Here is a 55,724-nt window from a genome sequence, read left to right as displayed (position 1 = left end):
ACGTTCAGCTCTGAGATGAACTCAACAGAATAGCCGCTCATCCTGAGGGATTCAGCGTCCTCAGGGTTTAGACTATTTCCAACGATGACCAGGGATTTGACGTACCTGAGCTGATCCCTCAGGGCATCGTAGAAGCCCTCAGGGGGCCTCCCTCCCTTCGTGTATATGACCGGAGCCCCCCTGTCCACGGCGACGCTGAGGGCAGCCAGGTAGTAGGACGAGTTGAACCCATCAACCAGCACGAGCGACTCGCAGTCCCTCCAGTAGTTTATCACCAGGTATAGGGATGTGTCCAACCTCGTCGCTCCCCCCACCCTCTTGACGGTGATCCCCATTCTCTCCAGCCTCCCCTCGAACTCCGCCGGAACGGCATTAGGGGAGCCCACTATCAGTATGGAGATTCCCCGCTTGAAGCTGGAGAGTCCGGAAACCAACCTCAGGACCTCCTCCTCATTCTCAGGGGTTAGCTGCACTATCCAGGATCCGTGCGTCATGCCGTATGACATGGCAACCACCCAATCCGTGTATATATCCCCCCTGACGATGACGGCATCGAAGGGCGGCCCGCACCTCACCTGGAGAGCGATCGAGGGGATCAGGACCAAAAACAGCAGGAGTAAAGCGGGCCCGGCGGGACTTGAACCCGCGACCTTCGGCTCCGCAGGCCGACGCTCTGATCCTTGCTGAGCTACGGGCCCGCTCAGCATCACTCCCTCACCTAATAAATGCCACCATCACTTCCTCACTAGCTTGGACTTCTTCAACCTGAGGTTCGTGCTCCTGCATCTCCTGCATTTGGTGGCGGATATCGGATTCCTAGCCCCGCATTTCCTGCATATCTTGAAGTTGAGTAGGGCCTTGGCCGCTACACTCCTCTTGAAAGGATCCTCTATTGGCATTCCCGGTCCCCGGCTCAGGTGGGCTAAAGGTAAATAAAGCTTCACCCCCCGTTACCGGGATGAACTCGGAGCTGAGGGAGAGGGTGCTCAGGGAGCTCAGCAAGGATGAGGTGCTTCACGTCAGGGAAATACTGAACAGATTGAATGTCCCGATATCCGCTTTGAGGCAAGTTTTGAACGAGATGGTTGAGGAGGGGCTTCTTGAGAGGTTCTCCCATGGGGGATACACCTTTTATCGCATAACCGCCGAGGGGAGGAGTCACCTCGCGGGAGGTGCCTCCCAGGGAGCCTCGAGCGAGGCGCCGGATGATGAGCCCTCGAGTTAGCAGCCCTCCGATGCCGCTCAGACCATCCGTTGAGTTCACCGCTTCCTCAGGACTCTTCCTATGAGAGGGGCCACATCGAATGGGGTCTTCGCCACGGGAACCCCCGCTTCGGCGAACGCCCTCTCCTTGCTCTCTACAGTTCCCTGACCAGCCGTTATTATGGCCCCAGCGTGTCCCATCTTCTTGCCAGGTGGGGCGGTCCTGCCGGCTACATAAGCGACCACGGGCTTCGGGTAGTTGCTCTCCATTATGTACCTAGCGGCCCTCTCCTCCGCATCCCCCCCTATCTCACCCACTATAACGACAGCATCCGTCTCAGGATCCTCCTTGAACAGCTCTAAGACCTCTATGAAGTTCAAACCTGTTATGGGATCTCCCCCTATCCCTACAGTAGTGCTCGAGCCGTAGCCCGCCTCCTTAAGTGAGAGTGAGATCTCATATGTCAGGGTGCCGCTCCTCGAGACTATACCTATGTTACCGGGCGCGAATGAGTCAGCCGGCATTATCCCTATCTTAACCTTCCCTGGAGCTATTATCCCGGGACAGTTCGGTCCTATTATCACTGTACCCATGCTCCTGGCGTAGTTCACGAACTTCGCGGTATCGTGAACGGGTATCCCCTCGGTTATCACCACTACCAGGGGGATCCCGTTGTCGACGGCCTCTATCACAGCATCCATCGCGAAAGGAGCCGGCACGAAAACTATGGAGGCGTCTATCGGTCCCTTCTCCCTGACGGCCTCCTCCACAGAGTCGAAGACGGGGACCCCGTGAACGCTGGAACCAGCCCTCCCGGGGGTGACCCCCGCCACTATCTTGGTCCCGTAATCCAGCATGAGCTTCGTGTGTATCGTTCCCTGCCTCCCAGTTATCCCTTGGACCAGGACCCTCATTCCCTCCCTGACGAGTATCGCCATGCGTTCACCTCGGGTGGACGGATCAAAAAATATTAAAAAATATTCTAATGTTGCACCCCTGATGCGTCATGAGGCTCCTAGAGTACGAATCAAAGGAGGCTTTCTCATCGAAGGGAATCCCGATTCCAAGGGGAATTCTGGTGAGGAGTCCAGAGGAGGCATCCTCGGCCGTTAGGAGCTTGGGAGGAAGTGGCGTCCTGAAGATACAGATACCGCATGGACAGAGAGGGAAGGCCGGTGGGATAAGGATAGCTAGATCACCAGAGGAAGCCGAGAAGATAGCTGAGGAGCTCTTCTCGAGGAGTTTCTATGGATATGAGGTAAGCTCCTTGCTCGTAGAGGAACCAATCGACGTGGTCACCGAGATATACGTTGGAGCGATAATTGACAGAAACGCCAGGGGGATGACTTTCATAACGACCCCCTACGGGGGTATGGACGTCGAGGAGGTAGCTGCCAGGCACCCGGAGTCAATAGAGAGGAGAACGGTGAACCCCCTCATAGGGATGAGGAGCCACATAGCCAGGGCTCTCGCGAGGAACGCATCGAAGAACGTCCCAGATAAGATGAGTGAGATAGAGAGAATCATATTTTCCATGTGGGAGGTGGCCGTGGAGTACGATGCCTTGATGCTGGAGATAAACCCGCTGGCCCTTACCAGGGACGGGAGGTTGCTGGCCCTGGATGCCAGAATAGAGGTCGATGACAACTCCCTTTTCAGGCATAAGGAACTCGAGAAGAGGTATTACTCCTCGGAGAACCCCAGGGAGAACGAGGCCAGGAGGAGGGATATAGCCTACGTCGAGCTTGACGGCGACATAGGGACGATGGCCAACGGGGCTGGCTTGGCCATGGCAACCATGGACCTGGTTCACACGTTCGGGGGTAGGCCGGCCAACTTCTGCGATGTGGGAGGGGGCGCCTCAGCTGACAGGGTGGCCGGAGCTCTGGAGATCATAGTCTCCAATCCGAGGGTCAAGGTGGTCCTCATAAACGCGCTATGCGGTATCACCAGCGCCCTGGAGGTCGCCATGGGGGTCAGATCAGTGAGGGAGAGGGGACTCCTGAGGGTCCCCGTTGTGGTCAGGATGAGCGGAAATCAGGCCGATGAAGGGAAGAGAGTCCTCGAGGAGATCGGAATAAAGGCCACGGAGTCGGCCGAGGAGGCAGTCAGCTACGCGGTGAGGCTCGCCCAGGGGGCGTAACATTTTTTAGTCAATGAGTGGATCGTCGGTGAGGGGCCCGTAGCTCAGAATGGTAGAGCACCCGGCTCTTAACCGGGGGGTCGGGGGTTCGAAGCCCCCCGGGCCCGCTGAGGATTGAATTGAAGCCTGAGTCCTCTCCCCTCAACGAGCCCCATTGAAGGTTTTTAATCAGATTCCCTGATGCTGCATGAGAAAGGGCCTTGGTTTAAATTTTAGTAGCCCCGCCCGGATTCGAACCGGGGTCTCCGGGTCCAGAGCCCGGCGTGCTTGGCCACTACACCACGGGGCTTCCCCGGTAGAAGGGCCTCATAGGTTATAAATTTTCCCATGGCGAGCCCGCTCCTCGGATCCAGTGATGCCGAGCTAAGGCGAAAGAGCCAGTCTCATCTCCCTTATCTTGGCCACCAGGTTCCCTCCTTCCTCGAAGTGAGTCCCGACAACTATCACGTTGGCTCCAGCCATTGCTCTCTCCCTCGCCATCTCGGGGGACCTTATTCCGCCCCCCACTATTATGCCGAGCCGCGTTCCCTCCCTCACTAGCCTCACCATCTCGGGGGGTACGGGCGCCTCGGCGCCGCTGCCCGCCTCCAAGTAGACCCACCTCATCCCCAGCATCTCGGCCGCCAAGGCGTAGGCTAGGGCTATCTCCGGCCTGTCCCTGGGTATGGGGTTGGCCGCGCCCACCCAGCCGGCCGCGCTCCTATGACCGGGTTCCACTATGAGGTAGGCCGTCGGTATCGCCTCCAGCCCCATCCTCCTTATGGGTATGGCCGCCAGGGCCTGGGCCTGGATTATCCAATATGGATTCGCTGAGTTCAGGAGTGACATGAAGAGTATCGCATCGGCGTGCGGGGATACTCCATCGACGTTACCGGGGAAAAGTATCACGGGTAGTTTCGACTCCTCCTTAACCCCCATGATAACATCATTAAGCCCGAAACCAGCCCCTATAGATCCTCCGACGAATATGAGGTCCGCTCCACCTTCGGCAGCGGCTCTAGCGAATCTCCTAGCTTCATCGCCTCCCACCTTGGCGGGATCTATGAGAACGGCCAACAGGGACCTCTCTGCGGACTCCCTCCTCATGCGCTCCTCTAGGCTCATCCCCGAACCTCACCGGGGAAAGATATAAATTGAATCCGATCAGGGTTGAGCCGATTTGAAGGGCAAGGTGAGGGTGCTAGCGGTCGATGACACTCCCTTCGAGAGGGGGAGGGATACCAGGGCCTTCCTGATAGGATTGATGTTCAGGGATCTTACTCTGGAGCACGCGATCAGGGAGACGATCCATGTGGATGGGGACGACTCAACAGAGGCCCTGGTGAGGATCGTGATGAGCCCCAAGATAAAGGGGGAGGTCAAGCTTGTGATGACTCATGGCACAACGTTCGCCGGCCTCAACGTGCTGGATATGCTCCGCTTTCACGAAGAGACGGGCGTTCCACTCATAGCGATCACATCGAGGATGCCAACGGAGGAGATAGAGAGGGCGATCGAATCGGCGGGTCTGCACGAGAAGCTCACGATAGTCAGGAGGAACCCTCCCTACCGGGCGCTCAGGACCCCTAGGGGCCTCTGTTACTACTCCTCGATAGGTCTGAGCGAGAGGGAGGCTGGGGAAATGATCCTGAGATATTCACTGGAATCGAAGTTGCCTGAGCAGCTCAGGATAGTCGACATAGTCGCTAGGCTCTTCCAGGGGATCTAGCGATCCCCTAGGAGTGGAGGGTTCTCACGATAGCTACTGAACCATCAGCAAAGATCGGCCGAAAATTTTTATTTCCACCCCGAGCCCTGCAGCCGGAGGGAATAAAGCTTGTCGGAGAGGGATCCCAAGCTCAGGGAAAAGCACTGGTCCCCCGAGATGGAGTTGGAGATTCAGAGGATTTGGAGTGAGGAGGGTCTCTACAGGTTCGATCTCAACTCCGAGAGGCCCAAGTTCTCCATAGATACCCCTCCTCCCTACGCTAGCGGGAAGTGGCACGTGGCAGCCGCCATACACTACTCGCAGATAGACATGATAGCTAGGACGATGAGGATGATGGGCTATGAGGTTTACTTCCCGCTGGGCATAGACAGGAACGGGCTTCCGGTGGAGGTGGAGACGGAGAAGAGGTACGGGATAAGGATGTTCGAGTACCCAAGGGAGGAGTTCATAAGACTTTGCAGGGAGTTCTTGGACGAGGCCGAGAGGGATATAGTAGCGATATGCAGGAGACTGGGGATCAGCTTCACTACTGAGGAGCACTTCCAGACGGACAGCGACCTCTGGAGAGCCGTCACCCAGGCCACCTTCATAGATGTCTGGAACAAGGGGTACGTGTACGAGGATTACAGGCCGAACGTTTACTGTCCGAGGTGCAGGACAACTTTGGCGGATGCCGAGGTCGAGTACATGGAGCTCCAGACGGAGCTCGTCTACATAAGGTTCGGAGTGGAGGGGAGCGATGAGCACGTCACGATAGCCACGACAAGACCTGAGCTTCTTCCAGCCTGCAGGGCCGTGATATACAACCCCAGTGACTCAAGATATCAGTGGCTCAGTGGGAGAAGGCTCATCACCCCACTGGGCGATCGCGTCCCGGTGTTCGAGCATCCATACGCCGACCCTGAGTTCGGAACCGGTCTCGTGATGGTGTGCTCTTACGGGGACAAGGTTGACGTGCAGCTCTTCAGGGAGCTAGGGCTGGAGCCAAGGATAGTGGTGAACGAGGACGGGACGATGAACGAGTCGGCCGGTGAGTACGCGGGCCTCACCATAAGGGAGGCCAGAGGGAGGATTCTGGAGGATCTGAGGAGGGAGGGGCTGCTGGAAAGGGTTGAGGTCATCTCGCACAGGACCCCCGTCTGCTGGAGGTGCAAGACCCCGCTGGAGATAATACCGATGAGGGAGTACTACCTGAAGCAATTGGAGTTCGTGAAGGATCTGGAGAAGTACTTGGGGACCGTCAGATTCCACCCGGAATGGTCAGTCAACTACTGGAGGGATTGGTTGAGATCGATAAGCTCGGACTGGCCTATATCTAGGAGGAGGTATTACGCCACCGAGATACCGATCTGGTACTGCAAGGGATGCGGAAAGCCTGTTCTGCCTCCCCCGGGGAGGTACTACAGGCCCTGGAAGGAGGATCCTCCCTTCAATGAATGCCCCCACTGCGGCTCCTCGGAGGGCTTCGAGGGGGAGGTCAGGGTCTTCGACACGTGGTTCGACTCCTCGATATCACCCCTGGTCTACAACGGCTACCTCTGGAACCGGGAGATGTTCGAGAAGCTTGGTCCGAGCGATCTGAGGCCGCAGGGTAAGGACATCGTTAGGACTTGGCTCCACTACACGTTCTTGAGGGTTCATCAGCTGCTCGGGAGGCAGGCTTTCAGGCACGTCTGGCTTTCTGGGATGGGGCTGGACGCTCAGGGGAGGGCCATGCATAAGAGCTTGGGGAACGTCATCTACCCCTGGCCCCTCTTCGAGAAGTACGGAGCTGATGCCGTGAGGTTCTTCGGGGCCGCCGAGGCTCACCATGGGTCCGACCTTAGGATATCCGAGAGGAAGATCGAAGGAGCTTATAAGTTCCTTCAGAAGCTCTGGAACGTCGCCAGGTTCGTTTCCCATTTCGAGGAGCCTGATGGGAGGGTAGAGCTTCAGCCCTCCGATCTCTGGATACTGGGGAGGTTGAACAAGGCCATAGAGAGGGCCTTGAACGGTTACAGGAACTTCGACTTCTTCGATCCGGCCAACGAGGTGAGGACATTCGTCTGGGAGGTTTTCGCACCTCATTACATAGAGATGGTGAAGGAGAGAGCTTATGGGATAGGATTCAGTGATTCAGAGAGGGACGCAGCTAGGTGGACCCTCCATCACATCCTAAGGGTCGTGCTTAGGTTAGCAGCACCGATAATACCCCATATAACAGATTACATATGGAGGCGAATTTACGGGGGCTCCGTTCACCTCCAGAGCCTGCCTGAGGTCGAGACAGAGTATGAGAGTGATTACGCGAAGCTCGGAGATGCCATAATGGAGTTCAACAGCAGCGTCTGGAGGATGAGGAAGGAGAAGAATCTGAGTATGAGAGAGCCCATAAGGGTAGAGATACCAGAGGAGCTCTCCCCGTTCAAAGCGGATCTCGTGAGACTTCACAGGATATTAAGTTAGAGGATGCGCCGGGGGTGGGATTTGAACCCACGAGGCCCGTAGGCCACCGGATCTCGAGTCCGGCCCCTTTCTTAGCCGGGCTCGGCCCTCTGGCTAGGGTACCCCGGCACCGGATAATCGGGCCGTAACCCCTATAAATCTTTGGTGAGCGGGTATGCAGGCCGTGATCGTGGTCGGGACGGCTGGCTCCGGCAAGACCACATTCACAGCTAACTTCTCGAGCTGGTTGGCCAGCAGGATCCCACTGAAGGTTTGTCCGGTGAACTTGGATCCCGGGGCTTCCTCCCTCCCGTACGATCCATCGTACGACGTGAGGGAGCTCGTCGATGTGAGTCGCCTGATGAGGGAGGAGGGCCTGGGTCCAAATGGGGCGATGGTGAGAGCTGCCGAGCTCATGGTTGAGCTCTCGGAGGGGATAGTTTCCTCACTCCTCTCCCTGAACTGCGAATACCTCATAATAGACACGCCCGGCCAGATGGAGATATTCGCCTTCAGACCCACTGGGAGATCCCTGTGTGAGAGATTATCAAGTGGATTGAGGCTCCTCTCAGTATATCTTGGGGATTACGATCCGAGCAGGGAGGTGGAGGATCTTCTCTCATCAGCCCTGCTGGCCAAGATACTCGAGCTCAAGCTCGGGGTCAAGGTGATCCCCCTCCTGAACAAATCGGACCTCTGGGAGGGGAAGAATGCCGAGAGGGTTTGGGGTGCCGTTATGAGGGGGGAGGCCCTCCGCATCGAGGGGGGCAGCACCTACACGGACGCACTCAGCGAGCTTCTCAGGGCCGTCTCCTCATTCAGATCCCCGATCAGGGTCATAGCGATCTCCGCTAAGTACGGCAGGGGATTCGAAGAGGTTTTCGATGCGATGAACGAGGTGTGGTGCTCTTGTGGAGATCTCACTTAGCCGGGGTTGACCTCTCAGTCGTCAGGAAGTCCTCTATCGCCTTCATCGAGGGTTGCATAAGGTTGGAGAGGATCCCCAGGGGTGATCTGGTGAAGTTCCTCTCCTCATTCGATCTGGTGATCGTGGATGCCCCTCTATCCAGAGCGAGGGATGGTGTCTACAGGGATTTCGAGAGAGTCCTCCTGGCCAGGGGGTTCAGGCTCCTGCCCCTCAACATGGGCTCGATGATCAAGTTGACCGAGCTGGGGTGCGAGCTGAGGAGGGAGCTGGAGGGCCTGGGGGTTACACTCTACGAGACCCATCCCAAGACGGCCAGGGCAATAATGGGCCTCAGCGAGTCAGAGCTCGTCGCCCTCATGTCCAAGTACTCCTTCTGCCCGGGTCCCAAGAGCAGAGATGATGTGGATGCGCTCACCTGCCTGGCGGTCGGGATGCTCCACGTTAGGGGATTGACCGAGGTGATAGAGGGCTCCGAAGGCTTATTTCTGCTCCCGCTTCCCCACTCCAGACCATGATTATTTTTAGTGTGATGGTGAGGTGCGTGGATGGATGGGTGCGGAGCTCGAGGTGCTCAGGAGGGCGCTTAGGAGAGGGATCAACCTGTCCCCCGAGGCCCTTAGCTTCCTTTCCAGCAGAGGGGGAGATGAGCTGGACACCTTGCTCGATCACCTCCCCGATAAGGTGGTCCTGGGCCTGGAGGACGTACTGACTCTCCTCAGGGAGGGCGAGGGACGGGGGATCGGCCAGGAGGAGCTGTCCGTGCTTCTCAGACCATCGGATCTTGGGGTTTCAGGCGCCCCTGAGGAATTCGTGAGGTTCATCAGGTTCAGATTCGAGAAGCTGAGATCCATGCTCCTCAAGAGGATCGATTTGGAGCCCATACCTATAGTCGAGCTCAGGACCTCCACCAGCAGGAACGGGGACAACCTGGTCATAGTGGGGATGGTGCTGGACAAGGGTATGATGAAGGATCGCTCGATCCGCATGACGGTCGAGGATGAGACGGGCTCCATCATGGTGGTCTTCAGGAGGGACAGCAGGTTTTGGGAGGTCGCGGATAGAGTGCCAGTGGACAGTGTTATAGCCATCAGGGGGACATATGTGAACGGTAAGATCATCGCGGAGAGTCTGATGCTCCCTGAGATCTCAGAGGAGGAGGTCAGGCCCGGATCCCACGAGGGTAGGGCTGCGCTCGTGAGCGATGTCCACGTGGGGAGTAAGTACTTCAACGAGAGGGCCTTCAATAAATTCATCAGGTGGCTCAGAAGCGATGAGGCCAGGGACGTCAGGTACCTGGTGATTTGCGGGGACCTGGTCGATGGTATAGGAGTTTACCCGAACCAGGAGGAGGAGTTGAGGATAGCTGACGTTCACAAGCAGTTCGAGTACGCTGGCAGGATTCTCTCCGGGGTTCCCAGTCACATAAAGATAATATATGCGCCGGGAAATCACGAACCGGTCAGGCAGGCCGAACCTCAGCCAGAGGTCCCCGACGAGTACCTGGAGGTCCTGATGGATGCCAATCCCAATGTGACACCCCTCCCGAACCCATCCGTCGTGGGATTGGGAGGAGTCAGGATCATGCTGTACCACGGCAGGAGCCTCAACGCGGTAATGAAGCACATCCCGGGACTGCAGCCGGTGACCCCGAGCACCGTCGTTGAGGCTATGTCTTGGATGCTCAAGCTGAGGAACCTGGCCCCCATTTACGGGGAGCATCCCATCTCCCCGGAGGATAGGGATTGGCTCCTGCTGGAGGAGGTCCCGAACGTCCTACACACTGGTCATGTGCACGTCTACGGGGTGGGAGAGTACAAGGGTGTCAAGCTCATCAACTCCGGGACGTTTGAGAATGAGACACCGTATATAAGGAGCTTGGGGATAGAGGTGACCGTGGGAAGGGTCGTCGTCTTGGACCTAAAAAATTTGAGCGTGGAGGTGATGGACTTCTCCTAAACCTTAACTCCCATCTGGCCCAGCAGTGACTTCATCTGCCTGGGCGGTAGGGTCATCCTCTCGACGACCTTCGTGTTCCCCCTGGCCCCTCCGTAATCTATCCTGAGCTCTATGAGGCCCAGCGATTCCAGCTCCCTGAGTATGCCTGAGACCCTCCTCATCGTGAGCGGTCTCACCCCGTAGTTCTGAGCCTTCTTACTGTAGATCGCGTATATCACGCCAGTGCCTGGTCTCATGTTCGGTTTCTCGAGTATATCCGTTATGGCTGCCAATATGAGCCTGTGATGCAGTGGGAGTGTTCTTATCGTGACGGAAATCTCCTCCTCACTCACGCAACCCAATGCTCTCTCCGCATACTCCACCGTTAGCTTCTCAGCCCCCTCATCCTCGGCCAGCTCTGCAGCCATCCTCAGGACATCTATGGCTCTTCTCGCATCACCCGACTCCTGGGCCACCTTGGAGGCGATGAAGTGCAGGGCCTCATCCTCCCAGGTGCCCAACTTCAATCCCAGGTCTGCTCTCTGCCTGAGGATGCTGTAGAGTTGGGGCTGAGTGTAGGGCGGGAAGTGTATCCTCAGGGGTTCGAAGCTGCTCCTCTCCCTGGGATCCAGTCTCTCCAGGAAGTCAAGTGTGTTGCTTATCACGACCATACTTATGCTGAGATCTCTCCTCAGCTCATAGTTCAACCTGGAGAGTGAGTAGAGTATCCTCCCCCCGTCCCTCCTCACCAGCAGGTCGACCTCATCCAAGATGACGACGAGGCGGGAGTTGGAGGATGAGTATGCCTCCATGAACTTGTCCCAGAGGACGTCGAAGGGATAACCGGAGGGAGGGACCAGCACCCCCAGGGCCCTGTTGAGCTGGTACATCACCCTATAGGATGTCGTTGCCTGGCTGCAGTTAATGTAGATGAATTTTGCCCTCAAATTCGGATATTCCTGCTTATACTTGGCCGTGACGTTCTTAGCAACTGCCGTTTTTCCGGTACCAGGCTTTCCTATGAAGGCTATATCGTTGGGCGGCTGATCGGCGAGCAGGTCGGACAGCGCCCTAGTGAACTGGAATATCTGCTCCTCCCTCCCCGGGAGTGTATCAGGAATGAATGAATCCCTGAGGACTCGTTTATCCTTTATTATTGAGAAGGTCGTATAGGAGACATCGTAGAAGATACTATTATTTGCAGGCATATCACCGCTTCCCCTCCGCCCCGACCTGAATAACTAAGCCATCCACTCCACCTTTAAACTTGATGTCCTTTTAAAGGGTTCTTCATGAAAGTATCATATCACATTGGAAGAATGATATTATGTTTATGATGACGTCTTGGTGATACACTTCAACTCCATCATCTCCGGTCCCCCCCGCAGACCGCACTACTTCCACTCCTTCACATCCGCTCAATAAGACTCCGAGTTGAAATGATACTTCTTCAACTCCACCGGGTAATTAGCGGAACTGAAGGAGTGGAAGACCAACGGGGAGTGTGGACATGTAAACCCCCAAGACCAGCAGTGAGAGGGAGTACACCACAGCCAGTACATCCGCTAACTTAACCTCATAAACGACATAGCTTGTCCTCCTCAATCCGGAACCGAAGCATCTGCTCTCCAGAGCCTCAGCCAGCTGCTGGGCCCTCCTGATGGCTATGACTATCAGAGGGATAAGCACCGGTATCAGGCTCTTGGCCCTCCTCACGAGGCTGCCCCTCTCGATCTCATACCCTCTGCTCGCCTGGGACGAGAGTATGTTCATGAAGTCGTCGGCCAGGACCGGGATGAACCTCAGGGCTATTATGAAGGAGAAAGAGATGGAGGTCGGCACCCTGAGCTTCGCCAGAAGATCGCCTATTTCCGACGGACTTGATCCATTCATGAATATCGCTGAGGCTATTATCATCGCTAAGAGCCTCATCACCATCGCAGCACTGAAAAAGATGTTACCTGTGGTCGCATAGTTCAAGATCAAGAGTAGCAGGATGAAGAGGATCGATGCCCTCAGGGACCTCAGCACCCTCCTACCGGACCTCGACATCACCACCAGAGGCACTTGAGCGGCCACTGATAATACCTGCAGCACGATGCTGGGCGAGATCAGGGGGAGGATCAAGAAAGTCAGGAAAAGTATGAATTTGGAGGTGGGGTTCAGCTTGGAGTAGGGGGTCTCCCCGGCGTACGTTCTGAATATCTCAAACATTCCCAATGGATCGAACATCTAAGCACCTCCCACACAGGCGTTCGATCAGGTAGGGAACTGGAGGAATGAGCTGGCTCATGACCAACCCCCTGAGATCGGAGAACACCTCACCAGGTGTCCCCTTCCTGTAAACAGATCCCCTGTTGAGTACCACCACCTCATCCGGGTCCAGTTCGCTCAACCAATCCAGGTCATGCGTCACCACTATTATGCCCCTCCCCTCACTTCTCAGGTCCCTCAGTATCTTGGTGAGGGAGTCCTTGGAGAGCGCGTCTTGCCCTATCGTGGGTTCATCCAACGCCAGGAATGAGGGTCTCATCGCTAGTATGCATGCTATGGAGAGTCTCTTCATCTCCCCACCGCTGAGGGACCAAGGACTCCTCTTCCTGACCTCCCAGAGTCCCACCTCCTCCAAGCTCGACCTCGCTGACTCAGAAACCTCACTTTCACTCATACCGATGGATCTGGGCCCGAAAGAAACCTCCTCCTCCACGGTCTCCGAGAAGAACATGTGCTCCGGGTTCTGAAAAACCAACCCAACCTTCCTAGCCAGCTGGGCCACACTAGCGTCTCTAGTGTCAACACCATCGACCAAGACCCTCCCCCTCATCTCACCCCTGTAGAAGTGGGGTATGAGCCCGTTCATCATCCTCAGCAGGGTCGACTTCCCGGAGCCGTTGGGCCCCACTACCCCATAGATCCTCCCCCTATCGAACTCGATGGAGACATCTTTTATAGCAAAACGATCAGTTCCTTCATATCTGAAGCTAGCGTTCTCTATCTTTATCAAAGAATTCACCTCACCATGGCCCTGAAGAGCTCACCGACGGTCAGGGGCCTCCTGGCGCTGACGCCCCTGCTCTTCGCGTACCTCACAACACCTGGGTCCCTAACACCGAAGACCTGAAGGTCTTTACAATATAACGCATCCCTTGGATCGCTCTCAATCACTATCCTACCGTCATGGACGACTATGAACCTGTTGGATGCTGGGGCGAAGAGGTCCAGCCTGTGCTCAGCCACCACCACGGTGACACCGTCCCTGTTCAACTCCTTTAGGGCCCTAACTATCCTAGCTGCGCTGTAGGGATCCAGCTCGCTCGTCGGTTCATCCAAGGCTATCACCTCCGGTTTCATGGCGATTAGCGAAGCTATCGACACCAGCTGCTTCTCGCCACCGCTCAACTCATAGGTGGATCTCCTCCTCAGGTGCTCTATCCTCAGCTTGGAGAGGGCATAGTCCACCCTCCTCACTATCTCCTCCCTAGGCAGCCCTAGGTTCTCTAGGCCGAAAGCTATTTCCCTATCAACCCTGAGAGTCACCACCTGATTATCCGGGTTCTGAAAAACCAACCCAACCTTCCTAGCCAGCTGGGCCACACTAGCGTCTCTAGTGTCAACACCATCGACCAAGACCCTCCCCCTCATCTCACCCCTGTAGAAGTGGGGTATGAGCCCGTTCATCATCCTCAGCAGGGTCGACTTCCCGGAGCCACTCATCCCGGCTATGAGAACGAAATCCCCCCTTCTAATCTCCAGATAAACATCCCTGATGGCGTAGGAGTCGTTCCCCTCGTACCTGAAGCTGACGCCCTCGAATATCACCAGCGCACTCACAGGCATGATCTGTCAAAAAAGATTATAATAGCATGTGCCCGCCCACCCTGGGGGTTCAATGTCGAGTAGGAGATCGCGCAGGAAGGCCGGGACGAAGAGTTGGTACAATGTTTATGCGGTCGATGTGTTCCCGGGGCAGTGGATAGGAGAGACCCTGGCCGACGATCCTGAGAACCTGATCGGTAGGAACGTTGAGGTGGTCGTCAGGGACATAACAGGGGATTTCATGCATGAGAAGTACAAGCTCTGGTTCAAGATATTCAAGGTAGATGGGAACAGGGCCCACGCCAGGTTCATCAAGGAGATGCTGAACAAGGACTACCTGAGGTCCATAGTTCAGAGGAGGAGCTCGAGGATAGATATACAATCAGAGGAGACGGCCAAGGATGGGAACTACGTGAGATTGTTCACGCTGATAATAACGCTAACTAGGATAAGGAGCAGCCAGAAGCATGCGATAAGGAAGGAGGTGGACAGGTATGTCAGGGGCGTGATTCAGAACTACACGGTTGAGGACCTCGTTAGATCCTTCATATTCGGGAACCCCCTTCCCGTCACGTCCGAGATACAGAGGATAGCCTCTAAGGTGGCCCCAGTGAAGTACGTAGAGCTCAGGAAGATGGTCCTGCTCAAGCCGATTGAGATTAGAGAGGCCGAGGGGGAGATTGAAAGCAGCCCTTCTAGCGGCGGGTAAGGGAAACAGGCTAAGGCCCGCAACTGACTACATACCAAAACCCTTGCTTCCCATAGCATGCTCGACCCTTCTCGAGAGCAATCTACTTCAGGTTAGACGGTTCGGAGAGGTTTACGTCGTTGTCTGCCACAAGAAGGAGCTCTTCAGGGAGTACGAGACGAGATACGACCTGAGGCTCGTGGATCAAGGTGAGCCCCTCGGGACGGGTCACGCCGTCCTGAAGTTGGCTGATCTCGTGAAGGAGGATCTGCTGTTAGTTTACTCGGATGTCTACCTTCCCCCCGGGTTTCTCGATGTCATGCTGGCTGAGAAGGACAGATACGACCATCTGGTCGCCGTATCCCCTGTTGAGAGGCCCTGGGAGTTCGGGGTCGTCAGGAGGGATGGTCCCCTGCTCAAAGGAATAGTGGAGAAACCGAGGAAGGGGGAGGAACCCTCCAACCTCGTGGTGGCAGGTGCCTTCGTGCTCTCGCAGTCCATATTCGATGTCCTGAGGAGGCTGGGGCCCTCCCCTAGGGGTGAGGTTGAGCTCACCTCCGCGTTGACCGAGGCGGCCAAGAGGGGAGAGAGGGTCGGGGTGATTGAGGTCAAGCCCTGGGTGGATGCCGGGAGGAGGGAGGACTTCCTGAAGGCCCAAGAACTCCTGCTCAGGGACCTCCTGTCCGGGCTCAGGGAGATTCCTAGCGGGTTCAGGGTCGAGGGCTCTCTCATAATCGGCGAGCATGCATCGATATCGGAATCCAGGCTTGAGGGTCCATCATGCATAGACGCCGAGGTCGAGAGCTCAACGATAGGGCCCAACGTCTACCTGCAGGAGTCCAAGGTGATGAGATCGAGGGTCAGGGACTCCGTGGTGATGAGGGGCTCCCTCCTGCTCGGCTCCGAGGTGATCTCCTCGATAGTCTCCATGGGGGTGAGCATCTCGGATTCGAGGTTGCTGGGATCGATAACTCCCGCTAACGTGGAGATAATATGCAAAGAATTTAGCGAAAATGTCATCTAGTTGCAACTATTTTAACTATATCTCGGTGCTTGAGCACGTGATCCAGGGAGATCCTCATCCTGTTCCTGACATCCACCCCGTAGAGCGCCTTCCTTGCTATCTCGCTGTGGATCCTCTCGGCCAGGTCCAGCACAGTTCCCTCGGCTGGAAGCATTATGGCATCCGGAAGGATATTGCCATCTTTGTCGGAAAGCTTGACCTCATTCTCAACCGGAAAGACTACCTTCATCTTGAGCAAGTCGAATGAGGCCACCTCAAGGGTATCCTGAACCCCCGTCCCTCCGAACCTATCGAAGACCCTCTCCCTTATCACCCTCAAGGCCCTGGCTTGGGACTGCGTGAGCTTGCCCTCATCGACTACCTCGAAATCCCTATCACCAGGCTCATACCTAACCAAGCCCGATCTGGAGGCCTTTCTGAGTATGAGCTCAGCCTCCGCTGAGACAGGGATGACAGGCTCCCTCAAGGAACTCCTAAGCCTCTCTAAGTTGTTCTCAGAACCCGGAACATCTATCTTGTTTGCTGCAACGACGAAGGGCTTTCCCCTCCTCATGACCTCCTCGGAGAACCTCAGGAGCCCCTCAGGGCCCCAGTCCAGGGGAGATCCCCTGAGCGATAGTGCCTCGAGGCTCTCCCTTATCACCTCCCTCCCGATCTCGAGACCCGTCAATACCTCATGAAGCGCCTCGTCAGGAGGGACCCCGCTGAGGATCCTACCCCTTATCCTCCCCTTCGACCTCTCGATTATCGAAGCTATCCAGTGGGAGAACTCCTCCTTAACTATGCTGACGTCCTCGAGGGGGTCGTGCGTGAGGGGAGGGACTGGATTGCCCTCCGGATCCGTCGAGCCCGATGCATCAACAACTATTATGTTAACGCTGGCTCTCCTCAGGTCATCCAGGAACTTGTTCCCGAGTCCCCTACCCCTATGAGCTCCCCTTACCAGTCCAGCAACGTCAAGCAGCTTCACGGGAACGTACCTGTACCTCCCATTGCACCAACCGTACTTTGGCTGGCACCTCAGCCCGAACTCCGTGCATACGGAGGGGACTCTAACGTAGCCGATACCCTCATTCGGCTCTATCGTCACGAAAGGCCTGTTTTCCCTGGCTGCATCGACTAGAGTCGCCGCGGAGAAGAAGGTGGTTTTCCCCACGTTGGTCTTTCCGACCACCCCTATCAGCATCGACAGATCCCACGTGTCAAGCTTTAAAATGAGGGAGGTGGTGACCCCCAGAGGTGTCAAACTTGGTGATCGCCGGGAGGTACATGGAGAAGCTCGTCTGGAGGAGGAGGAAGGAGGATCCAGAGCTGGTGAAACTCTGGAGGGAGAGGCTGATCCTCTGGAGAAGGGAACCGGCTGTGGTCAGGATAGATAAACCCACGAGACCGGACAGGGCCAGGTCCCTGGGGTACAGGGCTAAGCAGGGATTCATAGTTGTGAGGGTTAGGGTCAGGAAGGGCGGAAGAAGGAAGGGAAGGCCCAGGAGTGGGAGAAAGCCAGCAGGTCTGGGAGTTCTCAAATTGACTCCGAAGAAGAGCATAAGGTGGATAGCTGAGGAGAGAGCCGCTAGAAAGTTCCCAAACCTGGAGGTCCTCAACTCGTATTACGTGGCGGAGGATGGGAAGTACTACTGGTACGAGGTCATAATGGTGGATCCGCATCACCCCGTCGTGGCCTCGGATCCCAGGGTGAACTGGATACTGAACCCCGCCAACAAGAGGAGGGTTTTCAGGGGGCTCACGAGCGCCGGGAAGAAAGCCAGGGGACTTAGATCGTCCAGGGGAATACCTGAGGTAGTCAAGAGGTTTAAGAGGAAGAGGAAGCTGAGAGCCTGAACGGTTGAAGAAGATGACCTATTTTACAGCCGAGATCTCAACGATGATTTATCCAACTGAGGTTGAGAGTAGGGTGAAAGAGCTCATTCTCTCGCTCTGTGGAGAGGGGTGCGAAATAAGGGAGGAGAGGTTCTCCAGTCACTACGGATACTCCTTCAGGGTCCTAACGTGCACGCTCTCCGGGGAGCCTGCTGAGAGCTTACTCAGGAGGATCATCTGCTCGCTTGACAGGTTCGACCTTATAAGCCTCTTGGAGAACCTCGACTCTCACGTGGAGGGAAGGAACCTCTACATCAGGCTCTCAAAGCAGGATCTGGCCCTGGGGAGATTCAAACTATACAGGGGGGATCCTGGAGGTTACCTCAGGTTGAGGTTCCTCCTCAGGATATCGGGCTCTGATCGAATAAGGGAAGAGATGATGAGAGTTGGTGAGGGTTGTACTCAGACATAATAGCTCCCAGGTCTGAGGAAGATGCCAGGAAGATGGCCGAGAGGGCCAGGTCCCTTGGCTACGGGATCTTGGGTATAGTAGGGGACGTGAGGGCTGAGGGCATCACTAACTTCAGGGTAACTTTGATAGAGAGGATAGATCCGGAGCTGAGGGGGAGGTTGAGGGGAAGGGCCGACCTCATCCTGGCCAGACCTGGGTCCTTGGAGGAGGCCAGGAGGCTCACCTTCAGCTCCCTGGTCGATGGGGTCATGGCCACCTACGACTCCGATAGGCCCAGAGTGGACTACATCAGCCTTAAGCAGCTCAAGAGGAACGAAGGAGCCTTAATAATACCTTTAACGCACCTAGTGAGGGAGATAAGCGGAAACTCGCTGAGCTTGAGATCCGTGGGCTTGGAGCTGAGGATGGCAATGAGGGCTGGCGTCTATCCGATCATCTGCAGCTTAGCATCTGAACCGCGCGAGCAGGTTCCACCCAGGCTGATGATATCCTTCGTAGAGTTTTTCTTCGATCTGAGAAGGGAAGAGGCGAAGAGGATGGTTAAGGACTTCCCGATCTACATGATAAGCAAGGAGAGGAAGCTGAAACTCAAGGGAAGGGAGGTCCTTTGAGGTTCGAGGTACCGGTGGACCTCAAGGAGAGGAGGAGGTACGTCTGCGTAAGGCACCCCGTGGGATACCAGCTATCCAAGAGGATCAGGGATGCCCTCATGAGGATCGGTGGAATCAAATGCTGCTCCTTCAGTAAATTCTCCATCATAAGCATCAAAAGCGGTTTCTCAATCATAAGAACAAATGAGAAATCCCTGAAGGCCATATTAACGGCTCTACTGATCCTAAAATACACGGAATGTGGTGAGATGGAGGTGCTCGGAATCTCAGGGAACATGAGAAAGGTGAAGGAGATTTGTCAGAGAATGGAGTGATCTGGCTTACTTCCATCATTCATATGACGTTATAAAGCCTCCCATCCCTGTAAAAGCATTCCGGCGGATTCATCATGCTCCCCAAGAGACTGGCCCTGATGGGGGGACTCGAGGGAAACTCTATTAAATCGTTGATGCTGGGGTTGAGTGAACTGGGGTGTTGAATGATGTTCCCTCAAGTGACCGGATACGATAGGGCCATAACCGTATTCAGCCCTGATGGGAGACTCCTGCAGGTGGAGTACGCTCTCTCAGCCACAAGGAGAACTCCATTGGCTATAGGGATGAAGTGCAAAGACGGGGTTGTCCTTCTGGCGATAAGGAAGTACATCTCCCCCCTGGCCACGCCACCCGAGAAGATATACAAGATAGATGAGCACATAGGGGCGATAGCCGCGGGGCTGGTGGGCGATGGCCTGGTCCTGATAGAGAGGGGAAGGATGGAGGCTCAGTACAACAGGCTGGTCTACGGGGAGCCGATAACCGTGAAGAATCTGGCCAAGAGGCTCGCCCTCTACAAGCAGCAGTTCACCCAGTATGCCGGTCTGAGGCCATTCGGCGTGATGATCATACTGGGAGGCATAGACGAGGGACCCGAGCTCTACGTCACGCATCCCGGAGGCGCTTACTACGACTACATGGCTTTCGCCGTCGGCAAGAACTCCGATAAGGTGAACGAGACGTTCAGACAGACATTTAAACCGGAATTCTCCCTCGAGGAATGCCTGAGCTACGCTGTGAAGATAGCCATGGAGTCCGAGGAGGAGGAGGTGAATGAGAACTACTTGGAGGTTGCTGTGATAGACACGACCACCAGGAGGTTCAGGGAGCTGTCCAAGGAGGAGATAGTGAAGTACGTGAGGATGGCGAGGGAGTGATTCCTCTTGCCGGAACCCGTCATAGCCAGGATCACCCGGGCGGGGAAGAAATTTGAGATATACGTTTACCCGGAAAAGGCCTATCAGTTCAGGGAAGGGAAGAGTGTGGATATAAAGAGTGTGCTAGCGGTTGAGGCGGTTTTCACGGATGCCAAGAAGTCGGAGATCGCTCCCACTTCCGATCTGAAGAGGTTCTTCGGGACGACCGATGTATACAGTGTGGCTGAGAGGATACTCAGGGAGGGAGAGGTTCAGCTGACCGCCGAGTACCGCAGGAGGCTGCAGGAGGAGAAGCTGAGGTGGATAATAAACTACATACACAAGAACTTCGTCGACCCCCAGACGAACCTACCCCATCCCCCCTCCAGAATAGAGAGGGCGATGAAGGAGGCCAAGGTGAAGATAGACCCCATGAAGGAGCCCGAGCAGCAGGTCAAGGAGGTGGTTGATCAATTGAGGAAGGTGCTTCCGCTAAAGACGGGTCAGGTTAAGATGGTGATCACAGTTCCCTCCTCCGCTTGGGCGAAGGCTAGAGCCCTTCTACTCGGACAGGGCAATATTCTTTCCGAGAAGTGGTCAGAGGACGGTGATAAGGTCACGTTCACGGTTGAGGTCCCCGTTGGTGCCCAGATGCTGCTTCTTGAGAGGATAGGTGAGATGGGAGGGCAGGCCAAAGTTGAGTGAGAGAGTGGTCTTAGTGAGGGATAGGGAGGTCGTCGTGCCAGGACAGCCCCTGGCCAAGGGGAGGTTCAGGCTGGGTAGGGAAGTTTACGTTGATGAGGCCGGAGTGATAAGATCCAAGAAGTTGGGATTGGCGGAGTTCAAGGATGACGAGGTTTCCGTGGTTCCTCTGGCCGGGGCTTACATGCCCAAGGAGGAGGACATAGTGATAGGCGTTGTGGTCAAGATAAGCGGGAGCACCATGCTGGTGGACATAAGGTCGCCCTATCAGGGAGCCATACCCATACCCAGGAGCAGGATCGCCGAGAGGGTGGACATGAGGAAGTACGATCTCAAGGTGGGTGACGTAATACTCGCGAAGGTCAGGTCCTTCGATGGGGCCTCCTCCCTCATACTCACAATAGACTCCGAGGGCCTGGGGAAGCTCGAAGGAGGATATCTGCTCGAGATAAACCCAGCGAAGGTGCCTAGGGTAATAGGGAAGAGGCAATCCATGCTGTCCATATTGAAGGAGAAGACTAGGAGCGAGATAATAGTGGCCAACAATGGGAGGGTCTGGGTGAAGCCTCCCTCAGTCAAGGAGCTGGTGGCCCTCGAGAAGGCCCTGAGGAAGATAGAGGAGGAGTCCCACGTGGCGGGGTTGAGCGACAGGGTCACATCCCTCCTATCCCAGGAACTCGCGTAGGTGATCGCGCATGCCCCTTTACTTTGAGAGGAGACCCGAGAGGTTGATAACAGAAGGGGGAGTCAGGACGGATGGAAGGCTCCCCTACGAGATGAGACCGATCAAGATGATGGTCGGCGTCTTGGAGAGAGCGGATGGCTCCGCCTTCATAGAGTGGGGAGGAAACAGGATACTGGCTGCGGTCTTCGGACCTAGGGAGGTCCATCCCAAGCACATGGTGCTCCCCGACAGGGCCCTGGTCAGGGCGAGGTACAACATGGCTCCATTCTCAACGCCTGAGAGGAGGAGGCCCGGACCTGACAGGAGGAGCATAGAGCTCTCAAAAGTCATAAGAGAAGCTCTGAAACCGGCTATATTCGTTGAAAACTATCCCGGAGCCGTAATAGACATATTCGTGGAGGTCCTGAGGTCCGATGCCGGCACTAGGGTGGCGGGGGTGAACGCCGCATCCCTGGCCCTGGCCAGCGCCGGAATAGCGATGAGAGGACTCGTGGCGGCATGCTCCATCGGCAGGGTAGGCGACTTCATAGTCGTGGACCCGAACCACGACGAGGACATGTGGGGAGACTCCGACATGCCTCTGGCCATGATGATGGAATCCGAGGAGATAACCCTGCTTCAGGCGGATGGCACGCTCACGGGGGACCAGTTCAGGGAGGCCCTCGACCTGGGTAGGAAGGCCATAAGGTTCATCTACGAGGTCCAGAAGGAGGCCCTGAAGAGACCCTATCAGATGGTTGAGAGGAGCGTCGGGAGGTTGGTGTGATGTTCGACCAGGAGATCCTGACCCACAATCTGATGAAGGATTACATAAGGGATCTCGTTGAGAAAGATCAGAGATTGGACGGTAGGGGTCTTTACGATTACAGGCCCATCGAGGTGCTCAGCGGCACCTTCACGAAGGCCGAGGGTGAGTCCTGGCTGAAGCTTGGGGATACGCAAGTGCTTGTTGGGGTTAAAGCAGATCTAGGAGAGCCCTTTCCGGATACACCAGACAAGGGTGTCCTCGTATCAAATGTGGAACTCCTCCCAGTGGCTTCACCATCCTTCGAGCCGGGTCCTCCCGACGAGGGGGCCATAGAGCTGGCTAGGGTGGTAGATAGGGCAATAAGGAGCGCCGATGCTGTGGATCTATCGTCCCTTGTGATCTTGGAGGGCAAACTGGTTTACATGCTCTTCCTGGATATGTACGTGCTCGATTATGACGGCAATCTGGAGGACTCCCTGACCCTTGCTAGTCTGATAGCTCTGGGAAGGACCGAAATACCCGAGGTCGAGCTCAAGGAGAACGGAGAGGTGGAGGTGAAGGAGACCAAGAGGAGGCTGGAGCTCAGGGATATACCGATAAACTTCACCTTCGTCAAGATAGGTAGCAAGATACTCCTAGATCCGACGATAGAGGAGGAAAGCGTTTGTGATGCTTCAATCACGATAGCCGTGAACAAGGAGGGCAAGGTGTGCTCAATACAGAAGAGGCACGGCACCTTCAAGGTGGACGAGATTTTAAATATGGTGGACGTGGCTAGGCGCAAGTGGCCCGAGCTGGCAGAGGTAGTTAGAGGGGCGATATGAATGGTGAGGGCACCAAGGAGCAAGCTGAGGACCCCCAGGTACGGTCTCAAGATAAGGAAGAGGGTTGAGATGATACTGCAGAAGAGCAAGAGCACGTATAGGTGTCCCTATTGCGGTGCCATCGCCGTCAAGAGGATCAGGTTGGGGATCTGGAAGTGCGGGAAGTGCGGGAAGGAGTTCACAGGTGGTGCATGGGAACCTTTCACCTCGGTGGCCAGGAGCGCTGAAATATCAAGGGAGAGCTCTTGATACTGATAACGACAACTAGAAGACCCTCCAGAAGGACGAGATCTTTTGTCAGAGATCTATATCATGTAATTCCTGCTTCCAAGAGGATAAACAGGGGAAAGATGTCGATGGAGGACCTGAATGAGCTGGCGATCAGGGAGGGCATGGATAGGGTCATTGTGGTGGGGACCAAGAGGGGCAACCCATCGTTTCTAGCCTTTTATGAGCCATCTCCAAGCTATCTGAAGCCCCTATCGATTTTGAAATTGGATGGAGTCTCCTTGAGGAGGGAAGTATGCGATAAAAGGGCTCCTTATGCCCGCAGACTGGGGATAGTTTATTCGCATGAGGACCTGGAGGATGAGGCGAGGATCCTGGCGAGATCCCTCGGGACGGCCATCCTGGCTAGGAGCTTGGAGGCGCTTCATCCCGGGATGTGCGAGGTGGTGTTCCTCCTGAGGCAGGAGGGGGAGCGGATGAGAGGGACCTTCTACAATGTGAGGCCCATAGAGGAGCTGGGGCCCAGGATGAGCATATCGGAGATAAGGGAGTATGGCGAGGGTACTGATCACTCTGAGGATAAGGTTTGAGGACGAAGCTGAAGCTGAGGAGTTCTTCAAATCTTTCTTCCCAGATTTCAGTGACCTGAAACCGAAGCTCTTGGGAAGGGATGTCGTGGTGAGGGTGGAGGAGAGGACCGCCAGGGCGAGGGCCATAGCGAACAGCGTCCTCAGGATGGTCAGCCTCTTTGAAGGGATCTCCGAGCTCCTGAGGACCTAGGGTAATATCCGAAAGGTCTCTCCAAGAAGATAACCGAAGGCCCGTTGTAGAACAGGTAGAATATGCTTTCGCCCAACCCTCTGGACCTCAGCCTCCTCGCGGAAGTATAGACGACCATGTCCCTGATGAACTCCAGCTTGCCATGGGCAACGGCCTTCATCGATAGCAGGGCGTCCTCGGATACCATTACCCTCTCATCAAAGCCAGAGACATCTTCCAAGAATTCCCTCCTGTAAACGCAGTTGAACCCTAGGAAGTGAGGCCTACCTATGAGCAGCGTGAGTCTCACGAGTATATCGTAGGAGAACACATAGGGAGCTGTCAGGAGTGCCTCCCTCTCAAGGGGATAAGCTGGACCCGTTGCGCCTATCATCTGCCTGCTCCTGGAGAAGCACCTGATTATCGCATCGAGCCATCCCGTTGACACTACGGTATCGGCATCGACGAAAGCGACTAGATCACCGGTTGATAGTTTTATCCCCGCGTTCCTAGCCTTCGCAGGGGAATCCAGGGAGCTGGAGCTCTCTACTATGTCAGCATAGCTTTTAGCTATCTCCAAAGTCCTGTCCTCGCTTCCGCCATCCACAACGACTATCTCATGAACGCCAACCTTCCTCAAGGCCCTAAGGGTCCGCTCTATGAAGCTCTCCTCATTGTATGTTGGCACGATGACGGAGACTCTCATTGGACCTTATCCCCCAGGATAAGGGCCATCAGAAAACCGAAGCCCGTTGAGATCAGGTTGACGGCGTGGTTGTCTATGAGGGGAAGGCCGCTGAGGTGAGAAAAAGCACCTTCACAGTCATTCGGATCTTCGACCACGGATCCATCAGACTCGCAGAGGAACCTAGCCTGCAATGTGGCTCCCAACAGGGAATCCAGAGTGGAGGAGAGGAACCCTAGCGCTGACGATAATATGAAGGCCCCTGTGCTCACCATCCCAAGCAGCAGGGCCTCCATGGGTATTATGAATGAACCTAAGAAACCGGAGAGGGTGCCCAGAATTGATATGGCGCCTGAGGTGCCGTGAGGTACCTTCCTGAAGCTGACGATCATCCAAGCTCCCCTCCCATCCAGGGGACCGAGCTCACTGGCCAGCGTATCGGCTAGGGAACAGGAGATGGAGGAGAGGAACGCTATGGTGTAGGCATGGTCACCGCTAATCTGATGAAGCAAAAGAGCTAGTGATGGAAAGAGGAGATTGGAGAAAGCATTTTTCCAGCCTCTGGCCCCTCCCCTCGCCTCCGCGGCCCCTATCCTCCTCTTGTAGGAGTACCTGTACTTGGTGAAGGCGCTTCCGAGGAGGAAGAAGGTTAGTAGCATGATGACAGCGGCATATCCTCCGAGCAGGACGAATAAGGATCCCAACAGAACCCCCGCCATCAGACCGCTTCTATCCACGGTGCCCTTGCTGTAACCGATCGATCCGACCACTAGGATGGATGCGAAGCTCGCTAAGGTCGCGATCTCCTCGATGGGCATCCGCAGTCCTGGGAGGGCTTGATGATAATCGTTTAAAAATTGAGGAGCCCCGGATGCGGGGGCCGTGGTCTAGCTAGGTAGGATGCCAGCCTGGGGCGCTGGTGGTCCCGGGTTCAAATCCCGGCGGCCCCATCCGAGTTCTAGGTTAAAAATTACAGAACATTGCGATGAATCCTATACAATCGATCCCTCAACGAGTCTATCAGATAGGACATTCCTCACGAGCACGTTAACTATCTTGCCCACCCTCAGCCCCTCCGCGGGGGTCAGCCTTATGGTGGGTCCTCCCCTAACCGGGTAGGCGTACCAGTGCCTCCCCACCTTGGGCGCCACCACAGCCTCGATGACCTCTCCCAGTAGCTCCCTCTTCCTCCTCCTGTTCAATTCTATCGCAATTTTTACCATTTTCTTAGAATTCCTATCAACTTTTACCCTAAAGTCTTGGAAGGACGTCCCAGGTAGCGGCTTGAACCTGTAAACGGTTATCTTCTCCGCACCTTCTCTGAAGATCAGCCTCATCAGCCTCACCGTGCTGTTCACGATGGGTCCGCTCTGACCCGGCAGGCTATGTATGAAGTAGGCATAGGGTCTCAAGCCGTATCTCTTGAGTAGCCTAATGGCCCTCAAAGAATCATCCGGGCCGCAGGGCCTTCCTATAATTTTCGCATGCTCAGGATCCCCCGTCTCCACCCCAACGTGTATGGGGGTACCTCTCAAGTACTTCCCTAGGATCCTCGCGACATCCTCATTCACGAGGCACGGTTTAACGTTCTCCACCTCGAAGAAGAAACCGTGCCTCAGGGAGAGCTCCCTCACCCCACATAGGAGGGAATCTATCGCTTCAATATTAGGTTCCGGGTCCATTGGATTCCTCGGATATTGAGAAAGGAGATCCCTCCCATACTCGAGGAAATCAGCGCCGCTGAGGACGATCCTCCTAACACCAATCTCAGCGAGCCCTTTCACCTCCTCCAGTATCGCCTCCTCATCCCTGGACTTGGGGGGACCGTAGAGGAGGGGGATGGAGCAGTAACCACAGCCCGGGGGGATGCCCTGCGGGCAAATCGAAACACCCGGTCTCCCAGAGTAGCAGGACGAGCATCTCTCGCAAGAAACTTCATCCGCTAGGAGCTTAGGCCTGTTGAAGTTGGAGCAACCCCTTACGACCTCCACGTATATCCTGGAGCACTTATAGTGAGGGATGGTGCTGTAAAACATCACGGCTTTCACCGAGGGCCTGAAGGTTAGGAACTCCTCCCTAGAGAGGTGTCTTAACTCATTGCAGGTCCCGTCCTTGAACACTAAGTTGGGGATACCGCGCGCATCAGGTAGGAGTCCATCGGCCAATCCTCCACGCAGGAGTGACTCTATGGACACCTCTCCCTCACCCCAGACCCCTAAATCGAACCCCAACCTTTTGACGACCGTGAGATCAGATGTTATGGGACCCCCTAGTATCTTCACGCCGAGAAGCAGCTTGGAGGCCCTGCGAGCGGCCGCCTCATCCATGCTCATAGCGCTGACTAGGGAAACTCCTCTGAAGGGCTTTCCCCTCATCAGGAAGTCCTCTATCCTCATTAACCTATATTCCAAGCCGAATTTTTCTAGAATTCCAGCTATTAGCCTGGGTCCGGCGCCTATCACGTCGAGGGAGGAGAGCCTCCTTCCCCCGCCGGATGCGAGCGCATCCAATATTAGGAACATCGGGAGCGCTCTCAGCTGTGAGAGATAAACTGTTCACGCGAGGGAACCTCGCCGATCTCGGGAGCGATCTGGCGCTTCTTCCCGATAAAAGGTGGAAAATTTCCAAGATAAAGGGAGAATTAGTAAAAGATATTAATATTTTGAGGGGGAAGGATCTCGTTTGTGTAGGAGACAGGGTGACTAGGACGCTCCTAGAGGCCGGCCTGAGGCCTAGGGTGGCCGTCATAGACCTGAGGGAGAAGAGGGAGGCGGACCCCTCGATCGCATACCTCCTAGATGGGTTCATAATCTTGACGGCCAGGAACCCGCCGGGAAGGCTGACTAGGGAGGCTTGGAACAAGTTCGCCAGAGCCTTGGAGCTTTCCTCGAGAGCAAGCGTTGTGCTGCTAATAGAAGGTGAGGAGGACCTGCTCGGCTTCCCCGCGGTGATCCTATCACCTGATGACTGGATCCTCACCTATGGACAACCGGACGTCGGTATGGTGATTGTGAGGGTCGATGAGAGGACCAGAGAGGAGGCCTTGGAACTCCTGGAGGAGGCATTCATCCCCATCTAATCATTGGGCTCTCTCCTTGGAGTGTCTCCTGACTGCGATGAAGGCGTGATCCCCAGGGTATTCACCATACTCGGCGCCTGAGAGCAGGGACCTGCCCGTCGCTAGGAGCTCATCTCCTTCGCTGACGACAATCACCTCACTTCTCGGCCTTATATCCGGATCGGCTTCCCTCACGAACTTCACGAAGACCGTGGTGCCTCTGGCCACGATGTCGGCGAACTGATCCTTCACGACCACCCTGCCCTTGGGGTGGGGCAGATGCTTCAGCAGGAGTGAGGCCCCTTCTAGGGTGGGGATGAAAGCCCCATCGCTCGGCCTGAAATGCCCCAGCGTGATCTTCCCGAGTCTGACCTCCCTCAAGGTCCCAGTGACCCTGGATCTCCTTATGGTGACGCCATCGAACTTCGGGAAGGGGAAGTTGAACTGATAAGAGAGGACAGCCGATAGCACCTCGCCATCGCAGGGTTCCTCAAGGGGCTCCTCATCGTAGGGGCACACCGTTTGCCCGAAGGGGTAAGTGTACCTCAGACCGATGGGAACATCACCATACAGAGTTCTCCTGAAGATCCTCTCGGCTGGAACGTTCTTCAATCTCCTCCTGGCCCTCACCACCTCGGGTCTCAGGAAGGTCTCTGGTCCTGAGTACTGAAGCCCGGAGGACTTGAATAGAGGCTCCCTCAACTCTAGAAGATCATCGTAATTCCTGAAGAGGTTTATCAGAGCGAAATAGAGGTTTGGATGGAATCTAGATCTCTCTTGGACCAACTCCCATAACCAATCCCCCCTAATGGCTTCCCTAACCTTTCTGATCTCACTCAAACAGACGTAGAGGTTGTGTTTAGCTATCAAGCGGGTTCTTTCCCTCCTGCCCAATTCCCTCACCTCACTGGGGGTGTACTTGGAGCAGATGGGACAGGAGCATGGGAACTCCTCTATCTCGCTCAGCAGGAGGGTCCCGCTGGGGGTCATGTACCTGTCCTGCTCAGCGTAGAGCGAGTAGGAGGCTGAGTCGAAGGAATCGGCCCCCATTGCGGCGAAGAAGGCGAACGTCGATGGATGACCTATCCCCCAGAAGTGGAAGGGCTTGCCGGCCGGGAGCAGGGACCTGACAAGCATGAAGTGGTCCACCTGAGTGGTGAAGTCATATCTCTCAAGGGCGACCTTTATGGAGCCGACCCCGTTGTAGTCGAAATCGAGCTCTCTGATCCTCTCAGAGCACCTGATCACGAGATCCCTGTAGACGGAGCCCTGTGGGGTTCCGACCCAGAGAGTTCCGGAAAGCTCATCCCTCATGGAGGCCCACTCCTCGGCGTGCCTTATCGTGACCTCCACGCCAGCCTCGGAATTCTCTCTGCTGATCTCAGAGGACATAGGAACATCCAAGATGGAGCCTATATCCGAGCCTATCGCGTGCTGGAACTCGAGTATCTCCCTGTTGGTCACCTCCACGTCCCCGTACCTATACATCTGGTAAGCCCCGGAATCTGTCATGATGACCCCGTCGAAGTCAAGCAGGGAACGGAGCCCTCTCTCGAGCGCCACGGTCCTTAGCTCAGTATCCCTATAAATCACGTAGGAGTTCGTTATGAGGGCCCTCACACCCATCTCCGACATCTCCCTCGCACTCACGGTCGGCTTGTTCGGGTTGTAGACGGGAAAGAACTCCGGTAAAGACAGGACCCCTGACTTCGTCCTGAGCTCCGAGAGCCTTGCTGATGCATCGAACTTCCTGACCCTGAAGTAGAGCGTCATCCCCCTCTGGGTGAGCGCGAGAGGGAACAATAAAATAAATTTTTGAGGGAGTCAGGTGATCCCGTCACCGTAATCCCTCAGGATGACCAACCCCTTGGCCGTTATGAAGACCCTCTCCCCCCTGAACTTCCTCCTCCTGACTATGAGACCCTTACTCGCGAGGTACTTGAGGACGAACTCCCTAGCGAACCTATCCGGGATGAGCTCCGATGCGACGACACCCTCAGAACCGGCCTTTTCCAGCCTCCTTAGGATCCTAAGGTGCGCATCCATCAGGACGCTCAAGTCATCTTCACCCTTCACTCCCTTCAGTTCCACTGAGGGATGGGGTCTCGCCCCTCTCATTGATGGTTCCTTAACATTCATCTCTATAAAACTTTTACCATCTGTCGAGCATCTCGCCATATTTTTCGTTGATCAACGAACATCGCGGGAGGGGGTAATGCTGAAATAGATCAGCGGTGGGCCTAACGGGGTGCGTGCATGGAGGAGGAATGGGACGTGATAGTCGTGGGAGGGGGTCCAGCGGGACTCTCTGCAGCGAGATTTTCAGCTGAGCTCGGTCTAAAAGTGATTCTGTTCGAATCGCACTCCGACATAAAGGCCTGGAAACCCTGTGGCGAGGGGACGAGCAAATCAACATTCGAGACGGCTGGCATAGAGCCGAAACCAGGCATAGTGACTAACGAACTCAACATGAGGGTCTATGCCCCTTCCGGTAAGTACGTAGAGATCCCGATGCATGGATACGCGATAAACAAGGATCTCTTCCTTCAGGAGCTCGCGAAGAAAGCCGTGCTCGCGGGAGCGGAGATAAGGGTGGGAGAGAGGGTTGAAGGTGTGCTCAAAGAGGGTAGCAGGGTGATCGGGGTCAGAACATCCAAGGGGGAGTCCGTTAGAGGGAAGGTGGTCGTGGGAGCCGATGGCTATAACTCTGTGGTGGCCAAGTCCTCCGGCTTGGACAACAGCACGGAACCGATACCCACATACCAGTACAAGATGGTGGGTCTGGAGCTCGACTCCCACACGACTGGTCACATATACGTGGGGTCCATGGCGCCCGGTGGCTACGCCTGGATCTTTCCGAAGGACGATCAGGTTTCAAACGTTGGAATAGGTGTCAGGAACGGCTCCCCGAAGCAGTACTTGGATAAGTTCATAAAGGAGAGGTCGGAGATCTTCAGGAAGGCTAAAATAATAGGCTTCGGCGGCTTCGTCGTCCCCATAGGTGGGATGGCCAGGGAGTACATAGGGGACGGTGTCATACTCATAGGGGATGCCGCGGGGACGGTGATACCCTTCACAGGCGCCGGCATACACTCATCAATAGCCGCCGGCAAGGCCGCGAGCAAGGTGATAGGATCGGCCATAATGAGGGGAGATGTGTCGAAGCGCAGTCTGATGACCTTCGAAAGGGAATACGAGGGTTGGATCAAGAGAATAAGGGACAGCCTGAAGGCCATGCGTGTCTTTGAGAGGTTGAATGATGAAGATCTGAACCAACTTGCTGATGTCCTAGACTATGAGGATGTGCTGAATCTGGCTAACGGCATAGAGATAGGGAAAGTCGCTATGAAGCTCATGAAACATCCCATACTCGCCTCCAAGGTGGCGAGGGCCCTCCTCTAGGGGGTGCCGGCACTGCCTATATGCGAGGATGACCTGGTCCTCTTGGTGATCTACGGGAAGAAAGGAAGGCCCAAGAAGTTCCTAGTTAGGGTGAAGAGGGGAAAGGTCCTCCACACGCACAGGGGATCCATAGATCTCTCGGATCTGATAGGCAAGGAGTGGGGCTGCGTCGTGGAGACGAGCAAGGGTGAGAGGGTGGAGGTCCACAGACCCACCCTCGCGGATCACATGGAGAAGATAGGGAGGGTAACTCAGATAATATACCCGAAGGACGCGGGCTTCATGATCCTCAAGTCCGGGATAAAACCCGGCGACACCGTGGTCGAGGTAGGCACGGGTTCCGGGGCATTCACAATGGCTCTCTCCACGTTCCTAGGACCATCGGGGAGGCTCTTCAGTTATGAGGTGAGGAAGGAATCCATTGAGATGGCCGAGAGAAACATAAAGCTTTTGGGGCTGAATAACGTGATAATAAAGCACAAGGATGCCAAGGAGGGGATAGAGGAATCCAACGTGGATGCCATATTCTTGGATATACCTGATCCATGGGAGCTGCTCCCTCAGGTTCACGAGAGGCTCAAGCCGAACGGCGCGTTCATAGCATTCGTCCCCTCATGTGAGCAGATAAGCAAGACCGTCAGCAAAGCCAGAGAAGTGGGGTTTGGACTGATAGAAGTTCACGAGATATTGGATAGGGAATACGAGAGTAACGAGAGGAGGACCAGGCCCCTCCCTAGGATGATAGGGCACACCGGGTTCATAGTGATGGGCAGGAAGATTTTGGAAAGCTCTTAACATAAATAATACAGAGAAAATATTTACTTAGAAAATCTCATATGGTATGCTCTAATGACTATTTCATAAACTCCAGGCTCGAGTTCTGCTATAATAACTTCCCCAGACATTGCCGAGGGATCTATCAGGTACTCCCCGGGCGAGACCTGCCTCACGAGAGCTCCATCAATCATGGGGGCGGACACCTCCTCCGGGCGTTCCTCCATCTCCCCCTCACAGAGAGGAATTAGGGACACCGAGAACTCCAGATCACTACTCCCACAGGAGGGACAGCTCCCGGGCAGGGGGTCGTCGGAGCTGGATGCATCCACCTCAAAGCCGCAGCTCCTGCACCTAAGGGAGAGTCTGGTGGGCATCCTCCCACTAGGATCTGGCCAGCTCCACTATTGCTTCATACAGAGAGATCACATTGTCCCCGCGCAGCGCCGATATGGGAATGACCCTGTCCTCCGGAAAGGTCCTCTCAACGCTCCTGGGTCTGGCGTAAGGTAGATCTATCTTGTTCGCGACCACTATGTACGGGATGCACCTGGCCTTCAGGTTCCCGGCGATCACCCAGTTGACCTGGGATGTCGGATCTTTGGTCGAATCGAGGACTAGTAGGGCTAAATCGACAGTTTCCATACTTCTTATAGCCTCAACAACTCCTTTAGCTGCTTCAGCGGCTCTCTCAATGGCCTCCTCTTTCTTGAACCCGTACCTGAGGAAGCTCCTGTAACTTATCCTTGTGGCTATTCCGGGGGTGTCAATCACGTCCATCAATATTGACCCGTTCCTCAACCTCAACGATACGTTCTCAACAACACTGACGGATCTCGTCTCATGGGGTATCCTGCTGACGGTTCCCATCTTCCTGTTGGCGAAGTCCATGCATATCCTATTGGCCAGCGTGGTCTTCCCAGAGTTCACGGGTCCGTAAATGCCAAGAACAACTTTTTTCCTTCTGTTGAACAAACCCGATAGGAGTTTGGGCAGGATGCCGCTCTCCTGATGCCCCAGCTCCTGACTAGCCTGCATTCCTCATCGGGGACCCCTATCGGGGGCCGGCTAAAAAGAGGGGTCGACGGATGTAATGCGCGCGGAATAATGAGTTATGAGCTACCTCAGGATTACGACTTCCCCCTCCTGCGGTATATAAGTCCTTATCCCCCTCCCCTCGAGCTTCCTCCTCAACTGGATGAGCTTCTCGTACTCTCCATGAACCAAGAAGACCTCCCTCAGGCCCTTGCTCGCGATCTTACTCACGAAGTTTATCAGGTTGGGCTGGTCAGCATGCGCCGAGAAGTCAACGAACCTGACATCGCTCCTCACCTCTATGATGCTTCCGTCCGGCATCGGTATCTGCCTGATCCCGTCGAGCAGCATCCTCCCCCTGGTCCCCTTCACCTGATAGCCGGTCAGGTATATCAGGTTCCCGCTCTTGGTCCCGAAGTGCTTGAGGTAGGTGAGGACGGGCCCTCCTTGAAGCATCCCCGATGTTGTGACCACGATGAAAGGCTCCCTCAACTCGAGCAACTCCTCCCTGTTCCTGACCTCCTCTATGGCCCTGTGGTCGAAAAGGCTCCTCTTACTCTCCCTTATCATCCTCTGTATCTCCGGCCTCAGCCAGGACCAGTAGGCGTTGTAGTACCTCGAGATCTCCCTTATCATTCCGTCAACGAAGATGGGCACCTCAGGGAGGGCCCCGGACTCCATGTAATGTATCAAGGTGAGGAGCACCTCTTGGGCCCTGCCCAGAGCGAATGCGGGTATTATGGTGACCCCTCCCCTGCTCACAACGTTCCTTATGTCATCAACGAACTGCTTCTCCACCTTCTTCCTTGAAGGATGCACGTCATCGTCCCCGCCATATGTGGCCTCCATTATGAGGTAATCCACCCTAGGAAGCTCCGTCTCGGCCCCCCTCAGCGTTCTGGTCCCCGCTGTGTTGAGATCCCCAGTGTATAGCAGGGTCTTGCCATCATGTGATGTCAGGTGTATCATCACGGATCCTAGGACGTGACCGGCGTTGAATGTCCTAAGCTCCCATCCATCCAAATGGATCAGGTCATTTAGCCTGACGGATCTCTCCTTCTTCCTCAGCAGCTGGACCTCCTGCATTGAGTAGGGCTTCTCTGCATACTCCGATGAGACGTTGAGGAAATCCTTCAGCAGGATCTCCCCTATGTCCACGGTCGGAGGGGTAGCGTAGACCTCGCAGTCCCACCGCCTCACCAACAGGGGGCTCGCACCGTAGTGATCGAGGTGAGCGTGGGTGAGTATCAGGGCCTCAGGGGCGTTCTTGGGATCTAGCGGGGTCAGCCTTGAGCTGACGGCACCCAGGTCAATGCCGTAGTCTAAGATAAGCGAACTACTCCCTAATATCTCCACTCCAGACCTCCCTACGAACCTGGCCCCTCCTAAAAACCTTATCACTAGCTCACTCGTTTGCGAGCACCCCCTTCAAGAACTCCTTAGCCACCTCGAACTCCTTGATCGATATCTCCCTGCCCAGCCCCACGTAGCTCTCGGGCTTGAATATGCCCTCTATCTCCTCCCTCCTCAGGACCTTCGATATCTCCTCATCCTCCATGACCTCATCTAAGAACCTTCTACCGCTCCTTTGAGACTTCAGGGATATCCTCCTCACGATCTCATGCGCCTCCTGCCTTCCCAAACCTCTCCTCACTAGGGAGATCATGAGCCTCTCGCTCAGAGCCAGATCAGCGTACCTCCTCAGGTTCTCCTCTATCCTGAGCCTGTCAATATCTAGGCCCTCGATCACCTTGGTAAGCGTTCTTATCTGCTCCTCCAGGACGAGGAAGGCCTCAGGCAACATCATCCTCTCGACAGAGCTGTTGGTCAGGTCCCTCTCGTGTTCCAGGACGATGTTCTCCATAGCAGCGAGGGCTAGTGATCTCATCAACCTAGCCAATCCGCAGACCTTCTCACTGCCTATGGGGTTCATCTTATGGGGCATCGTGCTCGACCCAACCTGGCTCTCCTCGAAGTGCTCCCTGATCTCCCCTATCTCTGTCCTGTGCAGGTTCCTTATCTCATTGGCTATCGTGTCAAGGGCCGATGAGAAGAGAGACATCGAGACTATGAGGAAGGCCAGCTTATCCCTAGGCACTATTTGAGTGGTTATCTCAGGTTGCTTCAATCCAAAATAACTAAGAACCTCAGACTCCACCTCTAGGGGATCCCCCACGCCAAGCTCAACCGAGGCGGCCAGAGTGCCGACGGCCCCCCTCAGCTTGCCAACGCAGGCCTCATCCAGGGCCGACATGAACCTCCTCAGGGAGCTCCTGACGAGGTAGGACCAGTAGGCGAACTTCATGGAGAGGGGTATCGGATCGGCCACGACTCCGTGAGTCCTCCCCAGACAAACAACATCTATGGATTCCTCCCCCCTCCTGATTATGCTCCTCAGGAGCGAGGCGGCTTCCCTCACTATGAGACTCCCCGCCTCTCTTATCTGAATGCCCATCACGGTATCTAGCACATCATTCGAGGTGAGGCCCAAATGTAAGTACTCACCGTAAGCGCCGGCCCTCTTTGAGAGGGCTCTGACGAGGGCCATCGTCTCGTGCTTCGTCACCCTCTCCTCCTCAAGGACATCGCTAGGAGTGATCTCCTTGGATGCCCTCTCGATGGCCTCGGCGGCTTCCGCTGGTATCACTCCCCTCTTGGCCAGCGCCCTCGCGTAAATGGCTTCTACCTCAGCCATCATCCTTATCCTGCTCTCCTGCCTGAATACGGATCTCATCCTCTCGGATCCGTACCTACTCTCCACCGGGTGAACCCACATGGACCAACGACCTCGCCTGCTCCACCAGCTCCTTGGACAGCTGCCTCCCTATACCTGGTATCCTCTCGAGGTCCTCGGGCTCAGCATCAGCTATATCCCTAACGGTCCTGTAACCGGCTTCGTAAAGAAGCCTCGCCCTGAACCTCCCAACCCCTCTCAGCGTGACCAGGGGCAGCAACTCCTCGGGCACGCCATGCTTTATCCTCAGGTAAAGGATCCTGAGCCATTCAGAGACTCCCCTCTCACCCAGGAGCCTAGCTATCTCAGAAAAAGAGTAGCAGAGCCACTCACCGTTCTCAGCCAGGCTTCTCAGGTCCCCCGGCTCAACTCCCAGCCTCTCCTCTATCTCGCCGTCGCTGATCCCGGATATCCACATCTTGAGGGAGAGGGCCCCCCTGACAATCTGGAGCAGCTCCGAGTATGAGGAGATGGGAATATCCTCCAGGGGGATCAGGGGATCGAGTTCCTCGAGGGTCCTTTCCAACAGCTCGTTCCTTCTACCTCCATACAACTTGGGCATGTCCGGAAGGGCGCAGATGAGATGGAGCGCCGGGAGCTCAGGATCCTCAGATCTCCTGAACCTCTTGGAGAGCTCCTCCAAGGACTCTATCATGAGTTGAGCTGAGTAGGTATCTATGTAGAGCTCGGAGACCCTCTTTCCGATGGGAGTGGCCATGTAACCCCCTCTGAACTCCTTCAGGAATCCCCCCTCCCTCAGGGATTCCAGAATGTGAGGGACCGCCCTCTCCAGGAACCTCTCGCCACCTTGGGAGTGGAACAACGTCCTCCTCAGGACCTCCGATACCTCCTTGAGCGTGATGCCGTCCCTGCTAGCCACTAGGGCGAGCAGGTGGTTCCTAAGGAGCGAGGTATCGTGGAGGTGAGATGTTATGGGCTCGGGATCCGATCTTACGTAGGTATCGAGGACCCTCCTAGCCTCGTTCTGGCTTCTGGCTATTATGTAAGCCTCCCCGTAGGGATCGTACCTCGGTCTTCCGGCTCTCCCAGCCATCTGCCAGAACTCCATGATGGAGATGGGCGTCATCCTACCCCGCTTGGTGTCGTACCTCATGTAAGAGCTCACTATCACCGTCCTGGCTGGTAAGTTCACGCCCGCCGCCAGCGTCGGTGTTGCAGTCAGAACCTTTATGATCCCCGCCCTGAAAGCCCTCTCAACGGACTTCCTCAGCTCGAATGGGAGACCGGCATGATGGAAGCCCACTCCCCTTTCAACGACATTGGAGAGTCTCTCCAGGAGCTTGGATGATCCGTAGGAAGACATGTTGATCCCTTCGAAGACCTCCTCCTTGGAAGCTCCGTCGATCCTAAGGCTGGAGGCTATTCTCTCAGCCCAGGACACGGCATCGCTCCTCTTGTTGTAGAAGATCAGGGCTTGACCACCGCCCTCCAGGCATCTCCTGATCAGGGGGAGCACCCCCTCGCCCTCGAGCCCCTCCACCTCACCGTCCGGGCGGATCAGCTTCCCCCCAACGTAGACTCCCACCCTCAGGGGCACGGGCCTCCAGTCCACCCTCACCGGGATGGCGGATAACCAGTCCGCTATCTCATCCAAGTTAGTTATGGTTGCGCTCAAAGCGACCCTCCTGCAGAACTCGTTCTCATAGATGAACTTGGAGATCGCCATTTCGATCGTGGGACCCCTGCTCGGGTCACCGACGTAGTGCACCTCATCAAGGACGAGCAGGCTCACATCCTTCAACCAGGAGCTCCTGTGCCTTTGGACGGAATCGAACTTCTCATAAGTCATCACTATCACATCGCTCCTCCCCAGCGGTTCCTCCGAGGAGTCGTAGTCCCCGATGGAGACCCTGACGCTCCATCCATCGAACACCCTCAGGAATTCCTCATACTTCTCGTAGGCTATGGATCTCAGCGGAACCAGGTACAGGACCTTCCCACCTCTCTCAAGCTCCTCATACATCACCATCTCAGCCACCAAGGTCTTGCCGGATGCCGTTGGTGCGGCGAGGACGAAGTTCCCCTTGCTCACCAGGCCCCTGCTCAGGACCTCCCGCTGCGTCGGGTAGAGCTCCCTGAGACCCAACTTGCTCAGAAGAGCGTTGAGATCCATACTCGAACCTTAGATGAGTTTTATCTTTCCGCCGGGCGGGAATATTATGAGACCATCCTCGTTCAGTCTCCTCAGTATTTCCTCTATGACGTACTCCTTCCCCCTGAGGTTGAGTCTCTCAGCCGAGATCCTGACGACCACATCCCTGTCGACCATGCCATCCTCGCTCTCCTCAGCCAGCTGCTTTATTATCTGAAAGACTACCTCCCTCCTCTTCACCTCGGGGAATGACGTGCCGGTCATCCAACCTGTTATGTCGAAGTATCCAGAGACTATGTCGTAAGCTGCTCCCCTTAGCGTCACCTCCATCAGGTTTATCGCCATCTCAGCGTCCTCGGCCGTGACCTCCCTTCTCAAGTGCATCCTGGCCCTGGCCTCGCTGAGCCTGATGAGGGCCTCCAGCTGCCTCGGGGTGATGGCTATGAAGTCCTGCAGGATCTCCTCCTCCCCCTCCCTCACACCCCTCTTCCTCACCTCGACGTAGTAGTTCTTTATCTTCTCAGCGGCCTCATCCGTGAGCACGGGGTCTATGTTTTGCCTCGCGTAGGCTATGTACTTCTTCAGGAGAGTCGGATCTATCGGGGGCCTCGCTTCCGGGTTTCTCCCCATCCTCGTCATCAGTATGTGGTCGGCCACCATGCTGTCGGCCTCAACCCTGGGCCTGTCCTTCATTATGAAGACCAGGTCGAACCTCGAGAGCACGGTCGGCGGTAGGTTTATGTTCTCAGCTACGGTCACGAAGTCATCATACTTTCCTTTTTTCGGATTAGCAGCGGCTATTATTGTCGTTCTAGCGTTCAAGGTTGCTACAATCCCGGCCTTCGCTATCGAGATGGTCTGCTGCTCCATAGCCTCATGAATGGATCTCCTATCGTCCTCACTCATCTTGTCGAACTCGTCAATGCACGCCACTCCCATGTCGGCCAGCACGAGGGCTCCGGCCTCTAGGGTCCAGCCTCCCGTGGCAGAGTCCCTGACGACAGCAGCGGTCAACCCCGCGGCGGTCGATCCTTTACCGGTCGTGTAGAGCCCCCTGGGTGCGAGCTGGGCTGTGTACTTGAGAAGCTGACTCTTCGCGACACCAGGATCTCCCACAAGGAGGACGTTTATCTCACCCCTCACCTTCGAGCCATCGGCTAGGATCTTCGTGCTGCCTCCAAACAGAGCGTAGGCTATCGCCCTCTTAACCTCATTCCACCCGAAGACGGAGGGTGCGATGGACCTCACGATGAGGTCCTCCAAGTCCCTCCTCTCGGCCAGCCTGAGTATCTCCCTCTCATCCTCTGGGGTTATCTCCAGCTTCTCGTAAACCCTGTTAGGGACCTCCACGTGAACTATCTCGAGGTACCTCTTGTATATAAGGCCCTCTTTCCCTTCCTCTCTCCTGGAAGGCTTTATTCTCACTATGGCTGTTATCCTGACCCTGTCCCCGGGCTTCACATCATCCACTATATCGTCGGTCAGTATGCCATCTATGTGCTCCGGCATCATCCCGGGAGGGAGATCCTCGGGCCTCTCCTGAACCCTCACAGATCTCCACCTCATGAACCTGCTCATCTCGTGATCCAATTTCATGGGTGCCCCGCATTCGGGGCATCTCTCCAGAGCTCTGAGCCTCTCACCCAAGACCTCCACTTCCTCAATTCTCCCGCAGTTGTTGCAGACGAATGAGGCCCTGACGAGCTTGTCGTAAACATCAGAAACCCTCGTTATTATCCCCTCGACCTCTATGAGCCTCCCTATTGACACCTTGGTGAGATCCCTGAAGGGGGTCTTCGTAGGTACGTTGTAGAACCTCAGGTGAAAGTCCCCCTCAGCGTATATCCTCATATCCTCCGTTAGGGAGGGGATCAGCTCCATAACGAGCTCCCTGAGGGCAGAGGAGCCGGCCATGATGTGCAGGGTTGGATGAATAACTATGTCCTCAGCTATCTCCCTGAAATCTGGGCCGAAGTTGTATATGTGATACCAGTTCACGCTGAGAGATCTTCTCTGCTCCTCTATGAGGCGGGCCATCTCGGAGCTGTAGAGAGGCTCACCCTCCTCGTCCCTGTAGTACCTCAGGAAGTACTTATACTTCTCCACAAGCTCCTCCAAATTCATCAGGGGGGCTCTCTCAACCATGCGAATCATCCCTTATTCCCAGGAACGAACGCAACCACTCAGTCATCAAGAACTTTAGGGCGTTATAAAGTATTAGCTCCTCAATGAGCAGGTTCTTTGGCGGTCTCTTGGATGCCAGAAGGATGGATGCCTTGAGATGATCCATAAGCTTACTCAACCTCCTGTTAACAAGTTCAAGGACATCCCTCCTTATGAGGGATCCCTCGGGGCTCCTCCTCAGGACTTCCCTGATCATCTGGAACGTCTCCTGGGGTAGCTCCGAGAGGACCAGGGATACCTTCTCCCTGTAGAGCCTCTCACTCAGCACACTCGGGTTCTCCGTCACAACATCGCACAGACCCTCCTCCTCCAGTATGTCCGCGAGCCACCTGGGCACCTCCGACTCAACACCCTTGTAAATCTTTATGCCGAGTCTCTCGAAGGAAAGATCTCTCTTGGCAATTATCTTCACGTTCTGAATGTTCCGCAGGCACTCAGCCATCCTCACGGAGATCAGCACGGGAAGTTCACCTGCTGCCAACATTAAATACTTTGGCCCGTGGATCCACTCGGTATGTACGAGAAAGGATTCCCCGTGAGGAGAGTTATGATAATATCGAACACGGATAAGAGAGGGGCCCTGAGGATCTCAGAGAGGCTCAAGGGCATGCTCATCTCAACAGGAATAGATCTTGTTGAGGATCATAGAGAAGCTGATCTGGCCATAGTGGTGGGCGGTGATGGAACGATCCTAAGGGCGTTCCATCAGCTGGGAAGCCTTCCGATACTCGGGATAAAAGATGGAACATTCGGCACCCTGCTTGAGCTCGATCAGAGTGAACTGAACATTGTGCCGGAAATGCTCAGCACGGGGGATTTCTGGCTGGAGCACGCCAAGACCCTGGAAGTCAAGGAACCGGAGCCGCATCTAATAGCCCTCAACGAGTTCCTGATAAGGAGCGGGAAGCTCGGCAAATCCTCCAGATTAGGGATAGCGGTGGATTACGCACCCGTGGGAGAGTGCATATGCGATGGGATAATAGTGGCCACCCCGACGGGATCTTACGCATACTCCCTGGCAGCAGGGGGGCCCGTGCTGGACCCCAGGTGCGATGACGTCGTGATATCCTACGTGGCCCCCTGGCCCCCGAGCCTGGTGCCATCCCTGAGGTCCCTGGTGATCCCCTCCTCCTCCCTGATAGAGGTCTGGTCCGTGACCCCCTATCTCTACGTGATAGCGGACGGGCTCTCCCCGGTGAGGATCAGGCCCCCCCTCAGGATATCTGAGTCAGAGAAGAAGGCTGTGTTCGTGAGGAAATCCAGAGATCCAGCAGATTTCTACAGGAGATTGACTAAGAGGATGTTCCCGAAGACACTAACTGGAATACTCAACTATCCCAGGCTTAGACCATGAGGCAGGACCTCAAGATCCGAATGAAACGCTGAGTGGTGACTTTTTCGCATTGGGCTGCCCTCACCGGGGTAGATTGATCCTGGGTCGAAAAAATAATCTAGACGATAATGTTGACGGGAGCCAGCTCCGTTGGATTCAACCGCCGCGAATGAGCCTGAAATCCGATGGAGACTGTGGGCGGGCCCTCGCGACGGGGTACCGCAAGTTTTAAATAGGGAGAGACGGTGAGGAGGGAGTGTAGCGGGGTTGCAGGCGTGCGGGGGTGGCCGAGCCAGGTTCAAGGCGACGGACTCAAGATCCGTTGGGCGCCAGGCCCTCGTGGGTTCGAATCCCACCCCCCGCACATGAGCGGTCAGCCGCCAGGAACTCCGCCTCAATATATCACACTCTCCACGGCACCGACGGCCCTTCCCAGGAAGTCCCACTCCGAGAACCTATCCCTGAACTCCGTCGCCCTCCTGGAGAAACCATCGTCCCTCAAGATCAGCCTCAGGGAGTCAAAGAACTCCTCAGCCAGCCTATTCTGATCTAAACACAATCCCAAACCGAGCTCCTGGACGCTCCTGGCGTTCTCCATCTTCTCCGTTTGCCCCGGCACCGGGATCAGGAGCATGGGTTTCCCGCATAGGAGGGACTCCGATATTATCGTGTGCCCGGCCCTAGAAACCACGACCCTGGCCTTGGATAGGAACTCCCACTTATCAGGGAGCCACGTGAAGACCTTGACGTTGCTGGAGAGGTTCTCAACACTGAGGGCACCGGGTTCACCCAGAGAGATCACGAACTCCAGCCCCCCAAACTCCTCGGGGATCCTCTCCATCAGGGCCAATATGTCCCCAATTATGGATCTTCTCTCATGCTCAGGACCGGATATCATTATCAAGACAATCTCCTCTCTAGATTCTGTGCATCTGGGCTCCAAAAGGGGACCCGTGAACACGAGTCTGTCCATCAGGGCCTTCGGGAGGTTCGAGGTCTGGTACTTGGATATGCTGAACGGCGGGGGAAAGTCGGCAATCAGAGAGGCCTGCGAGAGGGCCCAGAACCTAGTTATAGCTGAATTTACCAACGATTCCAACCACTTAGCCATAGATGATCCCTTCGAGAATGATAAGGGAGATCTCTTGGCGATCAGGGGATGCAGGAGTAGCCTGGGCTGATTCAGTATGGAGACCGTGGGTAGGCCCAGGTACTCAGAAGCAATCAGGGTCTGGAGCCTGGAGTCGGAGATGACTACATCAGGAGCTATGGCCTCGAGATAATCCCTCTCCTCCAGGGTCTGAGCTATGAACTCCTTAAGTATCCTCGGTTCCCTAAGGGTTCCCCAGAAGTCGGGCGATCCGTCTTCCCTCTGCCTCCAGAGTATCTCTCTCCCCTCGCCGAGCACGTTCAAATCATAGGGGAGCCCCTTGAGGTAGGCCAGCGCATCTCCCCTGGCGGAGAAGTAGACTGAGAAGCCCTCATCCATCAGCCTCCTCGCTAGGTTGACGCACCTCGAGGCATGGCCGTAGCCTATCCCCAGGGGGGATATGTAAGCTTTGGGCATCCTCTAACCTAGCTCTTCCCTCAGTACCTCTCCATTCGGACTCCTCTCGGAGAAGACTATTGCTGAGAATCTGTAAACCTCGGTTCCCTCCATCAGCCAGCAGTCACGTCTCATCCCCGCTTTCATGCACGTGTGATCTAGGAACTCGCTGGACCTCCAGCCATACTCAACGGCGACCTGAGGGAGGAGCAGGCCGGAGAAGGGTCCTCTCCTCACTATGATACCGTGCTTTCCCACCTCTATGAGCTTGGGTAGGTCCTCCCTCCTCTCAACGAGGTTGTCTATTCTCTCGGGAGGCGTCAGCACCGACACCTCAACCGTGACCTCGCTCAGCTCGCCCTCGGACAATGGTGGGAACCTGGGGTCCTCGAGGGCCGCGGCCAGGGCGGCCCTTATCACGGCCTTGTAGAGAGGATATATCGGCTCCGGGAAACCTATGCACCCCCTGAGCTCACCCTCAGGGTACGTGTTCAGCGTGACGAAAGCGCCGGCTTTCTCCTCCAACCTAGGATAAGGTGGCCTCATTTCCAGAACCCTTCCGCTAGCGAAGAATGAGGCTATGGACGCCCTAGCCAGCCTGACCAAGAAAGCACCCTCTTCCAGCGTGAGCTCGAGCATCATGTGATCTCGAGCGTCACATAATAAAAGTCACCTCTGATCGATGTGGTGGGGATTCCGCCGCTTTGGGATGAGGGATCTCGAGCTCCCAAGCCGATCCGCAATCTGGGTGCAGCGACCCGTCGCGAATCGTCAACGGACAACGCCACAGTATGGTGAAGAGTTAAAAGGATTCGGGTATGAGGTTCCTCATGCTACCCAGACTGCTGGTCAACCTCAAGGCATATACCGAGTCGTCGGGTGATCGAGCGATCTTAATAGCAAAACTCGCTGAGAGGGTCTGGAAGGAGACGGGAGTTTTGATAGGGGTGGCCCCCAACTTCTTGGACCTGAGGGAGGTCTCCTCCTCGGTGGAAATACCGATCTTCGCGCAGCACGTGGACCCCTTGCCTCCCGGTGCCTTCACGGGGCACGTGCCCCCCGCCCTGGTGAGGGAAGTAGGCGCCAGGGGATCGCTACTTAACCACTCCGAGAGGCAGATATCCCTGCATCACATAGCTGAGGCTATCTCGATGATGAGGGAGCTGGGGCTCATCTCAATAGTCTGCTCCCCGACCCCCAGTGAATCTGCTGCCGTGGCGGCGCTCTCGCCAGATGCCGTCGCTGTGGAGCCGCCCGAGCTGATAGGAAGCGGCATTCCCGTGTCCAAGGCCAAGCCTGATGTCATATTGGGTTCGCTCAGGGCGATCAGGGGGGTGAATGAGAGGATCCCCCTGTTGTGCGGGGCCGGCATATCGAGCGGGGAGGACGTCAAAGCGGCATTGGAGCTCGGAAGTTACGGTGTTCTGGTGGCCTCTGCCGTCACGAAGAGTCCCGATCCATATAGAAAAATCAGGGAGTTGGTGGAGCCCGTGATTTCTTTCACTCGTGCCTGAACCTTTCCTCCAATTTCTTCAGGACCTCGGGGAGGGTCGTGTACTCCATCTCCTCGGGGCCGAGCCTGTGGGGCATCAGGGGACCGTGCCTCCTCATGTAATCAGCTATCAGGTTGGCCATCCTCCTTGTCTCATCGAATGCGACGTCCGAGAAGAGATCGCTCGGTCCTATGAGCTTAGATTCCTTCACCTGGAACCCCAGGGCCACCACTCTCGGCGGCCCATCGAACCTAGTGGGTCTCGCGTCCCTCTCACTGACCGGCATCAGTGGGCCCACGTGAGAGCCCCTCATCCACCCTGCGACCAGGAAGGGGAAGGAGAAGGGCTCCAGTATCTCTCCCACCGCAGGAAATCCTGCCTGAGCCCTCACTATGGCCACAGGATCATCCTTACCCACATACCTCCCTGCTATGAGGCTCAACCTGGTCGTGCTGATGGATGCCGCTATCTCCCTATCGGTCTTCCTGAAGACCCTCCTTATCACGTACCTGGACGGGGTCCCTATCAGTGAGAGTATATCGTACATCTCCTCGGGTGAGGAGAGCTCCACGACCCTACTCTCGATCACATCCATTATCTCGAAGACGAAGCCCGAGTGAAGCTTCGGATCTATCACGAGACCCGCCGTGTTGAAGGGATCTGCGAATATCTTGAATATGGGAAGGTTGAAGGCGCCGGGCTCCGTCTTATCAGCCATGAAAACGACTATTGGATCGGAGGGTCTCTCCTCGAATTCCATCTCGGCCACTCCTGGGCCCATCCCCCTCAGGTTCCCCGAGAAGGCCTCCTTCAGGAGATCCTGACCGGCCCCGTAGAGGCCGAGGTCCTTAGCCACATCCGCGCACCTCTTGAAGATCTTCCAAGCTAATCCATGAATCTCTGAGTTCTCCACCCCTTTTCTGTGTGTCATTATCAATTGAAGATCATCGCCCACGGCCGTCACATAGAAGTCCTCTATGAGTCTGGATGACCTCGCCTCCGATAGCTCTTGGGAGGCGATCTCCTTCAATCTCGGGTGGACCACGTGGTGCCCAGCCAGGCTACCGACATCGGCCTTTATCACAGATACCGTGGTTCTGACCATGCTGATCCCTCCTATACATCTGGTCCTCAGAATAAAAATCATTCGACGACTAAGTAGCCTCTCCTAGCCAATATTTCCCTGAGCTTGTAGACCGCCCTCCTGACGTCGGACTCCTTCTTTGCCCCGGTGCAAACGAGACTCCCGGACGCGAATATCAGGAAGACGACGTCTGGATCCCTCATCCTGAATATGAGTCCCGGGAACTGTTCGGGCTCGTAGAGGGTGTTCTCAAGCTCCAGGGCAAGTCTCTCTATGTCAACCTTGACGTGAAGCTTGGCGGAGGCGACTATGTTCTCGGCCTTTATGAGCGGTCTCCCCCTCACCTCTATGCCGTGCTTCTGGAGCACCTCTATGGCCGCGTTTATTGCATGTGCGGATTCCTCAACGGATTTGGTTCCAGTACAAACGAATTTCCCACTGCTGAACAACAATAATGCGGCCTTCGGCTCATCCAACTTCAGAACTAGACCGGGGAACTTATCAGGATCGTACCTAGATTTCTTGATTCTCTTGGATATCTCATGAAGATCGAGCCTCTGCCTGATATCAGCGGAGGAAACCACATTCTGTATGGTGATCTCGGGCTCCCTTATCTTCTTGAGTACCTCAAGGGCTTTCTCATCCTCCAACAGGACGCTGGAGGAACCCTCCCTCTCATCATCCTCGAGGGACATAATTTTTCACCAATCCGCGGCCGGCCTATTTAAGTGACTCGGCCACCCTATATATAAATTAATGTTAAAGAAATTCCATAAAATTGCCTCAATTATTAAGGATTTTACGAAGAGCTGACGACCCGATCCTAATAGCTAGCGGGGATCCGTCGCTTCGTGAATTTTAAGTTCTCGCAGTGGGGATGGAGTCACCTCCAGCGACGATCCCGGGGTTCAGTGCCCTTAAGCTATTCTCCCGATCCGTTTTTATGCTGAGTGGTCATATCGACATCCCTGTCGACCCTCAGATCCTTCGAGTAATCATATATTATATATCCCACAATTAACCCGATTATTGCCACCTTAACTGGCAGCAATTGGAAAAATTCTAGAAAAAATCCAACCAGAGGTACCCTGAAAACAACCTTACCATATATGTCGGAGGGCGTCCTGTAACCCGGGTCCGCTATCGCGTTGTTGTCCCCCTTCGTGTAGAACATGGGGCCCGCGGGACTTCTCACGATCCTCACTATCCTGTGGACAACCATGTTTTCGGACCAGGGAACCCTGAATACGATTATGTCACCCTCCGCGAGCTGATAAGGGTCACAGCCAACGACTATAACTAGATCCCCCGGCTCTAGGGTCGGTCTCATGGATCCGGAGGTCACGACGGTGAACGGTGTCGGAACTCCAGATACCTGAGGAATTATGACCTGAAATATCACCAGAAAGATGATCAGAACCGCGAGCAGGGAAGCTATCTCCCTAACTATGCCCCTATACCTGTTCATTCAAATCGCCTTCACAACCTTAGGCTCCTCCTTCCTCACCTTCCTGAGTATCCTGTAACCACATCTCGGGCACTTGTAGTCCTTGAAGTACTCCTCCATCTCCTCCTTCGTGAACACGTACCCGCACCTGAGGCACTGGTACAACAGGGTCCCCCCGCTCAGCCCTCACGCCTGAGGCGTCACTGTCAAGTATATATTAACCTTTCGGTAGTTCTACTTAACCGGCTGCACCGCCTGAGAGGTCTTCAGATGCTCAGAGACCCTCTTCCTTAGTTCATTCAGCTTCTCCTCCCCTATCTCCTCCAGCCAGTCAGCTCTGGCCCTCGCCAGCAGCTCCTTGTACCTGTTCCTCACGGTGACCTCCGTCACGTTGGCTGCCTGAGCGAGTTCCCTCTGGGTCCTGTGGATGCCCAACTCCTGGCAGGCCATGTAGACAGCCGCTGCGGCGACACCGACAGGCTCCCTTCCCATGGTGGCCCCATTCCTCTTGGCTATCTTTATTATCCTTATCGCCTGCGTCGCTGCCTCCTCCGGTAAGGAGAGCTTCGACGCTATCAGGTAGACGAAGTTCTCCGGCTTGGGTGGTGGTATCCTTATCCTCAACTTCCTGAAGAGGAACCTGAAGCTTCTACCGACCTCCTTTTCCTCCAGGGCGAAGAACTTGGATATCTCCTCCAAGGTCTTGGGCACGTCCGTTCTCCTACAGGCGGCGTATATCACGGCCGCGACCATGGCATCCATGCTCCTCCCCTTGACGAGACCAGCCCTGGCAGCCATCCTGTAGAGGGTGGCTGCATCCTCTATCGTCTCCTGCGGCAGCGTTAGGGAATCAGCGGCATCCCTTATCTTCCTGAGCGCCGGCTCTATGGTCTTCTCCTTGGAATCAGCGGCATGCTTCTGGGCTCTCTTCAACTGGTTCACAGACTTCTTGCTAGCCCCCTTGGTCAGCACTATATCGGTATCCAGACCGAAGCTAGGTCTCAGGGGTGTTATCGGGGCTCCCGCATGAGCTCTCTCTATGTACTCATCGGAATCGAATGCCCTCCAGTCTTTAGAGAAATCCAAAGCACTAGAATCGAGTATGAGTCCACAGTTCTGACATATCAAGTCCCCGGTGTTGGGATCCTCGACGACATTCTTGCTACCACACCTGGGGCAGGATATGCTCTCCTCGTCGACGGGCTCACTCCTTCTGGCCCGTCGCTCCCCGAGATCTTCAGACAGTTAACTCACCACCCTCTTCGTAGATTGCCGAAATAATTTGGGGGAAGTCATATATAAATTTTTCCATGAAACTTTCGCCAGAAAATCGCGCAAGTAAGGGGTACTGCTTCCAGATCCAGCCCAGCAATTATTAATATTATGTAGCATCGTGGAAGAGATAACAAAAATAATTCAGCACTATGCGGGATTAAGTGAGTGCTACCGATCGCCGTGGACCCCAAAGTTTTTAGCTCACCGCCCCTCGCTCAGCGCGGGAGCGGCCGTAGTCTAGCCTGGACAGGATGCCGGCCCTCCAAGCCGGAGACCCGGGTTCAAATCCCGGCGGCCGCATTCACCCCAATTTCAAAGCCGGTGAGGGTGCTCGCTCGGGTGAAAGGTCGACAGGTATTTGAGTGCAGTCACATTTACCTCTTGAGATTCATCGAATGGGATCCGACTGTGCCATGCGCCTGATCAGTTCCCGAGGCAACTCAACATCAATTTTTTAAGGCAGCACGGCTTCACGGGAGGAGAGCTTATGAGGGATGATATAGAGGGCTTAGAGGAGAGGATCTCCTCAGCCGTTATGGAACTAGCCAAAAGATACGGATTTTCATCGGAGAGGTCTCTGAGATTTATATCTGAGTTGACTTTAGCTTTCCTGAGGGGTGTCCTATCCTCCAAGCAGAAGTTCTCCGGCATATCCGAGATACTCAGGGGCGAGGAGGAATGGAGGTCAGTGGCTTTCTACGTGAAGAGGACTCCGGTTTGTAGCAGTCCTTGCTTCGTATCCCATGATCTCGAGGCGGTAGTTAGGGAGTACGGGTTTGGGGACTCTCACTACGTATTGATGCTCAAGAGGCTCTGTGGGGAAAGATGAGCTGGGAGAATGTGCTAAGGAAGGAAATCCTGATGCTGGTTTTCATACTGCTCATACCGACCTTTGATTCGTGCCAGACCGATGAGGTGACTGTGCTCATATCCGATAGTCCCGCCAGCTTCCTCCCATACCTGCATCAGGTGAGGGAGGGTAGGTGCAGATTTATCCTAACACAGAACGCTGAAAAAGTTAAAAATATAATGGAGAATATGAATATGTCTTTCAAGATATTGCGAGAAAGTCCCGGAGATGACTTCTTGAGGGCGATGGATCCTCACGACCTGGCCTACGCGCTCCTCCTCGCGTCTGGGCTGGAGCGAGTGGATGCCAGCGAGCTACCACTGCTTCGCGATCGCGCAAGGGAATTGGAGAAGGAGATCTCGCAGCGAAGGAGCGATGTCTCGGTGGTGTTCTTCAGCTCGGACGGGAGCGATTACGCCTTCCTAGCAGCCTACGCGGCGGTGCTCAAGGACGCGAAGCTCCTGGACATGGATAGGGGCTTCGATGCATCCCTCCTGAGGGGCTCATCGACCGTGATCGTGGTGACGAGGCCGCTTTGGGCGAACAACTCCGTGAGGTACGAGAGGATGATGGAGCACTTCACGAAAATAGATGAGGATCCCTATTTGGATGTCTCCTTCGGCATATTGACTGGGAACAGCATTGAGACTCCCTTCCTCATGCTGATGTCCGACGAGATACTCCGCAGAATCCCTCCAGCGAGGTTCGTGGGGATATCCATAATCGAGGATCTGCCGCTCGCCTGGAAGGTGGAGAGAGTCGCTTCGATGATGGGGCTCCCCACTGAGGTTTACCATCCGGATCTGAGTCACTCCAACATGACGGAGGATGCTGTGAGCTCCATCCTGAGCTCGGGAAGGGGCATCTTTTACCTGTCCCTTCACGGAAACCCTAGCGTGATGGCCCTGAGATCAGATGGTTACGTTCTCCTTGGGGCCTCGACCGTCAGAAGATTGGACATTTTTGGTTCAATGATAATCACATTATCCTGCAGCACGCTGAAATTCTCGGAAATGGAGAGCCCAAATGGGTCAATAGCGTACGCGTTCTTGGACTCCGGGGCCCTGGCATACGTGGGATCCACCAGGGTGGAGTTCAGCGTGGGCTCGGAGTTCGGCACATCATACCCCGACCTACTGCTCTCACTCCTCATGAACGGGACCAGCCTGGGGGAGGCCGTTAAGATAGTGAACAATCTGAAGATCGGAGATTCGGGAGGGAGAAGGGATTCGGCCAGCGAGGTCCTCCTGGGGGATCCTACGCTCAGAATAGGGCCCGGAAGACTCCCCTTCAGGGTCTCAGGCAGGGGAGGAAGGTACATCATAGAGATAAATGGGGCGACACCAACGCTTTTCCTCAGGGTGCGGGAGGAGGGAGTTCCCTCCGTGACCTCGGGGGTGCCGGGGCTGCACGTGAAGTGGTACGGGGATGAGGAGGGGATCTTCATATACATCACGACACTCTCCACGAGCTATGCTGGTTACTTCGAATCAGGGGATAGCGTGAAGGTCGAGATGAGGAAACCTATTGCTGAGATAGGGATCATCCCCTACTTCCTACTGATGATCACGGTGGCGATTAGCCTGATACAGCTGGTGAGGCGCCGCTAGCATCATTTATAAGTGAGTTACACTGCTGGCTACATGGCCCCGGTAGCTCAGCCCGGTCGGAGCGCCGCCTTGGTAAGGCGGAGGGCGCGGGTTCGAATCCCGCCCGGGGCTTATGAAATGGGAGGATGGGGTGTTAAGGTGGTACTAGCAACCGCTCTGGGACTGAGGTTCGACAAGGGGGTGGTCCTTGCAGCAGACAGGAGAGTCTCCTATAGCAGCTTCATCCTGAGCAAGTCCGCCAGGAAGGTCTTCCTGATAAACGATAGGGTGGGAGTATCTACGGCTGGACTTCCGGGAGACTTTCAGGAGCTGGTCGACATCCTCAAGTACAACATAGCGATGTACGAGCTGGAGAATGATAGGGTGGCGACACCAACTAACGTGGCCAAGATCCTATCCCTCTTGCTTTACCAGGGGAGGTTCAGCGGCATATACTACGCTGAGGTCATAGTGGGTGGCATGGACGGTTCGAGTCCGAGGATATTCGTACTGGACCCCGCTGGAGGGCTGATGGAGGAGAGCTTCGCGGCCATCGGTACGGGGGCCCAGATAGCGACGGGAGTCCTTGAGAGGGGATTCAGGGAGGGCATGAGTGAGGAGGAGGCGATCGAGCTGTCCGAGAGGGCGATGAGGGAGGCCATAGCCAGGGACGCCCTCTCGGGGGATGGCATAGACATGTTGATCATAACGGAGAGGGGGAGCAGATCGGAATTCATACCCATCAGAACCGTCTGAGGAGATCCCGGATGGCTAGAATGGTAAACACAGATAGACTTAAGAACGTGCTGATAGACCTGGTGAGCATAAAGAGCTTCAGGGGGAAGGAGGGGGAGCTCGTATATTACCTCCAGGACCTGCTGGCCAGGTACGCCGATAAGGTGATACATCAGCCTGTTAAGGAATGTGCAGGAAATGTTATAGCCTATAAGAACATAAAAGATTCAGATAACATTCTATTTTTGGCTCATATGGATACATTTGAGATATACTCTAACTGGACCAGGAACCCCTGGGGGGAGCTGGAGGGGGAGAGATTCTACGGGCTAGGGGTTTACGATGATAAGAGCACCCTCGCGGCGATGATAGAGGCCCTGATAAACTCACCAGATGATGGAAAAGGTTTGGTTCTGGCCGCCGTTTGCGATGCAGAGGGATTCAGCAGGGGGACCTATGAGCTGCTCAGGAGCGGGTTGCTCCCAAAGGTCAGGGGGGCCATAGTCGCCGGCCCGACCAACATGAGGCTCTTCAGAGGGGCATACGGGAGGTTCGTCTTCGACATCGACGTGACCGGCGTCTCATCCTCGGGGACTGAGGAGAGCGGGATCAACGCGATCGTTGAGGCCGCTAAGATAATACTCTGGGCCATAGAGCTTCCCAAGGTGGATGGTATAGGGGGGAGCGTCGCCCCCCTGACGATAAAATCGCCGGAGCTCATAATAGCCCATCCGGATAAGTGCCTGATCAGGTTGGACAGGCACTACCCACCGGGGCAGGATCCGGGCGTCATCAGGAAGAGGTTCATGGAGTACATAAGGAGGACGCCGGAGCTGAAGGCCAAGGTGTCGATTTCGCTGATGAAGAGGCCTACCCCGTTCATGGAGCCTTATGAGCTGCCCGAGGGGGATGATTTCGTCGAGTACATCCAGGGGGTGGCGAGCAGCGTGCTTGGTGGCAGGATGGAGACATCCGTTTACTGGACGGTATCCGATGCCAACTACCTAAGCAGACTCGGCAACATAAAGTCCGTGATACTCGGCCCCGAGGGAGGGAATCATCACTCCCCCGACGAGTACGTGAAACTGCCATCGGTCTTCACCCTGGCCGAGCTCCTGAGTGAGCTGTTGAAGGGTTAAAAAATGACGGACCTGTGGACCTTCTTGAGGGGGCTGATCGTCTTCTGGGTCGCCCTATATGCTCTGGGAATCCTGATAAGGAGGTTCAGGAGGTTGGAGTCCATCAGACTGGGCCTCTTTTACTTGGAGATATCGGCGGACCCGAGGAAGTTCTCCAGGCTGATAGGTCCAGCGTCTAAGCTAATGGGTCCAGCCTATAAGGCATCGATAGCCCTTACATTGGTCTTATCGATGCTCTCATCCATCTACCTGATCAAGATAACCGTGGACTCCCTCTTTGGTCCCAGGGTTGCTCAGATAGTTCCCGTGATACCCGGGGTCACCTTGGACATAACGCTGCCGGCCCTCCTCTCGATATTCGTCGTCCTCCTAGCGCATGAGGTGCTGGGTCACGCCACGCTCAGCCACTATTTTGGGATTCCCGTGAAGAAGATAGCATTCTTCGTACTCTTCTTCCTCCTGGGGGCTTTCGTGGAGCCGGAGGAGGAGCGCCTGAGGAAGGCGGATCGGATGAGGAAGATGGGCATATACTCGGCCGGCATCTTCGCTAACATCCTAACTTTCCTGCTGTTCCTAATAATAACGATCTCCCTGTTCCCCGGGTTCTCAATAGACGCGGGCTCAGCCAGGCCCTCGGGCGTTTACGTCGAGAGGGTCTTCGAGGGAGGACCCTCATGGGGTTCCCTTCCAGCCGGGGTCGTGATAAGGGGGATAGGGGGCTATGAGGTCAGGGACCTGAACTCGCTTTCAGAAGCCCTTAGGAAGTTCAAACCAGGAGATTCCGTGATACTAGTGACCGATAAGGGGAATATAACGGTGAAGCTTGGCTCCAGACCCGATGACCCTACCTTGCCGTACCTGGGGGTTCAGCTCGATCCGATCCCATACTTCGACCCCCTGATACCCATCCCCCCGGGCGTGACCATGCAGCTGCTCGAGTTCCTCGTGCTCACAATGATCTTCAGCTTGGGTCTGGCGGCCATAAATGCGCTCCCGATACTCCCACTGGACGGAGGTCTGATGCTCTCCGAGATATTCAGCAGGTATGCTGATGAGAGCCTGGCTAGGAAACTGGCTTGGGCGGTGTCGGCACCCTTCGCCCTCATGCTGATATACAATGCCCTTATATTCTTCCTGGGATGATTGGGGTTGAGGAATCCTTTCTCCTCGGTCCCCGATCCTTTCGGAGTCGAGGAGCTGATAGACATATCCTTCAGGAGGGCCTTCTCAAGGCCCAGGGCCATCGGGAAGAGACGCGACATGATATCGGGAATAAGAGCGAAAGAAATTTCAAGAATACAGTCAATTTATGATACAATTTCATCAAAGTTGGATAGTATTGTGAAAAGTTTTCCGAGCGTGGAGAAGCTGGATCCCCTCTACAGAGAGCTGCTTGAGATAATGGGAGGAATAGATGAAGTTAAGCATTCCCTTGGGGCATTATCTTGGGCCTCTAGGACCATGAAGAGACTTCTCAGAACCTACTCATCCTTGATAAGGAGGGAGGAAGATCCGGAAAGGATCGCTGAGCTTAGAAGGGAGTTTCTAGGGAGAACAGTCTCCATTCTGAGGAGGATCAGCAAGGAGGTGGACTTCCTGAGGGAATTGATCCCGAAGCTCAAGGATCTACCTGATCTAGACACTACTTCACCCACCGTTATAATAGCAGGCATGCCGAACACCGGAAAGAGCACCCTACTATCCAAGCTGACCACCAAGAGGCCCGAGATAGCCCCCTATCCCTTCACGACTAAGGGCCTCATAATAGGGCATGGGGCGATACCCTCCGTAGGCAGGGTTCAATTCGTCGACACGCCCGGCCTGTTGGATAGGCCCCTGGCGGAGAGGAATAGGATGGAGCTTCAGGCCATAGCTGCTCTGAGGCATCTCAGAGGACCCGTGCTTTACCTGTTCGATCCGACCGAGACATGCGGTTACAGCTTGAAGCAGCAGCTCTCATTACTCAATGAGCTGATGGGCACGCTGAGGAAGCGCTACCTGGCGGTCCTCAACAAGAGCGACATGTTCGAGGACTTCAGAGATAACTTCACTAGGGTGGAGGCCGAGTTGAGAGGAGTCGGTGTTGAGAGCCTAAGGATATCTGCGGAGAGAGGTGATGGCATGGAGGAGCTCCTGAACATCCTCGATAAGATCCTCAGGGAGATCCGAGATGAGGTTGGCGTTCCTCCTATCGGGTGAGCACCCGGGCATACCGGGGGAGGAGGTCAAGGCGGTGCTGGAGGCCTTGGAAGTCCCCTACTCCGTCGTTGGGGAGATGAGATCATGCCTACTGCTGGACATCAGCCCCTCCGAAGGGCTATTTAGGGACCTAGCTGAGAGGCTCTCCTTCACGAGGAGCTTCGGCAGGGTCCTCTCTATCATGGACCCATCGGATTTCCCTGCGATACTCAGGGACCTCGAGCCCCCTAGGCTGAGCGGGAGGTTTAGGGTCAGAAGTTTCAGGATCGAGGGCTGCTGCAGATCCATCAAGAGGTATGAGGTTGAATCGAAGCTGGGAGAGTGGATCCTGATGGCCAATGAGGGAGCCAAGGTTGATCTCGAGAATCCAGATTATGAGGTGATAGCGGTCCTCACATCGGATACCATAGTGGTCTACCTGAAGGAGGGGGAGGTTGACAGATCCCTGTTCAGGGTGAAGGAGGTTGCTGCCAGACCCTACGTCCACCCTGCCTCCATGAGGCCCACGTTGGCGAGGGCCATGGTGAACCTGGCCAGGACGAGGAGGGGAGACAAGGTGCTAGATCCCTTCCTAGGGGTTGGCGGTATAGCCTTAGAGGTCCTCTCGGTGGGAGCGAGGCTAATAGGTGTTGACATAGATGAGAAGACAGTCGTGAAGGCGAAGAACAACATGATCACATACGGATTCCTCGAAGGCTACAGCCTCCTCGTTGGCGATGCCCTCAAGCTCGATCTGGGGGAGAAGGTGGACAGGATAGTCACGGATCCCCCCTATGGGAGGATGAGCGTCTCCAGGGGATACGCGCCCAGGGAGCTCGCGTCTAGATTCATTTTTAAGATCCCCGAGTACCTGAGGAGCGGCGGATGGGTATCCATCTCCGTGCCCGCGGACTTTCTGAGCTCGAAGGACTTCGAGGAGGTCGGCTTTGACGTCATCAAATGGTTCGATGTGAGGGAGCACAGATCCCTGACCAGGAGGATCTGGGTGGGGAGACTGAGCGATCCCTGAACGGAGCCACAGTTGACACTCCCCCTGCTTAAGAGGGATTCTTGCTTCTACGGCGTTCATCTCTTCGGTGTTCACAGCCCTTCTAGGCTCCCACCTGCATCCATCCCACCTTAGAAGCAAGGGGTCTGCCACGACCCCGTTATCCCTATCCC

General features: G+C 55.4%; 61 protein-coding genes and 8 tRNA genes (1 of these 69 running past the window's edge). 38 read left to right on the top strand and 31 right to left on the bottom strand.

Features of this window, described 5'->3' with window-relative positions; genetic code table 11:
• The 3 genes from BA066_00955 to BA066_00945 form a co-directional block, all read right to left on the bottom strand.
• Positions 1-605, bottom strand: partial view of a hypothetical protein gene (locus BA066_00955; GenBank protein ID RDD54162.1) — the 5' portion only. 364 nt of this gene lie to the left of the window's left edge; 605 of the gene's 969 nt are visible here — the first part of the coding sequence; it begins with the start codon at positions 603-605; its stop codon lies beyond the left edge, outside the window.
• A 17-nt stretch (positions 606-622) separates the two neighbouring features.
• Positions 623-698: transfer RNA gene (locus tag BA066_00950), tRNA-Arg, on the bottom strand.
• A gap of 36 nt (positions 699-734) precedes the next feature.
• On the bottom strand, positions 735-899 hold the full coding sequence (locus BA066_00945; GenBank protein RDD54161.1) for a 50S ribosomal protein L40e: 165 nt from the start codon (positions 897-899) through the stop codon (positions 735-737).
• 59 nt (positions 900-958) lie between these two features.
• Here BA066_00945 and BA066_00940 point away from each other — a divergent pair, with 59 nt between their 5' ends.
• Positions 959-1,225: an ArsR family transcriptional regulator gene (locus tag BA066_00940; protein RDD54160.1), complete on the top strand. Its 267-nt coding sequence runs from the start codon at positions 959-961 to the stop codon at positions 1,223-1,225.
• Between the two features lie 35 nt (positions 1,226-1,260).
• On the opposite strand, the gene BA066_00935 is transcribed toward BA066_00940, so the two are convergent.
• Positions 1,261-2,142 (bottom strand): succinate--CoA ligase subunit alpha, encoded by an 882-nt coding sequence (locus tag BA066_00935; protein ID RDD54159.1) that lies wholly within the window; start codon positions 2,140-2,142, stop codon positions 1,261-1,263.
• A 68-nt stretch (positions 2,143-2,210) separates the two neighbouring features.
• Between BA066_00935 and BA066_00930 the strand changes: the two genes are divergently transcribed.
• Positions 2,211-3,347, top strand: a complete 1,137-nt coding sequence (locus tag BA066_00930) for an ADP-forming succinate--CoA ligase subunit beta (GenBank protein RDD54158.1) — start codon at positions 2,211-2,213, stop codon at positions 3,345-3,347.
• A 33-nt stretch (positions 3,348-3,380) separates the two neighbouring features.
• Positions 3,381-3,454: transfer RNA gene (locus tag BA066_00925), tRNA-Lys, on the top strand.
• A gap of 109 nt (positions 3,455-3,563) precedes the next feature.
• Here BA066_00925 and BA066_00920 read toward each other — a convergent pair.
• Both BA066_00920 and BA066_00915 read right to left on the bottom strand, forming a co-directional pair.
• Positions 3,564-3,636: transfer RNA gene (locus BA066_00920), tRNA-Gln, on the bottom strand.
• Positions 3,637-3,710: 74 nt separating this feature from the next.
• Positions 3,711-4,433: a geranylgeranylglyceryl/heptaprenylglyceryl phosphate synthase gene (locus BA066_00915; protein ID RDD54171.1), complete on the bottom strand. Its 723-nt coding sequence runs from the start codon at positions 4,431-4,433 to the stop codon at positions 3,711-3,713.
• Positions 4,434-4,506: 73 nt separating this feature from the next.
• On the opposite strand from BA066_00915, the gene BA066_00910 reads away from it, so the two are divergent.
• Together BA066_00910 and BA066_00905 are read left to right on the top strand one after the other, a co-directional pair.
• Positions 4,507-5,055: a DUF99 family protein gene (locus BA066_00910; GenBank protein ID RDD54157.1), complete on the top strand. Its 549-nt coding sequence runs from the start codon at positions 4,507-4,509 to the stop codon at positions 5,053-5,055.
• 156 nt (positions 5,056-5,211) lie between these two features.
• Entirely contained in the window at positions 5,212-7,500 is a 2,289-nt protein-coding gene (locus tag BA066_00905) for a valine--tRNA ligase (protein ID RDD54170.1), read from the top strand.
• 6 nt (positions 7,501-7,506) lie between these two features.
• Here the strand turns inward: BA066_00905 and BA066_00900 are convergent.
• Positions 7,507-7,594, bottom strand: a tRNA-Ser gene (locus BA066_00900).
• 60 nt (positions 7,595-7,654) lie between these two features.
• Between BA066_00900 and BA066_00895 the strand changes: the two genes are divergently transcribed.
• From BA066_00895 to BA066_00885, 3 genes are read left to right on the top strand one after another with little or no spacing between them, the layout of a single operon-like run.
• Complete coding sequence (locus tag BA066_00895) at positions 7,655-8,407, top strand: hypothetical protein (GenBank protein ID RDD54156.1); 753 nt, start codon at positions 7,655-7,657, stop codon at positions 8,405-8,407.
• Complete coding sequence (locus BA066_00890) at positions 8,389-8,922, top strand: DUF429 domain-containing protein (protein RDD54155.1); 534 nt, start codon at positions 8,389-8,391, stop codon at positions 8,920-8,922. Before BA066_00895 ends, BA066_00890 begins: the two co-directional genes overlap by 19 nt.
• Before the next feature lie 34 nt (positions 8,923-8,956).
• The gene (locus tag BA066_00885; GenBank protein RDD54154.1) at positions 8,957-10,363 is read left to right on the top strand and encodes a DNA-directed DNA polymerase II small subunit; all 1,407 of its coding nucleotides are present in this window, start codon (positions 8,957-8,959) and stop codon (positions 10,361-10,363) included.
• Here BA066_00885 and BA066_00880 read toward each other — a convergent pair.
• From BA066_00880 to BA066_00865, 4 genes are all read right to left on the bottom strand, one after another.
• On the bottom strand, positions 10,360-11,550 hold the full coding sequence (locus BA066_00880; protein ID RDD54153.1) for an AAA family ATPase: 1,191 nt from the start codon (positions 11,548-11,550) through the stop codon (positions 10,360-10,362). The two genes, BA066_00885 and BA066_00880, sit on opposite strands and share 4 nt — an antisense overlap.
• 259 nt (positions 11,551-11,809) lie before the next feature.
• Complete coding sequence (locus BA066_00875; GenBank protein RDD54152.1) at positions 11,810-12,574, bottom strand: energy-coupling factor transporter transmembrane protein EcfT; 765 nt, start codon at positions 12,572-12,574, stop codon at positions 11,810-11,812.
• Positions 12,549-13,355 carry an ABC transporter ATP-binding protein gene (locus tag BA066_00870; GenBank protein RDD54151.1) on the bottom strand — a complete coding sequence of 269 codons (807 nt, stop codon included), beginning with the start codon at positions 13,353-13,355 and terminating at the stop codon, positions 12,549-12,551. Before BA066_00870 ends, BA066_00875 begins: the two co-directional genes overlap by 26 nt.
• Positions 13,352-14,179 (bottom strand): ABC transporter ATP-binding protein, encoded by an 828-nt coding sequence (locus BA066_00865; protein ID RDD54150.1) that lies wholly within the window; start codon positions 14,177-14,179, stop codon positions 13,352-13,354. The genes BA066_00870 and BA066_00865 overlap by 4 nt, the downstream gene beginning before the upstream one ends.
• A gap of 52 nt (positions 14,180-14,231) precedes the next feature.
• Between BA066_00865 and BA066_00860 the strand changes: the two genes are divergently transcribed.
• Positions 14,232-14,867, top strand: a complete 636-nt coding sequence (locus tag BA066_00860) for a 30S ribosomal protein S3ae (GenBank protein RDD54149.1) — start codon at positions 14,232-14,234, stop codon at positions 14,865-14,867.
• Positions 14,812-15,870, top strand: a complete 1,059-nt coding sequence (locus tag BA066_00855) for a hypothetical protein (GenBank protein RDD54148.1) — start codon at positions 14,812-14,814, stop codon at positions 15,868-15,870. The genes BA066_00860 and BA066_00855 overlap by 56 nt, the downstream gene beginning before the upstream one ends.
• Here the strand turns inward: BA066_00855 and BA066_00850 are convergent.
• Positions 15,863-17,062: a redox-regulated ATPase YchF gene (locus BA066_00850; protein ID RDD54169.1), complete on the bottom strand. Its 1,200-nt coding sequence runs from the start codon at positions 17,060-17,062 to the stop codon at positions 15,863-15,865. The two genes, BA066_00855 and BA066_00850, sit on opposite strands and share 8 nt — an antisense overlap.
• Before the next feature lie 56 nt (positions 17,063-17,118).
• Here BA066_00850 and BA066_00845 point away from each other — a divergent pair, with 56 nt between their 5' ends.
• The 12 genes from BA066_00845 (at position 17,119) to BA066_00790 (ending at position 23,909) form a co-directional block, all read left to right on the top strand.
• Positions 17,119-17,709, top strand: a complete 591-nt coding sequence (locus BA066_00845) for a 50S ribosomal protein L15e (GenBank protein ID RDD54147.1) — start codon at positions 17,119-17,121, stop codon at positions 17,707-17,709.
• 4 nt (positions 17,710-17,713) lie between these two features.
• Positions 17,714-18,160 (top strand): hypothetical protein, encoded by a 447-nt coding sequence (locus BA066_00840; GenBank protein RDD54146.1) that lies wholly within the window; start codon positions 17,714-17,716, stop codon positions 18,158-18,160.
• Positions 18,145-18,771 (top strand): hypothetical protein, encoded by a 627-nt coding sequence (locus BA066_00835; GenBank protein RDD54145.1) that lies wholly within the window; start codon positions 18,145-18,147, stop codon positions 18,769-18,771. Before BA066_00840 ends, BA066_00835 begins: the two co-directional genes overlap by 16 nt.
• A complete protein-coding gene (locus BA066_00830) occupies positions 18,768-19,085 on the top strand; it encodes a hypothetical protein (GenBank protein ID RDD54144.1) in 318 nt (105 codons plus the stop codon). The genes BA066_00835 and BA066_00830 overlap by 4 nt, the downstream gene beginning before the upstream one ends.
• A gap of 164 nt (positions 19,086-19,249) precedes the next feature.
• On the top strand, positions 19,250-19,963 hold the full coding sequence (locus BA066_00825; protein RDD54143.1) for a proteasome subunit alpha: 714 nt from the start codon (positions 19,250-19,252) through the stop codon (positions 19,961-19,963).
• A gap of 6 nt (positions 19,964-19,969) precedes the next feature.
• Positions 19,970-20,647, top strand: a complete 678-nt coding sequence (locus BA066_00820; GenBank protein ID RDD54142.1) for a ribosome assembly factor SBDS — start codon at positions 19,970-19,972, stop codon at positions 20,645-20,647.
• Entirely contained in the window at positions 20,640-21,329 is a 690-nt protein-coding gene (locus BA066_00815; GenBank protein RDD54141.1) for an RNA-binding protein, read from the top strand. Before BA066_00820 ends, BA066_00815 begins: the two co-directional genes overlap by 8 nt.
• Positions 21,330-21,339: 10 nt before the next feature.
• Positions 21,340-22,095, top strand: a complete 756-nt coding sequence (locus BA066_00810; protein RDD54140.1) for an exosome complex exonuclease Rrp41 — start codon at positions 21,340-21,342, stop codon at positions 22,093-22,095.
• Positions 22,095-22,901 carry an exosome complex protein Rrp42 gene (locus BA066_00805; protein ID RDD54139.1) on the top strand — a complete coding sequence of 269 codons (807 nt, stop codon included), beginning with the start codon at positions 22,095-22,097 and terminating at the stop codon, positions 22,899-22,901. The genes BA066_00810 and BA066_00805 overlap by 1 nt, the downstream gene beginning before the upstream one ends.
• Positions 22,902-23,150 (top strand): 50S ribosomal protein L37ae, encoded by a 249-nt coding sequence (rpl37ae, locus tag BA066_00800; GenBank protein ID RDD54138.1) that lies wholly within the window; start codon positions 22,902-22,904, stop codon positions 23,148-23,150.
• Positions 23,147-23,719: a hypothetical protein gene (locus BA066_00795; GenBank protein ID RDD54137.1), complete on the top strand. Its 573-nt coding sequence runs from the start codon at positions 23,147-23,149 to the stop codon at positions 23,717-23,719. The genes rpl37ae and BA066_00795 overlap by 4 nt, the downstream gene beginning before the upstream one ends.
• On the top strand, positions 23,682-23,909 hold the full coding sequence (locus BA066_00790; GenBank protein RDD54136.1) for a hypothetical protein: 228 nt from the start codon (positions 23,682-23,684) through the stop codon (positions 23,907-23,909). The genes BA066_00795 and BA066_00790 overlap by 38 nt, the downstream gene beginning before the upstream one ends.
• Here the strand turns inward: BA066_00790 and BA066_00785 are convergent.
• Both BA066_00785 and BA066_00780 read right to left on the bottom strand, forming a co-directional pair.
• Positions 23,869-24,594, bottom strand: coding sequence for a glycosyltransferase (locus BA066_00785; GenBank protein RDD54135.1), 726 nt, complete (start codon positions 24,592-24,594; stop codon positions 23,869-23,871). The two genes, BA066_00790 and BA066_00785, sit on opposite strands and share 41 nt — an antisense overlap.
• Positions 24,591-25,391, bottom strand: a complete 801-nt coding sequence (locus BA066_00780; protein ID RDD54134.1) for a DUF92 domain-containing protein — start codon at positions 25,389-25,391, stop codon at positions 24,591-24,593. Before BA066_00780 ends, BA066_00785 begins: the two co-directional genes overlap by 4 nt.
• A 58-nt stretch (positions 25,392-25,449) precedes the next feature.
• Here BA066_00780 and BA066_00775 point away from each other — a divergent pair.
• Positions 25,450-25,523 (top strand) — tRNA-Pro (locus BA066_00775).
• A 42-nt stretch (positions 25,524-25,565) separates the two neighbouring features.
• Here BA066_00775 and BA066_00770 read toward each other — a convergent pair.
• Positions 25,566-27,095, bottom strand: a complete 1,530-nt coding sequence (locus BA066_00770) for a radical SAM protein (GenBank protein ID RDD54133.1) — start codon at positions 27,093-27,095, stop codon at positions 25,566-25,568.
• On the opposite strand from BA066_00770, the gene BA066_00765 reads away from it, so the two are divergent.
• The gene (locus BA066_00765) at positions 27,068-27,652 is read left to right on the top strand and encodes a DUF359 domain-containing protein (GenBank protein RDD54132.1); all 585 of its coding nucleotides are present in this window, start codon (positions 27,068-27,070) and stop codon (positions 27,650-27,652) included. The genes BA066_00770 and BA066_00765 overlap by 28 nt on opposite strands.
• On the opposite strand, the gene BA066_00760 is transcribed toward BA066_00765, so the two are convergent.
• Both BA066_00760 and BA066_00755 read right to left on the bottom strand, forming a co-directional pair.
• The gene (locus BA066_00760; protein ID RDD54131.1) at positions 27,653-29,434 is read right to left on the bottom strand and encodes a tRNA guanosine(15) transglycosylase TgtA; all 1,782 of its coding nucleotides are present in this window, start codon (positions 29,432-29,434) and stop codon (positions 27,653-27,655) included.
• A gap of 21 nt (positions 29,435-29,455) precedes the next feature.
• Entirely contained in the window at positions 29,456-29,749 is a 294-nt protein-coding gene (locus BA066_00755) for a hypothetical protein (protein RDD54130.1), read from the bottom strand.
• Positions 29,750-29,887: 138 nt separating this feature from the next.
• On the opposite strand from BA066_00755, the gene BA066_00750 reads away from it, so the two are divergent.
• Together BA066_00750 and BA066_00745 are read left to right on the top strand one after the other, a co-directional pair.
• A complete protein-coding gene (locus BA066_00750) occupies positions 29,888-31,033 on the top strand; it encodes an NAD(P)/FAD-dependent oxidoreductase (GenBank protein RDD54129.1) in 1,146 nt (381 codons plus the stop codon).
• Positions 31,034-31,078: 45 nt separating this feature from the next.
• Positions 31,079-31,828: a tRNA (adenine-N1)-methyltransferase gene (locus tag BA066_00745; protein RDD54128.1), complete on the top strand. Its 750-nt coding sequence runs from the start codon at positions 31,079-31,081 to the stop codon at positions 31,826-31,828.
• A gap of 23 nt (positions 31,829-31,851) precedes the next feature.
• Here BA066_00745 and BA066_00740 read toward each other — a convergent pair whose 3' ends face one another.
• From BA066_00740 to BA066_00710, 7 genes are all read right to left on the bottom strand, one after another.
• Positions 31,852-32,184, bottom strand: coding sequence for a zinc ribbon domain-containing protein (locus tag BA066_00740; protein ID RDD54127.1), 333 nt, complete (start codon positions 32,182-32,184; stop codon positions 31,852-31,854).
• 7 nt (positions 32,185-32,191) lie between these two features.
• Entirely contained in the window at positions 32,192-32,845 is a 654-nt protein-coding gene (locus BA066_00735) for a GTP-binding protein (GenBank protein RDD54126.1), read from the bottom strand.
• Between the two features lie 81 nt (positions 32,846-32,926).
• The gene (locus tag BA066_00730) at positions 32,927-34,243 is read right to left on the bottom strand and encodes an MBL fold metallo-hydrolase (GenBank protein ID RDD54125.1); all 1,317 of its coding nucleotides are present in this window, start codon (positions 34,241-34,243) and stop codon (positions 32,927-32,929) included.
• Positions 34,244-34,247: 4 nt separating this feature from the next.
• Positions 34,248-35,618, bottom strand: a complete 1,371-nt coding sequence (gene purB, locus BA066_00725; GenBank protein RDD54124.1) for an adenylosuccinate lyase — start codon at positions 35,616-35,618, stop codon at positions 34,248-34,250.
• Positions 35,593-37,710, bottom strand: coding sequence for a hypothetical protein (locus tag BA066_00720; GenBank protein RDD54123.1), 2,118 nt, complete (start codon positions 37,708-37,710; stop codon positions 35,593-35,595). Before BA066_00720 ends, purB begins: the two co-directional genes overlap by 26 nt.
• A gap of 9 nt (positions 37,711-37,719) precedes the next feature.
• Complete coding sequence (locus BA066_00715) at positions 37,720-39,843, bottom strand: Minichromosome maintenance protein MCM (protein RDD54122.1); 2,124 nt, start codon at positions 39,841-39,843, stop codon at positions 37,720-37,722.
• Positions 39,827-40,357 (bottom strand): hypothetical protein, encoded by a 531-nt coding sequence (locus BA066_00710; protein RDD54121.1) that lies wholly within the window; start codon positions 40,355-40,357, stop codon positions 39,827-39,829. Before BA066_00710 ends, BA066_00715 begins: the two co-directional genes overlap by 17 nt.
• A 30-nt stretch (positions 40,358-40,387) precedes the next feature.
• Here BA066_00710 and BA066_00705 point away from each other — a divergent pair, with 30 nt between their 5' ends.
• Both BA066_00705 and BA066_00700 read left to right on the top strand, forming a co-directional pair.
• A complete protein-coding gene (locus BA066_00705; protein RDD54120.1) occupies positions 40,388-41,227 on the top strand; it encodes an NAD(+)/NADH kinase in 840 nt (279 codons plus the stop codon).
• 256 nt (positions 41,228-41,483) lie between these two features.
• Positions 41,484-41,570 (top strand) — tRNA-Leu (locus BA066_00700).
• Positions 41,571-41,600: 30 nt separating this feature from the next.
• Here BA066_00700 and BA066_00695 read toward each other — a convergent pair.
• Together BA066_00695 and BA066_00690 are read right to left on the bottom strand one after the other, a co-directional pair.
• Positions 41,601-42,773, bottom strand: coding sequence for a hypothetical protein (locus BA066_00695; protein RDD54119.1), 1,173 nt, complete (start codon positions 42,771-42,773; stop codon positions 41,601-41,603).
• Between the two features lie 3 nt (positions 42,774-42,776).
• The gene (locus BA066_00690) at positions 42,777-43,391 is read right to left on the bottom strand and encodes a TIGR00296 family protein (protein RDD54118.1); all 615 of its coding nucleotides are present in this window, start codon (positions 43,389-43,391) and stop codon (positions 42,777-42,779) included.
• Between the two features lie 179 nt (positions 43,392-43,570).
• On the opposite strand from BA066_00690, the gene tpiA reads away from it, so the two are divergent.
• Positions 43,571-44,266, top strand: coding sequence for a triose-phosphate isomerase (gene tpiA, locus BA066_00685; protein ID RDD54117.1), 696 nt, complete (start codon positions 43,571-43,573; stop codon positions 44,264-44,266).
• Here the strand turns inward: tpiA and BA066_00680 are convergent.
• The 5 genes from BA066_00680 to tfb form a co-directional block, all read right to left on the bottom strand.
• A complete protein-coding gene (locus tag BA066_00680) occupies positions 44,253-45,350 on the bottom strand; it encodes a fructose 1,6-bisphosphatase (protein RDD54116.1) in 1,098 nt (365 codons plus the stop codon). The genes tpiA and BA066_00680 overlap by 14 nt on opposite strands.
• 38 nt (positions 45,351-45,388) lie before the next feature.
• On the bottom strand, positions 45,389-46,024 hold the full coding sequence (locus BA066_00675) for a TATA-box-binding protein (GenBank protein ID RDD54115.1): 636 nt from the start codon (positions 46,022-46,024) through the stop codon (positions 45,389-45,391).
• A gap of 227 nt (positions 46,025-46,251) precedes the next feature.
• Positions 46,252-46,797: a signal peptidase I gene (locus BA066_00670; GenBank protein RDD54114.1), complete on the bottom strand. Its 546-nt coding sequence runs from the start codon at positions 46,795-46,797 to the stop codon at positions 46,252-46,254.
• On the bottom strand, positions 46,798-46,959 hold the full coding sequence (locus tag BA066_00665; GenBank protein RDD54113.1) for a DNA-directed RNA polymerase subunit P: 162 nt from the start codon (positions 46,957-46,959) through the stop codon (positions 46,798-46,800). It lies immediately after the preceding gene.
• Positions 46,960-47,010: 51 nt separating this feature from the next.
• A complete protein-coding gene (tfb, locus tag BA066_00660) occupies positions 47,011-47,904 on the bottom strand; it encodes a transcription initiation factor IIB (GenBank protein ID RDD54112.1) in 894 nt (297 codons plus the stop codon).
• 373 nt (positions 47,905-48,277) lie between these two features.
• Here tfb and BA066_00655 point away from each other — a divergent pair.
• The 9 genes from BA066_00655 to BA066_00615 all read left to right on the top strand — a co-directional run bounded on the left by BA066_00655 (position 48,278) and on the right by BA066_00615 (position 55,572).
• A tRNA-Gly gene (locus tag BA066_00655) sits at positions 48,278-48,351 on the top strand.
• 187 nt (positions 48,352-48,538) lie between these two features.
• Positions 48,539-48,880: a hypothetical protein gene (locus BA066_00650; protein ID RDD54111.1), complete on the top strand. Its 342-nt coding sequence runs from the start codon at positions 48,539-48,541 to the stop codon at positions 48,878-48,880.
• Positions 48,877-50,511 (top strand): hypothetical protein, encoded by a 1,635-nt coding sequence (locus tag BA066_00645; GenBank protein ID RDD54110.1) that lies wholly within the window; start codon positions 48,877-48,879, stop codon positions 50,509-50,511. The genes BA066_00650 and BA066_00645 overlap by 4 nt, the downstream gene beginning before the upstream one ends.
• Before the next feature lie 36 nt (positions 50,512-50,547).
• Positions 50,548-50,622: transfer RNA gene (locus BA066_00640), tRNA-Thr, on the top strand.
• Between the two features lie 6 nt (positions 50,623-50,628).
• Positions 50,629-51,246 carry a proteasome subunit beta gene (locus BA066_00635; protein ID RDD54109.1) on the top strand — a complete coding sequence of 206 codons (618 nt, stop codon included), beginning with the start codon at positions 50,629-50,631 and terminating at the stop codon, positions 51,244-51,246.
• Between the two features lie 11 nt (positions 51,247-51,257).
• Positions 51,258-52,364 carry a M20 family peptidase gene (locus BA066_00630; protein ID RDD54108.1) on the top strand — a complete coding sequence of 369 codons (1,107 nt, stop codon included), beginning with the start codon at positions 51,258-51,260 and terminating at the stop codon, positions 52,362-52,364.
• Between the two features lie 3 nt (positions 52,365-52,367).
• Positions 52,368-53,507, top strand: a complete 1,140-nt coding sequence (locus tag BA066_00625) for a hypothetical protein (GenBank protein RDD54107.1) — start codon at positions 52,368-52,370, stop codon at positions 53,505-53,507.
• The gene (locus tag BA066_00620; GenBank protein ID RDD54106.1) at positions 53,508-54,563 is read left to right on the top strand and encodes a hypothetical protein; all 1,056 of its coding nucleotides are present in this window, start codon (positions 53,508-53,510) and stop codon (positions 54,561-54,563) included.
• The gene (locus BA066_00615) at positions 54,535-55,572 is read left to right on the top strand and encodes a hypothetical protein (GenBank protein RDD54105.1); all 1,038 of its coding nucleotides are present in this window, start codon (positions 54,535-54,537) and stop codon (positions 55,570-55,572) included. Before BA066_00620 ends, BA066_00615 begins: the two co-directional genes overlap by 29 nt.
• Positions 55,573-55,724: the final 152 nt, after the last annotated feature.

It is taken from the genome of Candidatus Korarchaeota archaeon NZ13-K (assembly GCA_003344655.1).
Lineage (GTDB): Archaea > Korarchaeota > Korarchaeia > Korarchaeales > Korarchaeaceae > Korarchaeum.
Note: the sequence above shows the minus strand (reverse complement) of the source record. Positions and strands in the feature narration are given on the sequence as shown.

Coding starts and splice junctions, on each gene's coding strand:
- BA066_00875 (RDD54152.1), bottom strand. CDS start 12,574: ATGTTCGATCCATTGGGAATGTTTGAGATATTCAGAACGTACGCCGGG.
- purB (RDD54124.1), bottom strand. CDS start 35,618: ATGTGGGTTCACCCGGTGGAGAGTAGGTACGGATCCGAGAGGATGAGA.
- BA066_00645 (RDD54110.1), top strand. CDS start 48,877: ATGAGCTGGGAGAATGTGCTAAGGAAGGAAATCCTGATGCTGGTTTTC.
- BA066_00785 (RDD54135.1), bottom strand. CDS start 24,594: ATGAGAGTCTCCGTCATCGTGCCAACATACAATGAGGAGAGCTTCATA.
- BA066_00735 (RDD54126.1), bottom strand. CDS start 32,845: ATGCAGGCTAGTCAGGAGCTGGGGCATCAGGAGAGCGGCATCCTGCCC.
- BA066_00715 (RDD54122.1), bottom strand. CDS start 39,843: ATGATTCGCATGGTTGAGAGAGCCCCCCTGATGAATTTGGAGGAGCTT.
- BA066_00770 (RDD54133.1), bottom strand. CDS start 27,095: ATGTTCCTAATATTGGATGCGCTCGCATCCGGCGGGGGAAGGAGGCTC.
- BA066_00675 (RDD54115.1), bottom strand. CDS start 46,024: ATGTCCCTCGAGGATGATGAGAGGGAGGGTTCCTCCAGCGTCCTGTTG.
- BA066_00880 (RDD54153.1), bottom strand. CDS start 11,550: ATGCCTGCAAATAATAGTATCTTCTACGATGTCTCCTATACGACCTTC.
- BA066_00810 (RDD54140.1), top strand. CDS start 21,340: ATGCCCCTTTACTTTGAGAGGAGACCCGAGAGGTTGATAACAGAAGGG.
- BA066_00630 (RDD54108.1), top strand. CDS start 51,258: ATGGCTAGAATGGTAAACACAGATAGACTTAAGAACGTGCTGATAGAC.
- BA066_00790 (RDD54136.1), top strand. CDS start 23,682: ATGGCGAGGGTACTGATCACTCTGAGGATAAGGTTTGAGGACGAAGCT.
- BA066_00765 (RDD54132.1), top strand. CDS start 27,068: ATGCGAGCGCATCCAATATTAGGAACATCGGGAGCGCTCTCAGCTGTG.
- BA066_00860 (RDD54149.1), top strand. CDS start 14,232: ATGTCGAGTAGGAGATCGCGCAGGAAGGCCGGGACGAAGAGTTGGTAC.
- BA066_00615 (RDD54105.1), top strand. CDS start 54,535: ATGAGGTTGGCGTTCCTCCTATCGGGTGAGCACCCGGGCATACCGGGG.
- BA066_00690 (RDD54118.1), bottom strand. CDS start 43,391: ATGCTCGAGCTCACGCTGGAAGAGGGTGCTTTCTTGGTCAGGCTGGCT.
- BA066_00695 (RDD54119.1), bottom strand. CDS start 42,773: ATGCCCAAAGCTTACATATCCCCCCTGGGGATAGGCTACGGCCATGCC.
- BA066_00885 (RDD54154.1), top strand. CDS start 8,957: ATGGGTGCGGAGCTCGAGGTGCTCAGGAGGGCGCTTAGGAGAGGGATC.
- BA066_00805 (RDD54139.1), top strand. CDS start 22,095: ATGTTCGACCAGGAGATCCTGACCCACAATCTGATGAAGGATTACATA.
- tpiA (RDD54117.1), top strand. CDS start 43,571: ATGAGGTTCCTCATGCTACCCAGACTGCTGGTCAACCTCAAGGCATAT.
- BA066_00780 (RDD54134.1), bottom strand. CDS start 25,391: ATGCCCATCGAGGAGATCGCGACCTTAGCGAGCTTCGCATCCATCCTA.
- BA066_00635 (RDD54109.1), top strand. CDS start 50,629: ATGGGAGGATGGGGTGTTAAGGTGGTACTAGCAACCGCTCTGGGACTG.
- BA066_00710 (RDD54121.1), bottom strand. CDS start 40,357: ATGTTGGCAGCAGGTGAACTTCCCGTGCTGATCTCCGTGAGGATGGCT.
- BA066_00705 (RDD54120.1), top strand. CDS start 40,388: ATGTACGAGAAAGGATTCCCCGTGAGGAGAGTTATGATAATATCGAAC.
- BA066_00825 (RDD54143.1), top strand. CDS start 19,250: ATGATGTTCCCTCAAGTGACCGGATACGATAGGGCCATAACCGTATTC.
- BA066_00930 (RDD54158.1), top strand. CDS start 2,211: ATGAGGCTCCTAGAGTACGAATCAAAGGAGGCTTTCTCATCGAAGGGA.
- BA066_00895 (RDD54156.1), top strand. CDS start 7,655: ATGCAGGCCGTGATCGTGGTCGGGACGGCTGGCTCCGGCAAGACCACA.
- BA066_00905 (RDD54170.1), top strand. CDS start 5,212: ATGGAGTTGGAGATTCAGAGGATTTGGAGTGAGGAGGGTCTCTACAGG.
- BA066_00740 (RDD54127.1), bottom strand. CDS start 32,184: ATGCCCACCAGACTCTCCCTTAGGTGCAGGAGCTGCGGCTTTGAGGTG.
- BA066_00755 (RDD54130.1), bottom strand. CDS start 29,749: ATGAGAGGGGCGAGACCCCATCCCTCAGTGGAACTGAAGGGAGTGAAG.
- BA066_00650 (RDD54111.1), top strand. CDS start 48,539: ATGAGGGATGATATAGAGGGCTTAGAGGAGAGGATCTCCTCAGCCGTT.
- BA066_00935 (RDD54159.1), bottom strand. CDS start 2,142: ATGGCGATACTCGTCAGGGAGGGAATGAGGGTCCTGGTCCAAGGGATA.
- BA066_00750 (RDD54129.1), top strand. CDS start 29,888: ATGGAGGAGGAATGGGACGTGATAGTCGTGGGAGGGGGTCCAGCGGGA.
- BA066_00945 (RDD54161.1), bottom strand. CDS start 899: ATGCCAATAGAGGATCCTTTCAAGAGGAGTGTAGCGGCCAAGGCCCTA.
- BA066_00865 (RDD54150.1), bottom strand. CDS start 14,179: ATGCCTGTGAGTGCGCTGGTGATATTCGAGGGCGTCAGCTTCAGGTAC.
- BA066_00915 (RDD54171.1), bottom strand. CDS start 4,433: ATGAGGAGGGAGTCCGCAGAGAGGTCCCTGTTGGCCGTTCTCATAGAT.
- BA066_00670 (RDD54114.1), bottom strand. CDS start 46,797: ATGAACAGGTATAGGGGCATAGTTAGGGAGATAGCTTCCCTGCTCGCG.
- BA066_00720 (RDD54123.1), bottom strand. CDS start 37,710: ATGGATCTCAACGCTCTTCTGAGCAAGTTGGGTCTCAGGGAGCTCTAC.
- BA066_00680 (RDD54116.1), bottom strand. CDS start 45,350: ATGGTCAGAACCACGGTATCTGTGATAAAGGCCGATGTCGGTAGCCTG.
- BA066_00940 (RDD54160.1), top strand. CDS start 959: ATGAACTCGGAGCTGAGGGAGAGGGTGCTCAGGGAGCTCAGCAAGGAT.
- rpl37ae (RDD54138.1), top strand. CDS start 22,902: ATGGTGAGGGCACCAAGGAGCAAGCTGAGGACCCCCAGGTACGGTCTC.
- BA066_00625 (RDD54107.1), top strand. CDS start 52,368: ATGACGGACCTGTGGACCTTCTTGAGGGGGCTGATCGTCTTCTGGGTC.